Source organism: Rhodovulum marinum (assembly GCF_004343075.1).
In the GTDB taxonomy this organism is placed as follows: domain Bacteria; phylum Pseudomonadota; class Alphaproteobacteria; order Rhodobacterales; family Rhodobacteraceae; genus Rhodovulum; species Rhodovulum marinum.
In genome coordinates this window covers 212,158-258,404 of sequence record NZ_SLXP01000004.1, presented here as the reverse complement: position 1 = coordinate 258,404, position 46,247 = coordinate 212,158, and the positions used below count along the sequence as shown (strand labels likewise).

The window sequence follows — 46,247 nt, the reverse complement described above, 5'->3', positions numbered from 1 at the left end:
ACCGTCGCGTTGAAATCATGCCGCAACTGCTCGTAATCCTCCGGGAATGGCTTCTCCAGGGACTCCGACAAATCCCCCGCAGACAGGCGCTGCAGTGAAGCACTCAGGGTCGCAACCACGCTGTCCTGATCCAGTCGAGCTGCCTCGCGGGCACGGGCGAGTTCGTCGGTTTCGGCAAGACGGTCGCGAAAAGCCGCTAGCGAGCGACCAAGAAGTCCAAGCTCGTCGCCGCGGTCAGCGACTGGGATCTGGGTATCGTATCGACCGCGAGCGACCTCGTCCATCGCGCGTACGAGGCACGCGAGGGGACCGGTTATCGTCCGTGAGCCCAGGATACTGATCACCAGTGCGACGAAAAGGCCGACCACAACGAAAAGCGCGACCTTCTTCTGAAAATTCGTCAGGTTGGATTGATATTCGGCCTTGTCCAGTTCCGCGACGAGCGTCCAGTCTGCCCAATCAAGACCAAGTGGCACCGCAAAGGCGAGACTCTCGCGGCGCGCAATCCCCTCGACACCGTAAAACGGACCAGTTTGGCCCCCAAGTATGGCTGCTATGAAGGGTCGAGGGGGCAGTTGCTCTAGAACTCCGAACCGGCCGTCGAACCGGGACACCGTGCGCGCCGCACCATCCGGACCGAGAACATACATGTCACCAAATTGACCAAGCGCTGAGGCTCTTGTCACCAGAGAGGAAAGCTCGTCGACCGCAATCTGGATGGCCAGAACACCAATCCGCAAACCAAGATGATCGAAGACCGGCGTTGCCATGAAGGCCGCCGGAGCGCCGGCCGCAGGAGCATAGGCGGTGAAATCTACGGTCGCCACCTGACCTTCAGATGCTTCGGCAGCGGCACGAAACGCAATGCCGAGACCGGTATCGGCCAGGGGTGACGCATCAAAATCTTGGCCGAAATCCGACCGTTTCATCGCGGAATACAGAAGGCGCCCGTCTGGATCGAAAAGGAAGATGTCCTCATACCCCAGATCGGAAAGAGATCTTGCAAAACGTGGGTGAACCGACTTGTGCACTGCGGAATAGGCGGTGCCGTCGCCGGCATCGTAAAGCATCTGCCGCTGGTTTGCCGGCTTCGGATTGGCCGCAACATAGGACACCCGCGCCCGTTCGAGCGAGCCACCATCCACCTGCACAGCCAAACGGAAATTCCGGATCGTCGCGGCGACGAATGGGCTCGAAGCTTCCGAGGCGACCTGGCCCCGCATGTTGGCGAACCAGTCTTCGATGCGCTCGGCCTGGTCACCGGCGAGTGTTTCAAGACTGTGGATAGTGGTGTCGCGCTGCAACAAATAGGCGTTCTGGTAAAGCACGAACCCCATGAAGCCGGTGACTGAAAGAACGATCGCGGCGATCGAGAGTGGCAGTCGCCGGCTGATCGGCATTTCGAAAATTTTTTTCAGCATGGCGTTGCCCCAAGCCTCCACGGCGGTGATCTTGGCCCCCATTCGGCCCCACCACGATTGAAATTCGGTTACCGTCGCATCGGTTCGGGAGGCCGTCCGAAGTAAACGTCCTAAAAGACGTCGATATGCCCGCCGACATGGGGAGTGTCGCGGCGAGCAGGACCCCCGAGAACCGACCGAAGCTGGTCGAGCCGGAGCGCACAAACAACGGCGCGCGGCACTTCCGTTCCGGTCGGCACCTCGGCAGCAAGATGGCGCGAGAGCGGGCCGAGGTCCTCGAGAATCTGGATCACGAGGTCGACCAATTGAAGTTCGCGAGCGCCGCCCGCCCCGGGGCCAGGCAGGACTTTGTGGGCGAGAACGGCACGCTCATAGCGACGAAGGAGTTCGGCGGCGTGGTCGAGTTCATTGCCCAGACCACATAGCAACGTATCCAGTGCCATTGCCTCCGACGCTTCGGAGCCCGGCGTTGGGTCCGCGCCGCTCACAGCCGGCCCACCACGGCCTCGATCGCCTTCTTCATGGTGGCGGTCGTGAAGGGTTTCTTGACAAGGTTGTTCAGACCAAGCTGCTGGCCCTTCTGGATAAGTTCGGGCGTCGGCGTTCCGGTGACAAGGATATATCCGATCCGCTGGGTCGAGCGATTGCGCCGAAGCCCTTCGAGCAGCTGCAGACCATCCATCCCGGGCATGTTGTGATCGGCCAGGACCAGGTGCACAGGATCGGCGACCAGCCGGTTCAGCGCGGATTTGCCATTGTTCTCGGCGCTGATCTGATAAATGCCGATCTCTTCGAGTGACTGCGTGACAAGACCACGGCTCACGGCCATATCGTCCACGACCATGACGCGAATGGAATCCTTGAGCGACATCTTCAATCCTTTCCTTCTTGGGGTATGGTGCGAGGCACCGACCCGGAGCGCTTGCGATAGGAGGTGACACCGGCGGTTTCGAGCAATTCGACAGCCGGGCCGGTGACACGCTCGGAATGACCGATGAACAGCATGCCGCCGGCCGGCAGTTTTTCGGCGAACCGGTGCCAGAGTGATTGCTGGGTCGGCTTGTCGAAATAGATCGCGACGTTGCGGCACATGATAACGTCGAACCGACCGGACATAGGCCATGAGCCGTTGATGTTGAGCCGGCGAAAGGCCACGAGTGCACGCACATCGGCACGGATCTGGCGTGTCGGTCGCTTGCGATCGGCGGCGTCGAAAATTCGTCCCTCCCAGTCACCCGGCGGGGTCTTGCATTCCTCGGCTGGGTAGGTGGCGCCCTGGGCGCGGTCGAGTACGAAGGGATCGAGATCCGTCGCGAGGATCTTTAGATCAAGCCGGGCGGCCTCGGGACAAAGCGCAAGCACGCTGCCGGCCAGCGAATAGGGTTCCTGACCAGTCGAGCAGCCTGCGGACCACAGCCGTACACGCCCCCGGTTCCGCGCCCGTTCGATCAGCGGCGGCAGGACCTCGCGTTCAAGTTGGGTGAAGTGATGCTGCTCGCGGAAGAAATGGGTGACATTCGTAGTCAGAACCGAAATGAAATGGTCGGCCTCTTCCTCGAGATTCGCGCGCAGATAATTGTGGTAGGCCGTGAAGTCGTCCAGACCAAGCGTAACGATCCGCTTGCCAAGCCGCGAGTGGATCATCGCCTTCTTCGACGGCTCGAGGTGTAACCCGTATTCCGACTTCGCGAATCCGGCGATACGGACGAAATCGCTTTCGTCAAACGGGATGTCCGCGGACCTTCGGAAGGCAGAAGAGGCAGGCAGCGCGGTCATGCGACTTCCTTGAACCCATGCGGCAAAAGTACAGACGGCGACAGGATGCGCGACATCCCGTCCTCGACCGAGATCAGGCCGAGAATACTGTTCGGCACGTCACCGCGACCCATTGCGGGGGCTTCGCAGATCTGCTCGCCACTCACCGTCAAAATCTCGGACACCGAGTCGACGAGAAGACCGACGGTCTTGTCGCCCACCGCCACCACCATGATGACATGGCGCGGAGAGGCATCACACTCACCAAGGCCCAGCCGCGCCGCGAGATCCACGATCGGGATCACCGCACCGCGCAGGTTCATCACGCCCAGCACGGCCTCCTCGGCCTGGGGCAACGCGGTGACAGGGGACCAGCGCCGGATTTCACGGATCTGCGTGATCTCGATGCAGAAGCTCTGACCGCCCGCCTTGAGCGTCACGAACTCCAACACCTCATCCTCAGCCCATTGCTGCGGTTTCGGCATGCTGCGTCTCCTCTTTGAACGACACGTCCCGGCCGAGATCCCCGGCCAAGGTCAGGATGGCATCGGTATCGATGATCAGGGCGATGCGACCATCGCCCAGGATGGTGGCGGCCGAGATTCCCTCGATCGCGCCATAGTTCCCCTCGAGACTCTTCACGACCACCTGGCGTTGGTCCGAAATGTCATCTACGGCCAGCGCGACCTGACCAGAATGTTCCGACCGGATCAGGATCAGGATGTTGTCGGCGCTGATCGAAGGGTCGGCGGTGAAGCCGAGAAGATGACCGAGATGCACGATCGGCACGTAAGTGCCACGGATCGAAAGCAGGCGGCCCTGACGGCCGAAAGGCACGACGTCCTGGGCGCGCGGGCGGATCGTTTCCAACACGCTGGAAAGTGGCGCAACCAGGGTCTGGCCGGCCGCGTGGATGACCATGCCGTCCATCACCGCAAGCGTCAGCGGCAAGGAGATCGAGAACTGCGTGCCCTCGCCCGGCCGGCTGGAGATCGATACCTTTCCGCCAAGCGACGTGATCGCAGTCTTGACCACATCCATACCCACGCCGCGGCCCGACAGGTTGGTTACCTTCTCGGCCGTCGAAAAACCGGCCATGAAGAGGAGGTTGTCGATCTCGCCCTCGGAAAGCTTGGCGTCGGGCGGGACGAGGCCCTTGGATACGGCGATTTCCAGAATACGCTTTCGGTTCAGCCCAGCGCCGTCATCGGCAATCTCGATAAGGACGTCGCCCGAACGATGCGCGGCCGACAGCCGGATCGTGCCCAGCGCGGGTTTTCCTGCAGCCGTTCGTTTCTCGGGGCTTTCTATCCCATGATCCACGGCGTTGCGGATCATGTGCGTCAGCGGCTCGGCCAAACGCTCGACCAAGGTCTTGTCGATTTCGGTCGCCTCGCCCTCGGTGGCAAGCACGACTTCCTTGCCAAGCCCGTCGGCGGCCTCGCGGACGATCCGCTGCATTCGCTGGAACAAGGGTTTGACCGGCTGGGCGCGGATCGCCATGACGCCTTCCTGCAACTCTCGCGCGAGATACTGGTAGTCGTCGAGATCCCCCATGATGTCGGAATTCGAGGCAAGCCCAGTTTCGATCAACTTTTGCGCGATGACAGCCTGGTTGATGATCAGTTCGCCCACCGTGTTGATCAGACGGTCGACCCGTTCAGGGTCGACGCGAAGCGTGGTCTGCGGCACCGATGCGGCGGCCTTGGCCGTGCTTTTGGCTCGATCAGCGGACGGCGGTTCCATGGGTGCCGGCGATGGGGCATTTGTTGCGGCCAACGCCTGCTCGAACGGGGCCCGAGGCTCTGCGACGGCCGGGGCAACGGGCTCGGCCACGGGCATCGTTGCGGAGGCAACTGGCGCGTCCAGATCGGTCGGCGCAGCGACGGTTTCGATTTCGGCGACAGAGTCGGCAGTATCGGGGCCGTCGATTTCCTCGATCTCGCAAAGATCCTCAAGAAACATGAAAACGTCGCGAATGGCCGCCTCGGTAACCTGGCCGGTCACAGTGAGGTCCCAATTCAAATAGCAGTGTTCCGGGTCGAACGAAGCCGCGGCAGGCAATGCGGAAAGGTCACAGCGCGTTTCGACCTGGCCGAGCGCGGCGAGTTCCGAAAATAGCAGCACGGGGTCATGGCCGTTCCGGAACAGGTCGGAAGACGCGGAAAGGCGAATACGGAAACGGCTTTCGGCCGGGTCGCCGGTCCCATCTTCGTCACCGATCGGGTCGAGCACCAATGGCTGAAAGCCAAAGAACTCCTCTTCGGCTTGTGCCTCCTGGGGCGCCGCATCGTCGGCATCGCCCGCAGCTGTGGTACCCGCCAGTTCATTCAACTTGTCGAGGATCGCGGGCATTGCCTCGGGGATTTCTTCGCTTTCGGTCTGCGCGAGTTCCACGAGATCGGCCAGCATGTCGCCCGAGCGCAGTATGGTGTGCAACGCGTCGGTATCGGGCACCAGATCACCCGATCGAACCCGGTCGAGCACCGTTTCGAAGCAATGGGCGAACGTCACCAGGTTCTCCAGACCGAAGGCCCCCGCCGCCCCCTTGATCGAATGCACGGCCCGAAATATCGCGTGCACCGTCTCTTCGCCGGCCGTGCCGGCGATCATGTCCTGAGACCCCTCGGACAGCTGTTCCAGCAAATCCTCGCACTCGGCGAAGAACGTGGCTTTGAGATCGTCGCGCGACATGGTCAGCGGGCCCCCGTCACACGGCGGATCACGTTGATCAGGCCCTCGTCCTCGAACGGCTTGACGATCCAGCCGGTCGCCCCGGCCTTTCGCGCGCGTTCCTTCAGTGCCGGGCCGCTTTCGGTCGTGAGAACCAGGATCGGCACCCGGGTGTTCACCGCACCGCCGCGTATATGTTCTATCACGCCGAAACCGTCCATCCGGGGCATGTTGATATCGGTGATCACCGCATCGTACTGATCCTGTTCGAACACGCTGACACCATCGGCGCCATCATTGGCGGTGGTGACGGTAAAACCCGCCGAACTGAGGACCTCGCGCACCATCTCGCGGATGGTGAGGGAATCGTCGATGGCAAGTACGTTGATCATTACTGCACTCCTTCGGGGCCGAGGATCGCGTCGCGGAGGCCGAGAAGCGTCAGCCCCTCGACGAAATCGGCGGACGGTTCGGGAACGGAAAACGATCCGCCGCCAGCCTCGACATGGCGCCGGAGCACGGTCAGAACCTGGGCCGACAGCGCCGTGGGCGCGCCGGACGCCCGGACCGTGACGCTGTGCGGTCCCTCGCCGAGCACGGACTTTACGATGTCTCCGGGCGCGTCGGCCCAAGCCGGATCGTTTATGTCGAGGTCGATCTGACGATCAGAGTCCATGACGATTCCCCGTTACGCTGCATGTCATGCGATGCCTCAATCTGATTACCCCCACGAAGCCTAAGAACTGGTGAACGTCTCTCGTCCGGGCTGAGGTGATCCGGCGAGGCGCCACGCGGGGCGTTTGGTCTATGACCGGGGGATTGGCCGAATCTTTGGCCGCCCAGCGGCATACCGATGGCGGGTGCATGTCATCAACCGCCGGATCAGACGGCAAACCCCTGAAGATGCAGGGAATCAATCCGCCTGGGAAACGAGCTTATTTTTAAACAAAATCGCGTAATTGCGCAGGTTGCGCGAAGTCGGCAAAGCCGGGCGCGTGCCGCGCTCGCGACGGATCGGGAGGGCCTGCACCGTCGGGCAGTTGAAAGGCCTTACCGTGGCTGGCGCGGACGACCTCGCCTTAGCGTGACCTGCGGCCCGAATTCGGGAAGTAAACCGGAGCGCAGGCGCGGTTCGAGTGATGGGCAATTGCCGCTTGGGGGCCTCTTTTCAAGGCGTCGAGCAGCGATCCCGATCTCGGATATCTCCTTCTCTCCTGCACAATCCGCAAAGCTCACACCGGTGTGATGAGCGCACTTGGGGCTCTGTCTCAAGGCATCGGGTCCTCTCGCCGCAGCCTGACTGAGCTACTCCCCGATCACTGGACAGGATCTGGCGTAGTTTAAGCTACTCGTTGCACCTGCTGACCAGGTTGGTTGATATCATTTCTCTGCCAACAGGCCAGCGCCGGTGGCTTGCCACCCAGGGCTGAATGAGGGTGCCGGTGGTTGTAGAAGGTCATCCGCTTCCGGATGGCCGCCCTTGTCTCCGACCCTGTCTTCCAGGGGTGCCGGCAGACGCGCTCGTATTTCAGGGTGCGCCATAGCCTCTCGAAGAAGATGTTCTCGAGGAAGCGGCCTTTCCCATCCATCGAGATGCGCACGCCGGATCGGCGGAGCCGGTCCGTCCATGCGAAGGACGTGAAATGCGAACCTTGATCGGTGTTCATGATCGTAAGCGTCGTCTGACGGTCACCCGGTTTTCAGGTTGACGGCTGGAAGTTCCACGGGAGCAGGTCGTCGAGCCGGCTTTGGGGATGGCCGTTCGCGATGGCCTCGAGGGTGGCCTTGAGATAGGCGAAGGGCTCCACGCCGTTGATCTTGCAGGTCTCGATCAGCGAGGCGATGCGGCCCCAAGTTCTGCCGCCCTCGTCATGACCGGCGAAGAGTGCATTCTTGCGATTCAGGGCAATCGGACGAACCAGATTTTCGACGGCGTTGGAGTCGATCTCGACGCGGCCGTCGGTCAGGAAGGTCTGCAGCCCGTCCCAATGGTCATGGATATAGGCGAGCTTTTCGCCGAGGCGGGACTTGGCGGAGACGCGCAGGCGTTGCGCTTGCAGCCACTCGCCGAAGGCGGCGACCAGAGGTGCGGACCCGGGCCTGACGGGCCGACAGGCGCTGGCCGGGGGCGCAGCCGCGGATGTCTTTCTCGATCGCGTAGAGTTCGGCGATCCGGCGCAGGGCGAGCCATTGGTGCGCCATTGGTTCAAGCACAATGGCGAACGGCGGCGATCTCGGAGCCGTCGCGGTCGAAGACCTCTTTCAGCTTGCGCCTCGCATGGGCCCAGCAATGCGCCACGGTGATCGGATCGCCGCCTTTCCGGGACGGCCTGGTCAGCCGGTTATAGCCCGGATATCCGTCGATCCGTGAGGCATGCCATCAAAGCCGGTCAGGACGGTTTCCGCGTTCTGGCCGTGGCGGCCGGGGGCGTAGAAGTAGACCACCCCGGGCGGATCGTCCCCGCCCCATGATCGATCGTCGCGGGCCAGCGCCCAGAGATAGCCGGTTTTCGTCTTGCCCTTCCCCGGGTCCAGCACCGGCGCTGTGACGTTCTCCGGGGCTTACGCGGCGCCACGGTCCCCTGCGAACTCCATGAAGAGCTTGGTGGACCGTTTCAGATGTTCGGCCAGCCCGTCATGCCCCTTGCGGAAATCGACCGGCCGCGTCGCCACCAGGATGCGCACCTTGTGCGAGGGCATCATCATGCCGGTGCCCCGAGCGCGCGCACGATCTCGGCGACCCGGCCGGCCGATGTGGCCGCGTCAAGCCGAAGCAGCACCGCGCCGGAAACGATCTCGATCCGCTCCGGCACCGTGGCGCTGGCCGGACCTTCCGGCGACATCCCGGCATCGCACAGGACCAGCGGCGCAAACGACGGTTCGTCATCAAGGGCTGGCAACACAAGCTTCCCGTCGCGGGCCAGGCGCCGCCATTCCGACACGTGGTTCGGCCGCAGCTCATACTGCGCGGCCACGGCATTCACCGTCGCCCCCGGCAGCAGCGTCTCCGCCACAACCCGCGCCTTCACCTCATCCGGCCAGCGCCGCCGCCCGTCCTCGTAGATCACCACGCCCAGTGACCTGAGAAACTCAGTCATAGTCTCCATGGAGAAAATCCACCCCTGTCATCCAACAGGAAAGGACTCGCAGAACCGGAAAATCACAGGAAAGTGGGGATAAAGCCCCGATTACTCATGATCTCGGGTGTGCCGAAATTGTGAATGGCCTCGGTCATTGCCTCGACGCAGAAGTCCGCCTTTAGCGTGTTCGAGACGCGCGAGGCCAAGACCTTGCAAGTGTGCCAGTCCATGATCGCCACGAGGTAAAGGAACCCACGGCGCATAGGCAGATAGGTGATATCCACGCACCAAACCTGGTTCGGACTATCGATCGGCAGTCCTATGAGCAGAGAGGAATAGGTCTTGTGGCCCTTCGCCGGCCTGCTCGTGTCGGGCTTCTGGTAGATCGGTATCAGCCCCATGAGGCACATCAGTCGGCGTAGCGCCGACAACATCCTCGCCCGCGATTTCGAGGCCGACCGTCCAAACCAGAAATGGCTGGCCGACTTCACCGATATCTGAACCGCCAAGGGCTGGCTGTATGTCGCGGTCGTGCTGGATCCGATCTCGCGGCGCATTGTTGGCTGGTCCATGAAGGCGGATCGCGATGCCGCGCTGGTCATGGATGCGCCGATGATGGCGGTCTGGCGGCGCGGCAAAGGATGCCAGGCGACTGACATCTCATTGTCGGGACGGCCTGCGACTTCGGGCCGCTGCGCGGGATGATCGCGGACGACCGTTATGCCGAACACCACAAGGCCCTAAATTTCTTACAATTTATAAAATTTTAATGCGGGACCTTCCTTCGCCGTCCGAAGATTCTTGCCAGCTTCTCCGGCTTTGCCTTCCTGGTTTCAACCCTGGACCGGCCAAGGTGAAAGCAGACCCGGCCCAGAACCGAGTCCGCCCAGATTCTGCGGTCGTTTTCCGGAGGGTGCGAGGATGTTACAGAACCTTCTCAGGCCGCCGGGGCACGAAGGGCAGAACTCGGCGCTGCCCCCGAAGCCTGGAACCGCGCGACCAGGGCACGCAGCCGCTCTCCTTCACTCTGCAGCGTGTCGCTTGCCGCGGTCGTCTCTTCGAACATCGCCGCATTGTGTTGCGTCACCTGGTCGAGCTGACCAACCGCGATATTCACCTCGCCGAGTCCAACCGCCTGCTCGCCGGCGAGTTTCGCGATTTCACTGACCCGTTCGGTCACACCACCCACCGCCTCGACGATGGCCCCCAATGCCTCGCCCGTCCGGCCGACAAGGCCGACGCCCTGCTTGACCTTCTCGCCCGAGGACGAGATCAGTGCACCGATCTCGTGGGCGGCTTCCGTGGTTCGCAGCGCCAGCGCGCGCACTTCGGAGGCGACCACGGCAAAGCCGCTGCCTGCGCCGCCAGCGCGCGCCGCCTCGACGCCTGCGTTCAGCGCCAGCAGGTTGGTCTGGAATGCGATATCGTCGATCACGTGGATGATCCGCGCGATTTCCTCGGCCGAGGCGTCGATCTCGCCCATTGCCCGCACCGTTTCGCCGACGATATCGGCGCCCGATTTCGCCTTGGCGATGGCGTCGCGGCCGATTTCGTCGGCATCGCGTGCGCCCTCGGCCGTCGATCCGATCGAAGTCGTCAGGTCCTGCAGCGCGGCGGCCGTCTCTTCCAGCGTTGCAGCCGCGTTTTCGGTGCGGCGCGACAGGTCATGCGCCGCCGAATTTATCGACTCGACGCTGCCGGTAATCGTCATCGCCGAGTCCGAGATATCGGCGATCAGCATCGCCAGACTTGAGACAGTAGCGTTGTAGTCGCGGCGCAGCCCCTCATACCCGTTACCCAACTCGGAATCGATCGTCGCGCCCATGTCGCCCGCGGCAAGCCGGCGCAACCCTTCGGCCAACCGGTCGACCACCGCCTTCTGATGCGCCTGGGCCGTCTCGCGCTCTTGCTGAAGGCGCTGTTCGTCGATCAACCCGTCCCGGAAATGGACCAGAGCTTCACACATCTCACCCAGCTCGCCGCCCTGCGCGCAGCCCGCGGCGAATTCGACGCCGAGATCGCCATCGGCCATGCGTTTCATCCTGGCAATCAACTCGCGCAGGGCATGCGAAATACGGCCCGCCAGAAGGATCGCCAACCCAAGCCCGGCCAAAAGCGCGACAAGCGCCGCCCCAATGGCAAGGCTTCGCATTTGCCCGGCGATGGCCAGATAGGCCGCGCGCGGGACCAGCACATGTACGATCCCCGCCGGATCGCCCGAGAAATCGGTTACCGGGAAGGCACGTGCGGCATAGCTTTGACCGTCCATCTCGACGATCGCCGGCGGTGTCGGTGCCGTGCTGGCCGCCAACGCCGCATCTCGGTCCAATAGCGCAGGGCCGGGAAAATTGGCGCTGGTGCGGCGCAATTCCGCATCGGCCTCGGAAAACCCGGCGATGGCGCGGTCCGGCAGAACGTAGAATTCCAACCGGGTGTCGGTGTCCTGTACCAGTGCGGCAAAGAAAGCCTCGTCTAGGTCTAGCCCGATCTCGATCGTGCCGACATGGGCGCCGTCATGGGTGACCGGCGCTATGCCGCGGATGCCGAGGCCCGCCCGCCCCCGTTCCAGCCCCGCCACCGGCATGCGCCGGGCATTCGCCTCGACAACGGTCTGGCGAAACCCGGAAAGATCGTCTCCGAACTTGCCCGGCTTGTGCACCCTCAGCAATGAATGGGCATCAGGCTGATGGAATTGAAATTGTGCGATTCCACGCTCGCGCTTCATGCGTTCGAAACCGGGAACGAACATGGCCGCCAGCTTGTCGCGATCGTTTGCGGCGGCCGCGGCCTGCACATCCGGGATCCCGGCGACAAGTGCGGCACTGGTCACCGCGCTTTCGATTCGGTCGCCAAGTGCTGCGTGGAACCGAAGCTCGACCTGCTCCAGTTCACGTGCGGTACCGTTTCCGATCAATCCCTGCGTACCAATCAACATCGGAACAAGGACAAGCACAGCGGTCATCAACACAGCCGCGGCAATCGACAGGACGATCTTGGTACGAAATGTCATGGCATGTTCCCCTGCAGGGCTGCCGTGCCCGATTGCCGGACCGACTCGGGGAAGCAGGCTGTAGGAAACATGTTAAGGTGCCCTTACCGACCGCCGGGCGCCCGACCGTACCCTGAGCGGTAGGTGCGCTGTTCGATTCGTATGGCCTCGATCATCGCCGTCAGGGTCGCCAGCATCGCCTCTTCGGCGCAGGTCATCCGCCCGCGGGCATTTCAGACGACATGAACGTCGATGCCCGGCTGGCGGTCGAAGGGTTGCGGCCAGAGCAAGCCACCCTTTACATCCCGCCGCACAGCATGAACCGGCAGCGGTCCAACGGCCAAGGGCGTTTTGGAGCGAATGCGCGCCAAGGAACAGCGCGAAACCGCCCCCGATCCCGCCGACAGGCGCCGGGTGCGGGTTCGGGCCACAGACAGAGTGCAAAGGCTGTTCAAGGCGATGGCTCCGGCGGCGCACGGGATCACTGCCGAAAATTTGCCTCCACTCTCGCCCGAGAACCGGGCGGTATTTCTACCGCTGCTGGAAAAGCTGGGCTGAACGTCAGACCCCAAGGTAGCGTTTCAACATCTCGGGGCGGGCGCGCAGGTCGGCGGCATCGGCGTTATCGCGGACCTGGCCGTTCTCGATGAACACCACCCGGTCGGCCGAAGACATCACTGCGTCGAGCCGCTGTTCGACCAGCAGGATCGCCACGCCCTCGGATTTCATGCGCACCACCACCTGCCGGATCGCCTCGATCATCGAGGGTTGGAGACCCTCGGTCGGCTCGTCCAGCAACAGCACGCGTGGCTCGAGACACAGCGCCCGGGCCGTGGCCAGCATCTGCTGTTCGCCCCCCGACAACGTCTCGGCGCGCTGCCCCATGCGGTCGGCCAGCCGCGGGAACAGCTCCAGCACGCGGGTCAGCACTTGCGGCGGGCTGGGGCGCACCCGCATCCCGATTTCAAGGTTCTGCGCCACGGTCAGTTCGGAAAACAGCCGCCGCCCTTGTGGGATATAGCCGATGCCGCGTTTCGGCACCTCGTGGGCGGGCAGTCGGGAAATGTCTTCGCCCTCCAGCGTGATGCGGCCGGCGGTGAGCGGCAGAAGCCCCATGATCGCCTTCATCGTGGTGGTCTTGCCCGCGCCGTTCCGTCCCAGAAGGCAGGTGATTTCGCCGGGACGCGCGGTCAGCGACAGCCCGCGCAGCACCTGCACCGGGCCATAGCCCGCGTCGATGCCGTCAAGCTCAAGCATCGGCCCCGGTCCCCAGATAGGCCGTCTGGACGGCCGCGCTGGCATGGATCTCGGCGGGCGTGCCCTCGGCCAGCACCTCGCCGAAATTCAGCACGGTGATCCGGTCGGCCAGTTCCATCACCACGTCCATGTTATGCTCGATCAGCAGGATGGTGGTCTCGGCGGCAAGGTCCCGGATCAGCGCGTTGAACCCGGCGATTTCACTGTCGGCAAGCCCTTGGGTCGGTTCGTCGAGGATCAGCAGGCGCGGGCGCTGGGCGAGGCCCATCGCGACCTCCAGAAGGCGCTGGTGGCCATAGCTGAGATCGCCCGCCAGGGCCGCGCCATACTGGCCAAGCCCGACCCGTTCCAGCGCCGCCTCGGTTTCGCGCGCGACCGCCGCCCGGTCGCGCCCCAGCCTGCGGCGCGCGGCCAGCGCGACGTTTTCCGCAACGTCGAGGCGGGCGAACACGCTGGTGATCTGGAAGGTATAGGCCATGCCGAGGGCCACGCGGGCATGGGCGGGCAGCCGGGTGATGTCGCGGCCATCGAATTCGATAGTGCCCGATGTGGGCGCGATCCGCCCGATCAGCATCGACACGAAGGTGGTCTTGCCCGCGCCGTTGGGGCCGATCAACGCGCGGATCTCGCCCGGGGCCAGGTCGAAATCGACCTCGTGGACGGCACGCAGCCCCGCGAAGGATTTGGACAAGGCGCGGGTGGAGAGAAGCGCGCTCATGGCAGCCACCGGACCCAGCGGCGGCGCAATTCACCGGCCAGCCCTTGCGGCGCGAACAGCGTCAGCAGGACCAGCGCCACGCCCGCGATCAGCATGTAGGCCGAGGTCAGCCCGGACGACAGGTCGATCAGATAAAACATGAAAAGGACGCCGAAGAAGGGGCCGATGATCGTCCCCGCGCCCCCAAGAAGTACCCACAGAAGCGGGAAGATCGAATACTGCACCTCGGCAAAACTGGCGCCGACATAGCCGAACATCAGCCCGTAGGCCGCCCCCGCCGCCCCCGAAATAGTGCCCGAGATCACCACCGCGGCCAGCTTGTGGCGGAAGATGTCATAGCCCAGAAGCTGCGCGCGTTCCTCATTCTCGCGGATCGCGATCAGGACGCGACCGCTGGGTTGGCGCACCAGCCAGAGCGTGCCGACAAGGCACAGCGCGAAAAGCCCGAGCGCCACGAGATAGCGGATATCGGGGTTCGACAGGTCGAGGCCGAGGAACACCCGCTCGGGGCGGGCCAGCACCAGCCCCTCGTCGCCACGGGTCCAGCGGCCCGCCAGCAGGATCGTCAGGTAGACCGCCTCGGAGAACATCAGGGTGACGATCATGAAGGCCACACCCACGGTGCGCAGCGCCAAGAGGCCCACGACAAGGGCCAGCAAAGCGGCCGAGGCGAGCCCCGCGAGAAAGGCCAGTTCCGCCCCGATCCCGAGGTAATGCAAGGGCAGCCCCATGCCATACATGCCGGCGGCAAAGAACATCGCGTGGCCGAGGCTGAGCAGCCCCGTATAGCCGAAGAGCACGTTGTAGCCGATGGCGTAACAGGCCAGCACCATCACGCGGGCAAAGTTGCCGTGGTGATAGACCGGCAACAGGAAATGCAGCGCCAAAAGCACCGCGATCAGACCGCCATGGAGCGCAAATACCCGCGCGCTCATCGGGGCGGTTTCCCCATCAGGCCCTGCGGGCGGAACACCAGAACGAAGGCCACCAGAAGCGTCGCGATGATCTTGGCCAACGTCGGCGAGAAGAAGACCGAGATGATGCCGTCCGACATGCCGATCAGGATCGCGGCGATCACGGTGCCCGCAAGGCTGCCGAGGCCCCCGATGATGACCACGATGAACGACAGAAGCAGCGCATCGCCCCCCATCAGGTAATGGGCCTGCTGGATCGGCACGATCAGCACGCCCGCAAGGGCCGCAAGCGCCGCGCCAAGGCCGAAGACCCCCGCATAGACGCGCTCCACCGGGATGCCGAAGGCCAGCGCCATCTCGCCGTCAAGCTGGGTCGCGCGCATCACCAGGCCGATCCGCGTGCGCGTCATCAGCGCCCATAGCCCGGCCAGAACGGCCCCCGCCGCGCCGATCACGAACAGCTTGTAGGTGGTGACGGACAGCCCCCAGGGCCAGTAAAGCTGCACCCCCCCGTCACCCCATTCCACCCAGGGCAGCGCAAGGCGCTGGTTGAAGGGCGGCGCGACGGGCCGGGCCTCGGGGCCATAGCCCATCAGCGTCAGTTGCTGGAGGATATACAACAGCCCGATGGTGGCGACGATGGTGCGCTCGGGGTCGTAGTCGAGCCGTTTCAGCACCGTCATATCCGCCGCCGCCGCGACCGCGCCGACGATCAGCGGCGCAATCGCCAGCGCCGCCACGAAGCCCAGCGCGGGATGGGCCCCCAGCGTCGAGGCCACCACCCAGGCCAGCACCGCGCCCAGCATGTAGAACTCGCCATGGGCGACGTTCACCACGCGCATGACGCCGAACACAAGGCTCAGCCCGGCCGCCATCAGCGCAAGGACAGCGGCCGTCACCGCGCCCTCGATCGCGGCAAGCAGAAGGTGGGGGCCGAAGTCCACGCGGGATCAGAAGGACTGCGTCGTGTAATCCACCTCGTCGGGATAGAAGCCCGTCTCCATCGCGGCGGTTTGCACGACCTTCAGCCGGCTGTTTTCCACCACCGAGATATATTGCGGCCCGAACACCTGGTGGGTCTTGCCGTTGAAAAGCTTGGGCCCCTGCGGATGTTCGTTCGATTCCGGCCATTCGGTCATCGCCTCGACCGCCTCGATCAGCTTTTGCCGATCTTGCGGGCCGGCGTAACCGGCGGCCTCCATCCCGGCCTTGATGACATACAGCGTCTCCCAGCAGCCGAACATGTGGGCATAGGTCGAGACGTCCTTCGGATCGTTCACCGAGGCGCCGTTCTCGTCGATGCCGATGGCCTCGCGGTAATGCTTGTCGAACTCGGTCTGGTCGGGCTGGGCGTAGCGCGGCATGCCCTCCCAGAAATAGGTACCTTCGAGGAATTCAAGGCCGGGGCTGGCAAGGTCCACCGCTTCCAGACTGTCGATGAAGCCGAAGATCTGCGGCCGCGAGGGGCCGAAGAACTCGCCCATCTCCTTGACGAAGGTCAGCACGGCGGGGCCGACCATGACGTGATAGATCACCTCGGTTTCGCGGGGGATCTTGGCGAAATACTTGGTAAACGAGGTTTCCGAGGGCGGGATCGCCAGCTTGGCGATGACCTCGCCGCCCTGCTCGGCAATGGCTTCCGAGAAGAAATCCCGGTGATCGTGCCCGAAGGCGTAGTCGGGAAAGATCATCGTAACCTTTTTTCCGAGGTTTTCGGCCACGAAGGGCGCCATCGACTTCACCTGGCTTTTCACGTCGGTGATGCCGGGCTGGACGGTCCAGCGGTTCAGCATGCCGCTGGCGACGTGGTGCCCCTCGGAGACCACGAAATAAGGCAGTTTCAGTTCGCCCGCCCGGGGCGCCGAGCCGATGACGACATGGCTGAAAAGCGTGCCATAGGCGATGTCGCACTTGTGCTGGTTGGCGAATTTCTCGACCACCTCGGCGCCGCGCTTGGGGTCGGTGCCGTCATCCTCGGTGATGATCTCGACCGGACGGCCATTGATTCCGCCCGCCTCGTTGATCAGCCGGGCCGCGGCCTGGGTGGTGCGGTCATACCAGCGGCCATAGGCCGAGCCGATACCGGTCGCATGCATCTGGAAGCCGATCCTGATCGGTTCGGCGGTCTGCGCATGGGTGTAGCGCGCCCAGAGCGGCAGGCTGGCCGCGGCAGCGCCTGCACCGGCAAGGGTCTTGATCGCCGTGCGGCGCGACGGGTTGGCGGGGCCGGTCTTGATATCGGTCATGGCACTCATCCCTAAAGGTAGACGGCTTTTTCTTGTCAGTCGGCAGTCTGTCGGCGGTTTCATACTTTGTCCACGGTCCAGGACGTTTCAGACCCCCCGGGGCGAGGCCAGCAGCCACAGCCCGAACAGCGTGTAAGCCACCATGAACAACGCCAACGGCGCCTGCGAAAGCGCGGCCTTGCGCGCATCGCCCAGCATCCGCGCGGCCAGCGCGTGGCTGAGCACGATGGCGATCGCATGGCCGATCACGATGGCCCCGGCCTGCGCGATGAAGATCATCCGCACCGTGTCATGGGTGTTGAAAAAGCTGGTGGTCACATGGACATGGTCGAGCCCCAGCAGATGCGCGCCCGTGTCGAGCGGATCGTTGGCGACAGCAAGCATGTATTGCCCCTCGACCAGAAGCACCGGCAGGTAATGGGCAAAATGATAGCCCAGCGCGATCGGCAAGAGCGCGGGCGCGAAGGCGCAGAAGGCATATCCGAAGCGCGAGAGATCGCCGACAAGGGCCAAACCGGCGGCGATGGCGGTCGCGTAGATCAGCGGCAGAAGGAGCAGCGCGGCCACGAGCCCGGCAAGGTTTTCCCGAACCACCATGCTGCGGCCGGGAAATTCCAACGGGTTCCAGCCCAGTTGCGCGAACCACCAGAAAGTCTCATGCAGCCCGTCATAGCTGCCCACGGCCAACAGCGCGACCATGAAGAGCGCCAGCGTGAGGGGCGGCGCGGGTCGTGCCAACACTTTCCAGCCATGCAGCCCCAGACGGGTGCGCCCGCGCACCTTGCCGAAGGGTGCGACCAGCGCATAGGCGTGCATCAGCACACTCAGCCCCTCGCCCCGGCGCAGCCATTTCGGCCCGAAGACAACGGTCATGGCAAAGTGAAAACCCCAGTAGCAGGCGACCATCGCGGCCAGCCGCTCGGGATCGGCGGGCGCCGGGTGGGCAAGCAGAACGGCCGCGAAGGCGGCGAAACTGAACAAAGCGGGCCAATGGCCGACCCAGCCCGGCAGACACATCAGGCGCGGGCGGCGCAAGAGTGCATGGGGGCCGCGCCACGGCCCGATCCAACGCCAGAAATCGAAAACCAACCCCTGGACAAGCACCAGAACCACCCAGAACAGGCTCCAGACAGCGAGCGAGAGCGGGTTTTTCATCGGGTTATGGGCCCCGATCAGCCCAAGGATCACCAGCCCGACCAGCGCAAGGAAGGACAAGAAACTGGTCAATGCGGGCGCCCGCCCCCGGCTTTTCAAGAGCGGCAGCGGGCGGAACAGAGCGAGGGCCGCCCGGTCGGGCAGCAACACCACGAGGATGAGCGTGAGCGCCACCGCGGCGGTGCCGCCCGCGATGTAAAGGTCGGTGGGCAAAAGCAAGACCAGACCGCCCTCGGTCGCGTGGGCGAGCGCGGCGCCGGGGATGAGGGAAGCGAGCAGCAAGAGAAGAACGGCCATACCGCAGCATGAGCGATTTTCGCGTAACGGAAAACGCGGAAGCTGTCGCAGGGCCATGACCCGATCGCGCGCCTGCGGCGCATGCCTCTGTCTCGCCGGCGCGCAGGCCGCCGGCTCGGGCTTGCCTTTGGCGGGAGTAGGCCGGCCAAGGAAAAAGACAGCCATGTTGACTACGCTGGCGTGGGCCGGAACTCGTTTGCGCGCAAACGGTTTCCGAGCGGCGACCGATGGGTCCGGCACAGCCCGGTCAGGTGGCGGGGAACGACTTGGGGGGCACCTTCACCGATCTTGTCCTGCTGGTTCCTTGCAGCGGCGCGGTGCGGCTGGCGGCATGGTCTCGGCGCGCAAGGCAGCCAAGACGGTGATCTCGGGTCCGGCCTCGGGGGTGAAGGCTGCGGCCCATATAGGGCGGCGCGCCGGGATCAGCGGGTTGATCACCTATGACATGGGCGGCACCTCGACCGATGTCGCGCTGATCCGGGGGCAGCGCCGCCCGTGCCGAACGAGACCGCGGTGAAATACGCGCTGCCGATCCACGTAACGATGGTCGATGTGCGCACAGTGGGTGCGAGTGGCGGCTGGATCGCGCGGGTGACCGCGGCCGGCCTTCTGGAGGTGGGCCCCGAACGCGCCGGCGCGCATCCGGGGCCGATCTGTTGCAGGCGCGGCGGGGTCGACCCCACGATCTCCGATGCCAACCTGCTTTTGGGACGTCTCGACCCGGGCAGACTACGCTCGGTCGCCGCGGGGACGGCGCGGGACAGGATGGCAGCGGTGTTCGAGGGCCGCCTTGGGCAACCGCTGGGACTGGACGCGGTGGGCGCGGTCGAGGCGGTGATTCATCTGGCCAACGTCAAGTTGGCGGGTGCGATCCGGATGGTGTCGGCGTCCCTGGGCTCGGACCCGCACGAATTCGTATTGCGGGGCTTTGGCTGGGCCGGGCCACTCCATGCCTCGGCACTGGCGCGCGAACTGGGCTTCCAGCGGATCCGCGTGCCTTGCCCGCCGGGGATCGCCAACGCGGTGGGCTGCGTGGCGACCGACCTGCGACACGACTTCGTCACCACGCTGAACACGCCCATCGACACGCAGTTCCTCGGTCAGACCCACCTGTTGCGGGTCGCGCGGGACGGGCCGGTCACCGACCGCGAAACCTTGCGGGCGCGCTTTGCCGACGCCTATTTCGCACGCTTCCGGGTCGAGTTGGGCGAGGGACAAACCGCCGTCGTGAACGCCAATTGCTCGGTCACCGGAGAGCGACACGGGCTTGACCTGTCGACGCTGATCGACCCCGCCGGGCGCAAGGCGACACTAGCCCCTGATCATCAGCATCGGGGGCGGCGATGCTTGACCCGATCACCCTTTCGGTCATCCAGGCGGGATTGGCCCAGGTCCGCGACGCGATGGACCTTTCGTTTTCGCGCATGGCCCTCTCGCCGGTGATCGCCGAGGCCAATGACCGCTCGGAAGGGATCTATTCGGCCAGGGACGGCGCGCTGATCGCCCAGGGCGCGGGCGGGCTGCCGGTGTTTGTGGGCACGATGCAATACTCCACCCGCGTGCTGATCGAACGCATCGCGGCCGGGCAGACCGCTCCGCCCGAACCGGGTGATACCTGTATCGTCAACGACCCCTATCCGGGCGGCACGCACCTGATGGACGTGCGCTTGGCACGCCCCTTCTATCGCGGCGGCGAGGTCTTTTGCTCGTTGTCGAACACAGGGCACTGGCCCAACACCGGCGGCGCGGTGCCGGGGGCTTTTCCGCTTCGGCCACCAGCGTCGAACAAGAGGGGCTGCGCCTGCCCCCCGTCAAGCTGTTCAAGCGCGGCCAGATGGATCGCGAGATCTACCAGATCATCTGTTCCAATATCCGCGTGGCCGACCAGCGGATCGCGGACATCAAGGCGCAGGCCGCCGCGCTGAGCGTGGGCAAGGCAAGACGAACCGAAGTGCGGGATAGCTACGGCGACGACACGGTGCGCGCGGCCATCGCGGAACTACGCACCCGCGCGGCAAGCCAGATGCGAACCTTTATCGCGACGATCCCCGAAGGCGCGCATCGGGCGGTCGCCTATATCGACAGCGACGGGGTGGTGAACGAAACGCTGGAAATCCGGCTGTGCGGTCAGCGCGCGGGCGGCAATCTGGTGTTCGATTTCGCCGGGTCCTCGCCGCCCTGCGCGGGCCCCATGAACTCGGTCGAGGCGACCACGCTGTCCTAGGTCTACCTGGCGATGCGCCATATCGCGCCTGAAATCCCGATCAGCGCCAGCGCCTTCGAACCGCTGAAGGTGACCGGCCACCAAGGCACCTTTCTGAATGCCAGGTATCCGCGCCCCGTGTCGGGCTGTTCCGCCGAGGTCAGCCAGCGCATCGCCGAGGCGGTGTTCGCCGCATTGGTGAACGCCCTGCCCAACCGCGTGACCGCCACGCCTGCGGGCACCTCGGGCAATTTCGCGCCGGGCGGCCACGCCCCCGAACGTGGCGCCGATTACGTGATGTATCGGCTGTCGGGCGGCGGCTATGGCGGCAATGCCGACCATTAAGGGCTGGCCAATGGCTGTTCGACCATCGGAATTTCCAAGGCCCCGCCGATCGAGATCATGGAACAGAAATTCCCGGTGCTCTATCGCCATTACCGGCTGCACGAGGGCTCGGGCGGGGCCGGGCGGCAGCGCGGCGGTCTGGGCCTCGATTACGAACTGGAACTCAGGCGCGGCACGGCGCGGGCAAGCTTCGTGATGGATCACGGCCGGTTCGGGCCGCAGGGCGCGCTGGGTCGCGCGGACTGGGCGCCGAACCGTTTCATGCGCACGCGGAACGGGCGCTAGGAAGTCCCGGAACACCTGTCCAAGGCACAGGACATTCCGCTGGCGCCGGGTGACCGGGTGTGGGTCCGCACCCCCGGGGCGGCGGCTATGGCGATCCGCTGCAGCGTGATCCGCAGGCGGTGGCCGAAGATGTGCATCTGGACCGTTATACCGCCGACCAAGCCAGAGACCTGTTTCGGTGTGGTGCTGGATGGCAACCCGCCCCGGATCAAAGCCTTGGCCACCGCAAGGCTGCGTGCCGCATGCCGCGCGGACAGCTGACGCAGACCGCCGCCGTCAGTTCGGCCGACAATCGCAACCGGTGGGCTGGCCCTGGTTATCCAGGCTGGGCGAACAGCACTGCTCGCCTTTGACCGTGGTGCAGCAATAGATTTCCTGTCCCGCCACGTTTCGGATCACCGGCGTGCAGGCCGGCGGCTTGGACAGGGCCGCCGGAGACGACAGCGCCACGATCAGCATCAGAACGGTTGTCATATCGCCACCTCCTTCACGTCAGACGTCGCCACGGTCAGTCCGCGGCCTTCCGCGGGAACACCCCCTCGATCACCGCGCGCAGGATATCCTCGCCGCTGCCGGCCCCGATCCCGCCGCGCGCCTCGCCCAGGTCGGGCGCCGCCTTCCGCGAGTCGAGATAGGCCTTGACCGCCTCGATCGTGCGCGGGCCGTAGATGCCGTCGACCCGACCCGCATTGAAACCCGAGGCATTCAGTAGGTCCTGTATCAGTCGGATCGACTCGAAAGACGCGGGCAGCGGCGCGCCGACGGGCACCGCACCCGGGTCGCGCAGGATGGTCAGCACGCGATCGGCCCCGAACCGGTTCTCGCCGGTCACCACCGCGGCATAACGGCCCTCGGCGCCGATCTCCATGCCCTGGACCGGGGCCTCCAGTTCGAACGCGCCGCGCGACACCAGCCCCTCGGCCTCGGTCACCGAAAAGCGCAGGACACGGCGCATCGAACTGCCCGAGACATAGATCTCGGAGCCGTCGCCGCTTGCCGCGATCAGACCGTAGGTTCCGGTTCCCGCCGCCCGCGCTGCCGGTTCCAGCGCCGCCAGGTCGATCTCGGCCGAGCGCTTGCGGGAAATGAGGATTTGCCCGTCCACGATCTCGATCTCGAACAGGTACAGCCGCCCGTTGTTCGGGTCGAGCGCAAGCACCGCCTGCCAGGGTTCGCCCCCCTCCTCGGGCGCGGGCCGCGTGATCACCGCGTGGCGGATCGAGTAGAACGTGGCAGGCGCGGCATTCTGGGCATAGATATTCGCCACCCGGAAACACTCGGCCCCGCCCTTCCTGGCATCGGAGCCGTCGAGTACACCGAATTCCAGCGCCGCCCCCTCGATCGTCGACGAGAAATAGAACACCTGCCCGCCCGCCTCCAGCACCGAAAGCTGTGCCGAGGCCCCGCAACGCAGATCGACCGTGCCCCGCCTGGTGCCCGGCGCGGCCGACGTCAGGTCATCGGGCACCACCAGGATCGAAAACGCCACCGGACTGCCGAAATAGGCGTGCCCCGCGCCATCGAAAGCGACCGACGAGAACTGGCTGTAGCCCGTCGCGTTATCGGCGACCTGGTAGAGGCGGAACCAGTCCTCGATGCCGGTCTCGGGATCGACCGGAAAGGCCAGGATGCTGCCGCCCAGCAAAAGCAGGCTTTGCTGGTTCCACCGCTGGCCAGCGACGAACAGGTTGCCCGCCGGGCTGATCGCAAGATCCGAGGCCAATGTATCCAGGGCAAGGCTCGCCTTCAGTTCCAGGGGGAACAACGACCAGTGCATCAGCCGCCCGTCGGCGATCGCGAACAACCCGTCATGGGCCTCGTCGAACGCGATGCTTTCCACGTTGCGCAACGAAAAGACCGCGTCGGCCTCGGCGCGGACGGGCCGTTGCGCCTGCTCGGCCGTGGCCGGCGACACGCAAACAGTCGCGGCCAGGGCACCGGCGGCTATGACGGATCGGAATAGCATGTCTCGTTCTGCTCCAGCCTCGGCGTCTCGGAACTCAGAAGGTCGCTCATTTGCCGCGCCGGGTCGAGGGCCAGCATGTCGCCGCCCTGGCGCCCGATGCCGGCGCTGTAGACCTTGCAGGGCAGGATCACCGGGCTTTCATAGCCTTCGCTCTCGTCGATGGTGGCATCGATGATCGCCCGCAGCACGATCTCGGGCGTGGTCTCGCCGCCATTGCCGGGGGTGACGGTCTCCTTGACAACCTGCAGGTAATACCAGCCGTTCCAGGGTTCCAGTTGGCCGGCCTCGCGCCGCGCCTCTGCAAAGAAGAAATGCTGCTGCACGAAATTGTCGGCATAGGGATACTGGTACTGGCCGCTCAGGGCCATCACCGGCGCGCCTTCCGCGCCACCCGGCCGCCCGACCGGCCCATCGACACCCCGACCCGCGACCGCGGAATGGTCGATCGCCTGGCAGGTCCGCACGATCGCCGGCGTGGTCCGGAACCGTTCGTCGAGGAACGTGTAAAAGCCCTTGACCGTCGGCGTTTCGGATACGGTCACGTCGCCCCCCTCGGCCGGCAGGAACAGCGGCGTCAGGCAGAAGCGCAGCGACTGGCTGAAAACGGGGGCCGAGATCTGGCGCTCGTAGGCCAGCGTCATCGTCACCCAGCCCCCCTCGACCCGACCAGAGAACCGCCAGATCGGCTCGGCGAGGTCCTCGTAGATCTCGTCCAGTGTCTTGCGGATCGGCCGGCCTTCCAGCGCTTCGGCCACGACCTGTTCGAAATTCTCCTGGGCCTGGCGCTGGGCAATGTTCTCGATCTTGCCGGCAAGGCTTTCAAAGGTCTTGTCGGCCATCGTCTTGGTGCTGGCGAACGCGCTGCGCAGCTTGAGCAGGTCCGCCGACAAAAACCCAGTGTTCTTCTCGACCTCCTTGGTGCGCGCCTCCAGCGCGTCAAGCCGCCCGCCGATCTCGTCCCGCGCCGTCGCGATCTGCCCGGCCAACGCGTCGATCTCGGTCTTCAACTCGATCGTGGTCGGCCGGTCGGGATAGCAACCGTCAGGGTTCTCGCTCAGCCGGAACGTGTCCGAGGTGATCCGCGCGATCGGCGTGATCCCGTAATACGCGGGTTCGCCCAGATCATCGAACTTGGCCCCCGAGACGATGCCGATCAGGGTTTTCTCGTCATCGGCCAGGATCGGGCCACCACTCATGCCCTGGGTCAACAGGCTGTCGGTTTCGATGATCCCGTCGCTGGTCATGCGCGTGGTCGACATGATGCCCGAGCGGAACGAGGGGTTGAAACTCTCGGTGCCGTTGGGAAACCCGGCGGCGAAGATGCGCTTGCGGATCATCCCGTCATCAAGCGGGCAGAACTTCAGGAACGGGCGGGTCGCCGTCCGCGCGAACTGCAGCAGCGCCACGTCGAAACTGCCCGGCACACGTTCGGGCGCGCGGATCAGCGGTTCGGCATTCCGAGAGTCCGCAACCCCCTGGGCGCCGACGCAGTTGCTGCCGGGCGGGGCGACATGCTCGGCGGTCAGAACATGCCCCTTTTCACTGACGAGCACGCCCGAGCCCACGCGAAGCTTGCCGTCCCGGTCGGTGCATTCGATGTAGATCACCGTGTCGGCCACCTCGTCGGCCAGACCGGGGGCCGCCGACATCAATGCCGCAAACAGCGCCAGCGTCGCGATCCGCGGCCGTCCCGCGTGCACGCCGCTTCGTTTCGGATCACGCCATTGCCCCATGCGGCCCTCCACCGTGACATCGCGTTCAGGCCCCCTGCGCGACCGGCCCGTGATACGTTCACTCGTACGCGATACAGCGGGCAGATGCACCATGGGTCTCTCCGGAAAAGTTCTTGCCCTCCATCACGTACTCGCCCTCTTGCAGCGTCACGGCAACGTAGTCTTCTGGATGGTTCCAGGCCCCCCAGATTTCCTGAACGAAGCAAAAGCCTTCATCCTCGAAAACTCCCAGATGGTTGTCGGCGTCCCCGGCCTCCCAGATGGCGGCCCAAGCCCCGGTCTCGGGATCGCGGAGATCGAATTCCCGGTGTTCACGGTAGCACGGCCGTTCCGCCTCGGTCAGCCCGAAGACCCGCGCGATCGAGGCGGCCGGGATGATCCCGTAATAGTTGGGCTCGCCCGAGATATCGAACTCGGCCCCGCTGACGATGCCCACCAGGCCGAAAAGGTTGCGCGAAAAGACCGGGCCGCCGCTCATCCCGGCCACGCTTTGCCCGTCGGTCTCCAGAACCCCGCTCGGGTTCGCCAATACCGTGGACAGGATGCCCTCGCGGTAGGACGGGACGCCGGTCTCGGTCTCGCCGGGGAAACCGGCGACGACGATCCGCTTGCGCACCATCCAGTCTTCCAGGCCACAATACCCCATGAAGTCGTAGTCGTCCTGGCGCGCAAAGCGCAGCAGGGCGGCGTCGACCGGCGCAGTAGCCGGTTGCAGCACCAGCCGCTGGGCATTGCGGGGATCCGCAACCCCGATCGAACCGCTGCAGGTCGAACCGAACGGCGCGACATGCCGGGCGGTCAGCACGTGACCCTGCGCGCTGACGATGACGCCGCTGCCCCGCGAAGCCTTGTTCTCCGGCGTGGTGCATTCAACGTAGACGATGGTTTTTTCTACCGCCGCCTGCACCGGCATCGCGGCCAGCCCAAGCAGCCCCGCAGCGCAAAGCCCCACCGCCGAAAGTCGTCCGGAAATCACCTGTCGCATGGCATCACTCCGCGATCCACTGGGCGATGCGCTGCATCCGCTCGGGCGTGATCCGGGTAAAGGCGTTGTTGCTGGCCCACGGTTCCTCGCCATGCAACCCGTTGGTGTGAACCCCCACGACGGTCGCGCGATCGCCACCCAGAAAAACCGGCGACCCGCTGGTGCCGCCATAGGTATCGTTCTGGTAGAACCCCTTGAGATCCCACAGAATCCGCAACGCGTCCGAACTGACCCACTGGCGCCCCGGCGGCGCCTTGTCCGCGGCATAGCCCTGCACGACCGTGGGTTCGCCCACCTCCGAGATGTCCAGCATGCGCACACCGACCCAACCGGTCGCCTCGCCCACCTGGCAATCGAGCTTGAGCGCGCCCAGATCGTAATAACGCGCGTCCTCTGCGCTGACCGACGCGGTCCAGCCGTTCAGCACATAGGCCCGCCGGACGCCGCATTCGCCAAAGGGCGTCACCGCGCGGTTCCGGCCGGGCAACACCCGGTAGCCGGAATAGGTCCGCCCCGAAAGCGTACCGCTGTGGATGCAATGGGCCGCCGTCAGCACCGTGTCGGCCGAAACCATCGTTCCCGAACACAGGCTCGTGCTGCCGAAGCCGTTGTCGAACAGGATTTGAACGATGGCGCGTTCGGGGAAGGTGGTAGTGTCGTTGACCGCCACCCGGTCGTCCTCGCCGATCACCGAGAACGGCACCCAGGATTCTGGGGTGACCGAGCGCCCGCCCATCTCGTATTCGGAATACATCGCCGAGGCGCCCGACAGCGCATCCATGATCTCGCGCGACATCGCGGCCTCGTCCACCGTGTCGCCCGTTCCTTCCGACGGCATCAGCAACACCGCGCCCGATTCCGTTCCGGTCCCGCTGCCGTTCAGGTCGAAGGAAACCGAGGCCTCCGGGTCCGACAGCAACGGCTGGGGCTCTTCCTCGTCGTCGAGATGGCGCCATTCGCGCGGGTCCAGAAGCGCGTCCTGCGTCGCCTCGTCCAGCACACCGGTCTCTGGCAGGCCCAGCTCGCGCTGATAGGCTTTCAGCGCCTCGGTTCGCGTGGCCTGGCCAGCCTCGGTGGCCGGCAAATCCTTGGGCAGCACGCCTGACCGCTCCAGGATATCCTCGAACAGACCGGTTTCGTCTGCGGCCTCGGTCATCGCCTCGGCCAGGACCACCGCCCCCTCGAATCCCAGCGCCTCCTTGCCCTGGAACACCCGGGTCCAGGCGCGATTGAACCAGACCTTGGACTGTTCGTAGCCATGCGCGCGCGGCCCGTTCACCAGCTTGCGCACGCGCAGCCGGTCATGATCGTCGGCCGCCGCGTTGATGTCGCGCGCGGTCCAATAGGCGATAGCGGCGCTCAGCCCCTCGCGGGCCTGGCGGGCCAGTTCCGGGTCGTCCTCCAGCGGCAGGCCGATCTCGGTACCCCGGGCGCGGAAATTGGCCCGACCCGTCAGCTGGATGAATCCCGAGCCGCGGTAATTCCAGCCATCCTCGGTCTCGCGCCCCCGGTTGCCCAGCCGCGCCCCGTAGACCCAGTTCGCGATCTCGCGCGGCTTGCGGGCGATCTCGCGCGCCTTGGGTTCAGAGATCGTGCGGCGGCTGAACACGCGCAGCAGCGTCTCGTAGGAATAGTTCATGTTCTCGTCGAGCCGTTTCAGCCCGCCGGTCTCGGTCATCACCTGCGCCACGAAATGGGCCATCCTCAGCGCGCTGGTGATCCCGGCGGATTCAAATTCCTCGGCGGCAGCGGCCATCGCCTCTGCATAGGCATCCTGGGCATTGGGCGAGATGCGCTTGATATCCTCGACCGTGACAAGTTGGGCACGGCTAACGGCGGGTGCGACAGCGGCCGAAAGTATTAAAGCTAGGGCAAGGGCCTTCGTTCGAAACGATGAAGAATGCGTCACTGCGGTCTCCCGAAAAGGGTTGTGGAGTCCCGGCAAAAGGGCGCAATCGCTAAAAAAAACCTCGCGTTAACTGTCGCGCTGCATGGGGCGTCTTGTCAACCTCGGTGCAATCTCGCCATTCCTGGACACACTCGCAGCCGTTACTGTGAGGTCTCCAGCATCTCAACGGCGCTCTCGATCGGCAGAAGGCGCATTTCGGGCAAACCGCCCGCCTCTGTGCCGGTCGCAGGCAGCGTCGTGCCCAGCATCGCAAGCACCTGGTCATCCCGAATGCCCCAGATCAGGTTTTCGCCCACCAGCGTGACCGTGCCCCCGTCGCTGCCCGTCACGCGCGACGTCAGCGACGCGGCAAGCGCCTCGCGCAGGTCCAGCGTCACCTCGCCATTTGCCGAGGTTCGGCCGGTCGCGGTATAGGTGACATCAGCCATCAGCGCGGCCTTGATCATCGTCACGGGCTGGTCCGCACCAAGCCGCACCCGCACGGCCTCGGCGCAGGCGGTGTCGCGATTGCGCAGCCTGCGGATCACGTCGTCATCGGAAAGCTCCAGGACACGCACGTTGGTCAGGGTGATCTTGATGTCCTCCAGCCCCTCCAGCTTGCCGCCCGCCTTGAGTTGGCTCATCAGCCCCGCGTCAAGCTCCAGCGTCCGGTTCAACGCCGCCGAAAGCTCGGTCGAGACAGAGGGCGACACCGGTATGTCCTCCAGGCCAAGCCCCAGCGCCTGTTCGGGGCGGCAAACGATGCCCAGCGCCATCGGATCGGTGCCCGTCACCAGCACCAGGGTGCCGGGCAGCGCGTGCTGGGTCGGCGGCTTGAACTCGGTAAAGCCATTCTGGCGGAGGATTTCGCCGATCGTTGCGGATTTGGGTCCGCTGTCGGCACCAAGAAGAAGGTACCCCCCCACGCCCAGCGCGGCGACAGCCCCCAACGCGGCGATGGCTTTCCAGTTCATGCGGTGCTCCTCCTCCGTTCCCCGGCGACACGGACCGGGCCGACCCTAGCATATCGCCCCCACCCGGTCGCCCGCGTTTTGCCGGCCCGCGCGGGCGCCTATACCGGGCTTGGCGCGGTGTCCCTCGCTTCTTGTCCAGCGCTGAACCGCAATCCTGTCACGCCCGCCACCTCGGCGGATTTTGGCCGACAGCACAGGGATTTGCTCGCCATGGGGCAGCCGCTGGCCCAACGCGGACTGGGTCTGCCATGGGTTGAACGGCACGCTACGGCAATCCCCTTGACTCGAATCCGGGCATCCCGGACGCTTGGTACGTAAGACATGAAACGAGACGTGTCTGGAGAGTGTGCCGGCGATATCGCCACCGCGTGCGGGAGGAGTGACGCACAAGGGGGCGGCAAAGCCCCGGTATCCTTGGGGGAGAGTGGTTTCGTCATAGAGTAGCAGTCGTTTAGGTATCGACCCGCACGGGCAGTTTTCGGGGCCTGTGCCTTTTTCGGGATTTCGGACTTTCGACGCGTCGTTGATGCAAGGAGCATCCAATGGCTGTCGCAGTGTCCTATCCCGGCGTTTACATCCAGGAAGTCCCTTCCGGCTCGCGCGCGATCGCAGGTGTGCCCACCTCGGTCGCGGCCTTCATCGGTTACACCGCGCGCGGCGCGGTCAACGATCCCGTCCAGCTGTTCAGCTATGCCGATTTCGAGCGCACGTTCGGCGGGCTGCATCTCGACAGCCCGCTGTCCTACGCGGTCAACCACTTCTTCCTGAACGGCGGGGCAAGCGCCTGGGTGGTGCGGGTGGCCGCAGGCGCCGTGGCAGCCAAAGTCGGCATGCAGACCGCGGCGGGTAACCTGACACTGACGGCCATCGCCGCCAGCGAAGGCACCTGGGCAAATGCACTGGTGCTGACCGTCGATTACGACACCGCCAACCCGAACGAGACCTTCAACCTTACCGTGACCGAGTTCGTCGAACGCGGCGGCCGCATGGTGCCCGCCCGCACCGAGGCGCATCGCAACCTGTCGATGGACCCGAACGCCGCGACCTACGCGCCCACGGTGGTCGATGCCGACTCCAAGCTCATCACCCTGCGCGACGAAAGCGCGATCGGGGCCATCGCCGGGTTTTCCCGGTCTGGCGCGCTGACCGACCCCGACGTGGCCGCGCTGGGCGACGATACAAGACGGCTGGCGATTTCCATCGACGGCGGCCCGTTCTATGAATTCGATCTTTTCGCCGCGGGCGGCGGGCTGGCCACGCTGACCGCGCTCCGCGACGCGCTGAACACCATCGTGCCGACGCTGGAACCCGCGAATACGGGCTTCTCCGGCTTCTCGGCCAGCATCGACGGCGACCGGCTGGTGGCCACCTCGGGCACCAGCACGCGGCAATCGTCGGTCCGGTTCCGCCGCGCCTCGATCCGCTCGGCCACGGCAGCGCTGAAGCTGGGGCAGGCCAATGGCGGGCGCGAAATTCACGGTTCATCGCCCACACGGCCCGCGGTCAGCGGCACGCAAGGGGTGCGCATCCCCGATTTCTCGGCGCTTGCCTTCGCCGATCCCGAGCAGATGACGGTATCGTTGGTCGACTCCACGGACACGACGATTGCCACCCACACCGTGACCCTGAACCGGACCGCCGCACCCGCGGTCGCCGCCCCCACCACGCTGGCCGAGGCGCGCACACTGATCGAACAATCCCTGCGCGGCGCCACCCACGAGGCGCTGTCGGGGGCGCGGGTCTTCGCCGTCGACAATACGCTGGTGCTGCGCGCGGGCGGCGCCGACGCGTCTTTGCGGCTGGTGCTCTCGGGGGCGGGCGCGACGACGCTGACCGTCGATTCCGCCTCGGGCGCGCTGGAAAACGTGGCCGGCTACCGCATGGGCACCGGGCCCACGGTTGCTTTCCAGGAAGGTGCGATTGGCGGTGATGATGGCAGCGTGCCGACCGAAACCGAGATCCAGGGCTCACTTGCGCAGAAATCCGGCCTTTACGCGCTGGAAGACGTTCGCGACCTCAACATCATCAACCTGCCCGAGGTGAACGATGCAGGCGTGCTGGCCAACGCAATCACCTATGCCGAGGACCGACGCGCGATGCTGTTGATCGACATCGATGCATCGGTCACCGATTTCGACGGCGCCCGTGCCTGGATCGAGGATCCGGCCAATGCGGGGCTCAGGCACCGTAATGCCGTCGTCTATTTCCCCCGCGTCTCGATGCCCGACCCGCTGCAGGGCGGCCGGCCGCGCGCCTTCGCCAATTCCGGGCTGATGGCGGGGCTGTGGTCGCGCACCGACGCCCAGCGCGGCGTCTGGAAGGCGCCCGCGGGCATCGAGGCGCGGCTGAGGGGCGTGAGCGCGCTGGATTACGCGCTTTCCGACCAGGAAAACGGCGTGTTGAACCCCTTGGGTCTGAACTGTTTGCGCACTTTCCCGGTCTTCGGCTCGGTCAGCTGGGGTGCCCGCACCATGGTGGGCGCCGACGCGCTGGCCAGTGAATGGAAATACGTTCCCATCCGTCGGCTGGCGCTGTTCATCGAGGAAAGCCTTTACCGAGGCACGCAATTCGTGGTGTTCGAACCGAACGACGAACCGCTCTGGGCGCAGATCCGGCTGTCGGTGGGCACCTTCATGAACCAGCTGTTCCGCCAGGGCGCGTTCCAGGGGGCCACGCCGCAGGACGCCTACCTGGTGCGCTGCGACAGTTCGACCACGACCCAGGCCGATATCGACCTCGGGATCGTCAACATCGTCGTGGGCTTTGCGCCGCTGAAACCGGCCGAGTTCGTCATCATCCAGATCCAGCAGCTGGCCGGCCAGAGCCAGAGCTAAGGGGAGGCCGAGAAAATGGCAGAGTTCGCCGTCAACACCCACCGCTTCGACCCCTACAAGAACTTCAAGTTCCGCGTGAAATGGGATGGCCGCTACGTCGCGGGCGTGTCCAAGGTGGGCGCGCTGAAACGCTCGACCGAGGTGGTGGAACACCGCGTCGGCGGCGATCCGTCGACCAGCCGCAAGTCGCCGGGGCGGTCCAAGTTCGAGGCGATTACCCTGGAACGCGGCGTCACCCACGACACCGATTTCGAGGCCTGGGCCAACCTCGTGTGGAACGTCGAGGCGGGGCTGGGCGCCGAGGTCTCGCTCAAGGATTTCCGTAAGGACATCATCATCGAGATGTACAACGAGGCCGGCCAACTGGCGATCGCCTACAAGGTTTTCCGCTGCTGGGTGTCGGAATTCCAGGCGCTGCCCGAACTGGACGCCAATGCCAACGCCGTGGCGATCCAGTCGATCAAGCTGGAGAACGAGGGCTGGATACGCGACCGCGAGGTGGTGGAACCGACCGAACCTTCCTTCGCGGGCGGATGACGGGCCCGGGAGGGCCTTGAGAGATGGGTGGAGGACTGAGCGCAGAAGCGATGCTTGCGGCATGGGAGGCCGGGGCGCGGCGCGGTTCGCTCGACAGGGCGCTGACATTGCTCTGGGCGGGCGGCCAGGGAGAAGGTGCGGCCGACCTGGCGCTGGTCGAACGGGACCGGCGTCTCTTGCACCTGCGCCGCGCCACTTTCGGCCCCGTTCTGGACTGCGTGGCAACCTGCCCGGGCTGCGGCGCGAGTGTCGAGGTGACACTGGACGCGGCCGCCCTGGCGGATGCGCTCGGCTCCGCCGCGCCCATGACCGTCGCAATAGGGGGGCGCGAGATTGCACTTAGACCGCTGACCAGCCGCGATATCGCCGCGACCGAGGGCGTCGCGCCCGAGGCCCTGCCGGGCTTCTTGCGCGCACGGCTCGCCCCCGGGGCCGAACCGCTTGACGGAACCGACGCCGGGGTGCTGGAGGCCGAAATCGAGGCGCAGGCCGCGGCGGCCGAGGCGCGCTGCCGGATGGCCTGCCCCGATTGTGGGGCCGCGTGGCGGGAGAGTTTCGACATTGCCGCCCATCTCTGGGCCGAGGTCGAGGCCGCGGCACTCCGGCTGCTGTCCGAGGTGGCGGACCTGGCCCGCGCCTATGGCTGGAGTGAGGCCGAGGTGCTGGCGCTTTCGCCCGCCCGCCGCGCGGTCTACCTGGCGCTTGCGCGCGAGGCGACATGAGCGCGCTGGCCCGCCTCGTGGCCCGGGCGACCGGGCAGGCCCCCGGGGGGCTACGGCCCCGCCTGCCCGCGCGGTTCGAAACCGGAACCGGCGACGCAGCGCCCGGCATAGAGACCGTCACCGAAACCGCCTCGGCGCGCCCTGCCGTAACGCCCGACGACCGCATTTCCCCGATGCCGCCACAGGCCGCGGCACCGCCGATACCCTTGGACATGCCCCCCCCGCATCGGCCAGCCAAGGCGCCGCCCCGGCGCGCCCGGCAAGATGTGCCCGACTTCACGCCTGCGCGCCCTGCCGAAGCCGGACACACCCCCACCCCGATGCAACCGCCCCCCTTGCAGCCACCGGCACCACCCGCCACCGGGCGTCCGCCCCGCCCGTCCCAGAGCGCCAAATCCGCGGACGATGGCGTAGCGCCGGCCAAGCCCGCCCCTGCCGCATCCGCCGTTCAGGCCGCCCCGCACCCCAGTGTAGAGACGATCCTCGGCCCGCCACCCGCCCGCCTGCTGCCCCCCGGACCGCCGCGCCCCGCCCCGGCCCCGCACGAGCTGCGCACAGGCCCGGCATCACCCCCCCGTCGCGCCCCCACACCGCCCCCGGCGCCGCCCGAGATCACCGTCCATATCGGCAGGCTGCACGTCACCGCCGAACCGCGCGCGCCCCAGCCCGCCCCGGAACGCCCGCGCCCACCACGCGCCACACCATCCCTATCAAATTACCTCCGCGGCAAGGAGGACAACGCATGAGCAACGTCCTCGCGCTGTCGGCGGTCACGCAGCTGCTGAAAAGCATGCTGCATGACGCCCTTATCGAAGGTGATGCCTCGCAGGCGCTGGGGGACGACTTCTCGGTCACCGCCCTGCCCCCCGACCGCATCCTGTCCGACACCGGCGAGGCGCAGGGCAACCAGTTGAACCTTTACCTGCACCGGGTGACACCGAACGCGGCACTCACCAACGCCGACCTGCCGACCCGCGATTCCTCCGGTCGGTTGTCGCAGCGGCCCCGCCTTGCGCTCGACCTTCATTTCCTGCTGACCGCGGTCTCGCCCGGCCAGCTGAACGCCGAAACCCTGCTGGGCTATGCGATGCAGGCCTTCCACGAAACCGCGATCATCCCCCGCGCGCTTGTCCGCAGCGCGCTTGCCGCGGGGATCGCCGGCGATGTCAGCCCAACACCGGCCTGGCTGGAACAGGCGGCGCGGCTGGCCGACCAGGTGGAACTGATCAAGATTACCCCGCAGCCGCTGTCGCTGGACGACATGTCCAAGGTCTGGACCGCGCTGCAGACCAGCTATCGCACCACGGTCGCCTATGACGTCTCGCTGGTGCTGATCGAGCGCGAGATCCCCACGCGCCCCGCCCTGCCGGTGCTCAGCCGCGGCGGTCTGCGCGATCCCGACACCGGCCGCGACCCCGGTGTGGCGCTGCGCCCCGACCTGATGCCGGGCGTACCGATGCTGACCGGGATCGAACCGCTGGACGGCCAGCCGGTGATGCGGCTGGGCGGCCGGGTCGCGTTGAACGGGATGGCGCTCGACCGCGGCACCGCCACGGTGCACTTTACCGAAACCGACACGGGGCTTTTCCTGCAACTCGCGCCGCTGGCCCCATCGGGACCGAACCGCGTGGTGGTGGACCTGCCCGCCGGCGCACCGCTGGCCACGGGCCATCCCCTGGCCGACACCGGGCGCGACCCCGGCGCCTGGCGGATCGGCGCCTACTCGGTCGCGCTGCGCGTGATCGGCGAGGACGGGCGCGAACTTTTGACCAACGCCCTGCCGATGGCCTTGGCCCCCGCCAGCACAGCGTCCGCGGCGGCCTCGGCCGGGGGCACGACGATCACCATGACATCCGAACCGCCCATCCGGCAGGGCCAGTCGGTCGCGATCATCCTGGGCCGCGAAATGGCCTTGATCGACAGCCCCGCCGCGCCGACCGGTAGTGTCGAGGCCGAATTCGCCGGGCTGCAATCGGGGGCGGCCCTGCCCGTGCGTCTGCGCGTGGACGGCATCGACAGCCCGGTGATCGACCGGCTGGCCGAGCCGCCGGTGCTGGAAACGGTGACCATCCCGTGACCGCCAATCCCCGCATACCACCCCATGCCGAGGCCGCGACCGAGGCACTGCGCGCAGCCCTCGCCCGCCACGCCCAGGCGCTGGCCGCGCACGTGTCCGCCCCCACCGTGGCCCCCGGCCCGCTGCCACGCGAAACCGCCGCGGGATCGGCGTTGGAAACCCTCGCATTGCGCTTCGGGCTGTCGCCGCTCGAGGCCGACCTGCTGGCGCTTGCCGCCGGGCCCGATCTGCACGCCGGACTGGCAAGTGCCATCGCCGCGGCGACAGGCGGGCCGCGGACGGATGTCTCGCTTGCCCTCACGGTCCTCGGCCCCGACGCCTGGACCGCGCTCTGCCCCGGCGCGGCGCTGCGCCATCACCGGTTGCTTGCTTTGGAAGGTCCGGGGCCGATGCTCCGACGCAGCCTGAGCGTCGACGAACGCATTTTGCATTTCCTGATGGGGCTGAACTACCTCGACCCCCATCTTTCGGGCCTTATGCGGGCGATCCCGCTGCCCGACACCCCGCCAGCCGGCAGCGCCGGGCAGAGCGCGGCCGAAATCGCCCGCGCGTGGGACACCGCCGGCCCCCTGCCGGTCTTGCTGCTGGCAGGACCGGACCCGGCCACCGCCCGCGCCGCGTTTACCGCGGCCGCCGCCGCACTTGGGCTGACGCCCTGGCGCATCGCGGCCGCGGACGTTCCCGCCGCCACACCCGAACGTCACGCCCTGGCGCTCTACCTCGACCGGGAACTGGCTCTGACCGACGGCGCGGCGCTGATCGAGGCCGGTCCAGACGGGGCGGAGACCGCCCGCGCACTGGCCGACGTGATGCAGGGCCCCACCGCCATCGCCGCGCCGGACCCGGCCCCGCCCGACCGCGCACCGCGCCTGCGGATCGAGACCGCCGCTCCTGACATTTCGGAACGCCGCGCGCTATGGCGCGAGGCGCTGGGCGCACCTCGCGCGACGGCCCTTGGCCCCGCGCTCGACCGGCTGGCCGGGCAGTTCGGGCTGGATCGCGGCGCGATCGGCGCGGCCGCCGACACGCTTGCCCCCGACAGCCCGCCCGACGCACTGGCCCCCACCCTGTGGCAGGCCGCGCGCATCCAGGGACGACGCCGGCTTGACGGGCTGGCCCAGCGCATCGACTCCCGCGCCACCTGGGACGACCTCGTGCTGCCCGCCGCGACCCTTGCCCATCTCGCCGACCTCGCCGCCCATGTCCGCCAGTCCTGGCGCGTTTCCGAAAGCTGGGGCTGGCGCGCGAAAAGCCCGCGCGGCCTGGGCGCCGCGGCGCTGTTCGCGGGGGCGTCCGGCACGGGCAAGACACTGGCCGCCGAGGTGATCGCGGGGGAACTCGCGCTCGATCTCTACCGGATCGACCTCAGCCAGGTCGTCAGCAAGTATATCGGCGAGACCGAGAAGAACCTCGCCCGCGTCTTCGACGCCGCCGAAGCCAGCGGCGCGATCCTGTTGTTCGACGAGGCCGATGCCCTGTTCGGCAAGCGGTCCGAGGTGCGCGACAGCCACGACCGCTATGCCAATATCGAGGTCAGCTATCTGCTGCAGCGGATGGAGGCGTATCGCGGTCTGGCCATCCTGACCACCAACCAGAAAGGCGCGCTGGATTCGGCATTCCTGCGCCGGCTCCGCTTCGTCGTCACCTTCCCCTTCCCCGATGCCGCCGCGCGCATGGCGATCTGGACGCGCATCTTTCCCGCCGCGACGCCTGTCTCGGGGCTCGATCCGTCCCGTCTGGGCCGGCTGAACCTGTCGGGCGGCTCGATCCGCTCGATCGCGCTGAACGCAAGCTACCTCGCGGCGGAAACCGGCGGGCCCGTCACCATGGGCCACGTGCTGGCCGCCGTCGAACGGGAATACGCTAAGCTGGAAAAACCCTTTACCGCCGCCGAACGGAGGGCCCTGGAATGACCGGGCAAAAGATCACGCTGACAGTCGACGCGCTGACGGTCGAGGGCGGCAGACTCTCGCGCCCGGCACTGGAGCGCGCCATCGCCGCCGCCCTGACCGAGGCGCTGACCGGCCAAGGCGCCCCCCTGACGCCCGACAGCAAGGCCATGGCCCACGCTGCCGGGCAGGCCCGCCCCGGCCCCCGCGATCCCGGTCCCGAAGCGGCCATCGGCCGTGCCGTGGCCCAGGTCGCCAGCGGAGTGCTCAAAACATGACACGCCCCGCCACCCGTACCACCGCCGACCCCGCGCCCGCCGCCACCGCGCGGCTTGCGATCCAGCCCAAGTTGACCCTCGGCCAGCCCGGCGACCGTTACGAGGCGGAGGCCGACCATATCGCCGATCAGGTCGTCTCGGACCGGCCCGTGCCGCTGACCGGCCCGTTGCCGGTCACGCCACTCGTCCAGCGCCAGCCCGAGGAGGAAGAGGAAGACGAGGAAGAACTGCAAATGAAATCCGCCGGACGGCCCGTGCCCGCGGGCGCCGCCATCGAGGCCGCGGCCGCCGCGGTGGCCGACGGCGGGCGGCCGCTCTCGCACGCCGAACGGTCCTATTTCGAGCCGCGCTTCGGCCGCGACCTGTCCGCGGTGCGGCTGCATGACGGGGCGCGGGCGGCCTCGGCCGCGGGCGCGATCGGTGCGCGGGCCTACACGCTGGGCCGCAACGTCGCCTTCGCCGCCGGCCAGTACGACCCCGCCAGCCGCGAAGGCCGCCGGCTGATGGCGCACGAGTTGACCCACACGTTGCAACAGGGCGCGGGCGTGATCCGCCGCCAGGGCCCTGCCGCCCAACCGGCCGCCCCCGTGCGCCCAACCCAGGTCACGTTCAATTTCAACGAGAACCAGGCGATCCCTGCCGCCGCCGGGGGCACCCAGACCCTGACTGCCTCGACCAATGGCACCCAGGTTACCTGGTCGATTACCGCAGGCACCGCCGCCGTCGCCGCGGGCACGACCATCGCGGCCAATGGCGACATCACGCTGGACGCCGCGCAGGTCGGCGGCACGCTGAACGCGCGGGCAACGAATTCCGCGGGCTGGTTCGAACATCCCTTCCGCGTGGCATCGGTGCCGACCGGGATTTCCGCCACCGCGCTGTCCTCGGCGCTGAACTCGTCCGCCACCGATTACGGCTGGGCCTTCCAGCATACCTTCACCAGCGCGAACGGCTCGCAGACCGTGCTCGAGAACCTTCGCATCGGCGAACATTTCCCGACCGCGCCCAGCCCCAATGCGGCGTCCCACGTGTTCAGCGGTCAGAACTGGCCCTTTGGCAGCGGCGCCGACAGTTTCACCCTGTCTACGGGCACGCTGGCCAACGACGCGGCGGGCAGCTGGGCGCTGGACAGCGCGGGCCAGTTCGGCCCCGTTCCCGCGGGTTCGACGCTGGCCAGAGGCGACAATGTGAGTACCGCCAAGGCCGGCATCAACGTGGGTGACCACGTGTTAAGCCATTCCAACACGCAACCCCGCAACCGCCTGCCCGTGTCGCTGACGCTGACCCAGGAGTTCCATTATTTCAACCAGCGCGCCGCCGCGGGCAGCCGCTGGACCCGGTTCACCACGACGGCACACAGCCGCACCCTGCGCCGGCGGGGCACGGACGTGGAATTCGTCACCACCGTGAACGGTGTCGAAAAGGTGCAGGACTATGTCGGCAAACCCGCGGTGACGAACCTCACCGCCTCGCCCGCGAACATACCGAAAAGCGCCACCGCCCCGCCCGCAGCCCCCGGCGCACCCGCCGCTCCCGCCCCCGCCGCCCGCACCGTCTCGCTCAGCGTCGAGGCCCTGCCCGGCACGCTTCCCACCGGCACCTCGCTCAACTGGACGTTCGTCGGCAACAGGCTTGGCTGCTCGATCGCGCAGAACGCAGCCGATCCCACCCGGGCCACGCTGACCATCGGCACCACCGCCGGCACGGTCACCGTGCAGGTGGCCGACAACACCGGCACCAATTCCGACCGCGTCACGGTGACCATCTCATGACAGGCTTTGCCCGATCCCCGAAACTGACCCGTGCGGGCCTGGTGCTGATCGATCCCGGCAGCGGCGCGGTAACCCGCATCGTCTCGTTGCAATACGCCGCCGACACGCTGACCCGCAAGCTGACCGCCCAGGCGGTCGAGGCCGAAGGCGACCGCTCGCACCCCTTGCGCTTGACGGGTCCGGCGGTGGAAACCATCACCTTCGACGCCGAACTCGACGCGACCGACCAGCTGGAATTTCCCGACAACAACCCGTCGGCGGTGGAAACCGGGCTGTTTCCCGCGCTCGCCGCCCTGGAATCCTTGCTGCACCCGACGGTCGCGCAGCTGGAACGCCAAAGCGCCCAGCGCAAGAGCGGCAGTTTCGAGATCACACCCGCCGAGACGCCGCTGGCGCTCTTCGTCTGGAGCCGCAGCCGCGTGGTGCCGGTGCGGCTGACCGATCTCTCGATCACCGAGGATTTCTTCGACCCGGCGCTGAACCCGATCCGCGCCAAGGTCAGCCTGTCTCTGAGGGTGCTCAGCGTGGCCGATCTGGGATTCGAGCACCGCGGCGGGGGTCTGTTCATGGCCTATCTGCAGGGCAAGGAGGCGCTGGCCGCGCGCGCCGCGGCCGGGCAGTTGGGTGAACTGGGACTTGGGGGGCTGCCGACATGAAGAACCCGATCCAGGCCATGTTCGAGGCGGGCGTGGTCGAACGCACCGATTTCCCGCCCGAAAGCCGCTATCACAGCGTGCCGACCGCGCAGGTCAAGAGCGCCGACGGCCAGCCCGTGACCCACCTCAAACGCCGCCTCTCACCGCCGCCCGAGGAATTCGCGCTGCGCCACCTGCGGACCACGCGCCAGGGCGAGCGTCTGGACCAGATCGCCGCGGCCGAAACCGGCGACCCGGAGATGTTCTGGATGCTGATGGACGCCAACGGCGCGCTCTGGCCCGAGGAACTGGAAGAAACCGGCGCCGAGGTTCGCATCACCCTGCCCCGCGGCGTGCCCGCGCCCGAAGAGGAATAGCCCCATGATCAAGGGCATCGACATGACCGTGCTGTTCGGCCCCGGGGTCCCGGTCCCGGCGCCGGCCTCGGTCGTCGATGCCTTGCGATCCGTCACCATCGAGGAGAATTCGGGCGAGACGCAGTCGGGCTTCGATCTGGAATTCGCGGTCGAGAAGGATTCGCCGCTCAACACGATCTTCCTGCTGGCGGGGGGCGCGGCGCTACCGATCCTGCGCGTGGCACTGGTCGCCACCGTCAACGGGCGGGCCACGTCGCTCATCAACGGTGTCGTCACGCGCACCTCGCTCAGCCCCGGCACCGGCGGCCAGCCCGCCACGCTGCGGGTGCAGGGCAAGGACCTGACCGCGGCGATGGAACTCTTGGATTTCTCGGGCCTGCCCTACCCGGCAATGCCGCCCTTCGCCCGGGTCGCGATGATCCTGGCGAAATACGCCTGGCTTGGCGTGATCCCGCAGGTGATCCCGTCCGTCGAGGGTCCGCCCCTGCCGACCGACCGGATGCCGCGCCACCAGGACACGGACCTTGCCTATATCCGCCAACTGGCGCGCGAGGCGGGTTATACCTTCTTCATGAAACGGGGGCCCGCGCCCGCCACCAGCTATGCCTATTGGGGCCCCGAGGTGCGCATCGGGCAGGTGCAGCCCGCGCTGACCGTCGATTCCGGCAGCCCCACCAATGCCGAGGAACTCAGCTTCACCTTCGACAAGGCCGGCACCGAGATGCCGATCGTGTTCATCCAGAACCGCGAGACCCGCGCGCCGATCCCCATCCCGATCCCGTCCGCGGTCCCGTTCCTGCCGCCGCTCGGCGCGATCCCGCCCATGCCGCCCAAGATCGCGCGGTTAAGGGACACCGCCCGGCTCAACCCGCTCGAGGCACTGGCCCGCGGGTTTTCCCACGCCGCCCGCCATTCCGACGCGGTCTCCGGCCAGGGCCGGATCGACGTGCTGCGCTACGGGCGCATCCTGCAGGCGCGGGGGCTGGTCGGCGTGCGCGGCGCGGGCGCGGCCTTCGACGGGGTACATTACGTCGACAGCGTCCGGCACGAGATCAAGCGCGGCAAGTATACCCAAAGCTTCACGCTGAAACGTAACGGGCTTTTGCCCACCCAAGCCTCGGTGCCGGCATGACGCAGCAATATTTCGGGAAATACCGCGGAACGGTGGTCAGCAATGTCGACCCGATGATGATGGGCCGGATCACGGCGATCGTGCCCGATGTCTCGTCGGTGGCGCTGACCAGCTGGGCAATGCCGTGTTTCCCGATGGCGGGCATCCAGACCGGCAGCGTCGCGATCCCGCCCCCCGGCGCCGGCGTCTGGATCGAGTTCGAGCGGGGCGACCCCGATTACCCGATCTGGACCGGGGGCTTCTTCGGCTCGGCCGCCGAGGTGCCCGCGCTGCACCTGATGACGCCGCCGGGACTGTCGGCGCTGACGATGCAGACGATGGCCCAGAACGGGGTGACGGTCACCGACCTGCCAGGGCCGACGGGCGGCATCGTCATCAAGACGCCTGGCGGCGCCTCGCTGATCGTGAACGACACCGGCATCTACATCCAGAACGGCCGGGGCGCCTCGATCACGCTGGTCGGCCCCACCGTCACCGTCAACAACGGCGCATTGACCGTGATCTGAGGAGGTACACATGCCCGGCCCCGTCCTGCATCTCGGCGCAACCGTCACCTGCTCCCATGGCGGCCAGGCCATGCCGACCGCGCCCTTTGCGCGCGTCCTGGTCTCCGGCCAGCCGGTCGCCACGCAAGCTGGACCCTGGGCGGTCGCGGGCTGCGGCTTCGTGCCGCCGGGCGGCAACGGCCCCTGCGTCACCGGCACCTATGTCACCGCCGCCACCCGCGTTTTCGCGGGCGGCCAGCCCGTCGTTCTGATGGACAGCGTGTCGGTCTGCACACCCACGGGCACGCCGCTGTTGCCCGTGCAGGCGCAGACCCGCGTGGTGGGGACCTGAGGCGATGCAGATCGACTTCCCCTACCATTTCGACGGCTCGGAACGCACCGCGCGGGCGGCCGAAGCCAAGCATGTCCGCGACATGATCGAACAGATCCTGTTCACCAACCCGGGCGAACGCGTGAACCGCCCAGAGTTCGGCGCGGGCATCCTGCAGCTGGTCTTCGCCGCCGCCAGCCCCGAGGCCGCCGCCACCGCCGAATTCATGATCCGTGGCGCGCTGCAACAGCATCTCGGCCAACGGATCGAGATCGACGCCGTCGAAACGCAGGCCGAAGAGTCCACGCTGCGCATCCGCATCGCCTATCGCCTGCGCGGCCGCGAGGGCGTGGAACTGGCCGAGTTCGAGCTGGAGACGGGGACATGATCTATCATTGTTGCGATCCCCGCCGGCGCGAACTGGTACTGGCCAACCCGCCCCTGAACGGCATCGACTTTCTCGAGGTGCTGGACGGCGAGGCCCCCGCAGACACCCCGCGCCAGCGCACCCTGTTGGTCCGCTTCCTGCGTGCCGCACCCACGTTGACGCTCGACAACCTCGAGTTGACAGGGGGCGAGCGGATCACCGATGTCGGCATCGAATGGATCACCCGCGCCGACGCACCCGACGCCACGCTGGCCGAGGCGGGGCTGATCGCCTACCTGGGCGCGCTCGACCCCGGGGTGCAGGGCGAAACGCTGGTGATCCGCACCGAAAGCCACGGCGATCACGCAACCTACACGCTCAGGTTGATCGACGCCGGCAACCCACTCTCGTCGCCTGCGGGCATCGACCGGCTGCTGGCGCAGATCGACTTTTCCTTCAAGGTGGAATGCCCCACTGATTTTGACTGCGCCCCCCGCACGGACTGCCCCGAGGACACGCCCGAGCCACCGGCGATCAGTTATCTGGCCAAGGATTACAAGAGCTTCCGCCGCCTGATGCTGAGCCGCATGGCGCAGATCATGCCCGACTGGCGCGAACGCAACCCCGCCGATCTTGGCATCGCGCTGATCGAGATGCTGGCCTATACCGGCGACCGGCTGAGTTACGCCCAAGACGCGGTCGCGACCGAAGGCTACCTTGCCACCGCTCGGCGGCGGTCCTCGGTCCGCCGCCACGCCCGCCTCGTCGATTACCGGATGCACGACGGCGGCAACGCGCGGGTCTGGGTGCAGGTGCGCCCGTTGGAACCGGCCGTCGAAGGCGGCCCCGACACCGTGGTGACCGCCGAGGCCGCCGACCTCCAATTCCTGACCCGCATCCCCGGTTTCGACCCTGTGCTGGCCCCTGCCCTGCGCGGCCGCGCCTTCGACCGCGCGCCGCAGGTGTTCGAGCCGCTCCACGGCGGCACCTTCCGGTCCAGCCATAACCGGATCGACTTCTACACCTGGGGCAGCGGCGAATGCTGCCTGCGGACCGGCGCGACACGGGCGACGCTGGCGGGCGATTACCCCCACCTCGCCCCCGGCGACATCCTGGTTTTCGCCGAACGCGTCGGCCCCCGCACGGGCCGCGCAGCCGATGCCGACCCGACCCGGCGCCACGCGGTGCGGCTGACCGCGGTGCAGGCGGGGCTGACCGACGAATTGCCGCTGGAACCCGGCGCCGACCCCGCCCCCATCACAGAAATCCGCTGGGCCGAGGAAGACGCCCTGCCCTTCCCGTTCTGCCTGTCGGCCAAGCTGGACGACGCGGCGGGCGGCGGCACCGCGACCGAGGTCTCCTGCGCGTTGGGAAACATCGTGCTGGCCGACCACGGCCGCAGCGTCGCGGCAGAGCCACTGGGCGCGGTGCCCCAGCCGCATCTCAGCATCGTGCCCGACGCCACGGGCGACCCCTGCGACCGCCCCGACCCGGTGCCCGTGCCGCCCCGGTTCCAGCCGGTCCTGAAACTCGGCCCCGTCACCCAGGCCACCGTGACCCGCGACCCGCAAACCGGCGACGCGGTGCCCTACGACCCGCTCGCCACGCGCTCGGCGCATGCCGCCATGGCACAGCCCCTGTCGACCCGCGCGCCTGCCGTAACGCTGACCGATGACGGCCCGGGCGACGACGACTGGCAGGCACGGGCGGACCTTCTGAACTCCTTTGCCGGGGACCGGCATTTCGTGGTGGAGACCGAACGCGACGGCCGCGCCCGGCTGCGTTTCGGCGATGACGCGAACGGGCGGCGGCCCAATGCCGGCACCGGATTTACCGCCGCCTACCGGGTGGGCAACGGCACCACGGGGAATGTTGGCGCGGGCGCAATCGCCCATGTCATCACCGACAAGGGCGGGATCGAGGCGGTCACCAACCCGATGCCCGCCGCGGGCGGCCTCAATCCCGAAACCATGGAAGAGGTGCGCGCCGCCGCGCCCTTCGCCTATCGCCGACAGGAACGCGCGGTGACCGAGGCCGATTACGGCGAAATGGCGCGCCGCCATCCCGACGTGCAACGCGCCGTCGCGACCTTCCGCTGGAACGGCCACGGGTACACCGTCTTCGTCACCGTCGACCGGTTCGGCGGGCGCCCCGTGACGCCCGATTTCCGCGCCGAACTGGCCGCTTTCCTCGACCGGTTCCGCATGGCGGGCTATGACCTGCAGATCGACGCCCCCCGCTTCGTCGCGCTGGAAATCGCTCTGTTCGTCTGCGCCGGCCCCGACCATTTCCGCAGCGAGATCAAGCGCGAGGTGCTGGAGGCGCTGTCCACCGCCCGCCTGTCCGGCGGACGCCGGGGTCTGTTCCATCCCGACAATTTCAGCTTCGGCGACCCGGTCTGGCTCAGCCGCCTCTACGCCGCGGTGATGGGGGTGGAGGGCGTGACCTCGGTCAAGGCCACCACCTTCCGCCGCCGGGGCACGACCGCGACCAAACCCCTGGAAGATGGCGTGATCGAGATGGGGCGGCTGGAAATCGCGCAATGCGAGAATGACCGGAACTTCCCCGAACGGGGCTCGGTCACCATAACGATGGGAGGCGGCAAATGAGCGAACCCCCGATCCGCATCGGCCACCCCGACCTGCGCGCCGCCGCCTCTGATGCCTGCGGCTGTTGCGAGGGCGTCACCCTGTCGACCGGACGGGTCCTGACGAACCGCCCGAACCTGGGCACGATCGCCTACCGCGCGGGCGAGCATGCCAGTTTCAAGGCGTCCATGCTGGCCCGCCTCGCCTCTTCGACTCTTCCGGCGCTGGCCCGCCTCGGCACGCGCGAGGACGATGATTTCACCATCGCGCTGATCGACGCCTGGGCGACGGTGCTGGACGTGCTGACCTTCTACAACGAACGCCACGCGACCGAGGCGTTCATCGGCACCGCGACCGAACGCTTCTCGATCGCCGAGATCGCCCGGCTGATCGGCTATCGCCTGCATCCAGGTTCCGCCGCCGAAACCGACCTCGTCTTCCTGATGGAGGACCCGCCGGGTGCGGCGCCGGATGTCGAGGACCTGGCCATCCCCGAAGGCACGCGGGTGCAAAGCCAGCCCGGCCCCGACGAACAGGCACAAGTGTTCGAGACGCTGGCCGATCTCGACGCCCGCGTCGCCTGGAACAAGATGCGTCCTCGCCAGAACCGCCGCGTCGCGCTCGCGCAGGGCGACACCGGCACATGGCTGGCCGGACAGGCCACGGCCCTTGCCCCGGGGGACGTCGTGCTGATCGTCCACCCGCAGCGCTTCGACACCGGCTGGCCGGGGTTTTCCACCGGCTCGACCCTTTGGCAGGTCCGGCGCCTGACCCGCGTGACCCCCGACGCCACCCTCGACCGCACCCGCATCGAATGGGCAGAGCCGTTGGGCCCGGTCAGCCCCGCGGGCGAGACCGCCCCGGTGCACAAACTCTTCGCACTGCGCCGGCAGGTCTCGCTTTTCGGCTACAACGCCCCCCACCCCGCGGTCCTGACCTCCAGCGTGCGCCGCGCTTTCGGCTATTCCGGCGGCACGGTGCCCGCGAATTCGCCCTCGCCGATCACCGGCGATCAAAGCAATGTCGGCGACTGGGATTTCCCGGTGCCGCAAACCGACGACCGGATCGTGCTGGACGCCGTGCACAAGGACTTCGTACGCGACGGCTGGGCGGTGCTGGCCAGCCCGGGCGGCACGCAGGCGCTCTATCGGATCGCGGGGGTCACGGCGGATGCCGAGGCGCGCTATTCGATCAGCGGCCGGGCCAGCGTGCTTGACCCCGACCGCAGCGGCTGGGTCGCCGCATTTGCAAGCAATTACCGCAGGATCGCCGTCCATGGCGCCAGCGAAGAACTGGCCCTGGCCGAAACGCCGCTGCGCGATTTCCTGTCCGGCACCCA

At 66.8% G+C, this 46,247-nt stretch carries 42 protein-coding genes and 4 pseudogenes (1 of these 46 running past the window's edge); 21 read left to right on the top strand and 25 right to left on the bottom strand.

Translation table 11 applies throughout. The features are described from left to right. Positions 1 to 1,463: cache domain-containing protein (locus EV662_RS08980; RefSeq protein ID WP_132461823.1), on the bottom strand; the 1,463-nt coding region annotated here is incomplete at its 3' end. Between the two features lie 83 nt (positions 1,464 to 1,546). On the opposite strand from EV662_RS08980, the gene EV662_RS08975 reads away from it, so the two are divergent. Then, a complete protein-coding gene (locus EV662_RS08975; RefSeq protein WP_132461822.1) occupies positions 1,547 to 1,846 on the top strand; it encodes a hypothetical protein in 300 nt (99 codons plus the stop codon). A gap of 59 nt (positions 1,847 to 1,905) precedes the next feature. Here the strand turns inward: EV662_RS08975 and EV662_RS08970 are convergent, their stop codons facing one another. The 11 genes and pseudogenes from EV662_RS08970 to EV662_RS19890 all read right to left on the bottom strand — a co-directional run. After that, complete coding sequence (locus tag EV662_RS08970) at positions 1,906 to 2,292, bottom strand: response regulator (RefSeq protein WP_132461821.1); 387 nt, start codon at positions 2,290 to 2,292, stop codon at positions 1,906 to 1,908. Positions 2,293 to 2,294: 2 nt separating this feature from the next. Next, positions 2,295 to 3,197 carry a CheR family methyltransferase gene (locus EV662_RS08965; protein WP_132461820.1) on the bottom strand — a complete coding sequence of 301 codons (903 nt, stop codon included), beginning with the start codon at positions 3,195 to 3,197 and terminating at the stop codon, positions 2,295 to 2,297. Continuing rightward, on the bottom strand, positions 3,194 to 3,661 hold the full coding sequence (locus EV662_RS08960) for a chemotaxis protein CheW (RefSeq protein ID WP_132461819.1): 468 nt from the start codon (positions 3,659 to 3,661) through the stop codon (positions 3,194 to 3,196). The genes EV662_RS08965 and EV662_RS08960 overlap by 4 nt, the downstream gene beginning before the upstream one ends. Next, positions 3,636 to 5,870, bottom strand: coding sequence for a chemotaxis protein CheA (locus tag EV662_RS08955; RefSeq protein ID WP_132461818.1), 2,235 nt, complete (start codon positions 5,868 to 5,870; stop codon positions 3,636 to 3,638). The genes EV662_RS08960 and EV662_RS08955 overlap by 26 nt, the downstream gene beginning before the upstream one ends. 2 nt (positions 5,871 to 5,872) lie before the next feature. Next, positions 5,873 to 6,241 (bottom strand): response regulator, encoded by a 369-nt coding sequence (locus EV662_RS08950; protein ID WP_132461817.1) that lies wholly within the window; start codon positions 6,239 to 6,241, stop codon positions 5,873 to 5,875. Next, a complete protein-coding gene (locus tag EV662_RS08945) occupies positions 6,241 to 6,525 on the bottom strand; it encodes a hypothetical protein (protein ID WP_132461816.1) in 285 nt (94 codons plus the stop codon). The genes EV662_RS08950 and EV662_RS08945 overlap by 1 nt, the downstream gene beginning before the upstream one ends. Positions 6,526 to 7,189: 664 nt before the next feature. Beyond that, complete coding sequence (locus EV662_RS08940; protein WP_132461815.1) at positions 7,190 to 7,516, bottom strand: integrase core domain-containing protein; 327 nt, start codon at positions 7,514 to 7,516, stop codon at positions 7,190 to 7,192. Between the two features lie 33 nt (positions 7,517 to 7,549). Further along, a pseudogene (tnpC, locus tag EV662_RS08935) lies at positions 7,550 to 8,405 on the bottom strand (IS66 family transposase); the annotation flags it as partial. 6 nt (positions 8,406 to 8,411) lie between these two features. After that, positions 8,412 to 8,555 carry a hypothetical protein gene (locus tag EV662_RS19895; RefSeq protein ID WP_243695811.1) on the bottom strand — a complete coding sequence of 48 codons (144 nt, stop codon included), beginning with the start codon at positions 8,553 to 8,555 and terminating at the stop codon, positions 8,412 to 8,414. Next, positions 8,552 to 8,956, bottom strand: coding sequence for an IS66-like element accessory protein TnpA (gene tnpA, locus EV662_RS08930; RefSeq protein ID WP_132461814.1), 405 nt, complete (start codon positions 8,954 to 8,956; stop codon positions 8,552 to 8,554). The genes EV662_RS19895 and tnpA overlap by 4 nt, the downstream gene beginning before the upstream one ends. A gap of 83 nt (positions 8,957 to 9,039) precedes the next feature. Continuing rightward, a pseudogene (locus EV662_RS19890) lies at positions 9,040 to 9,351 on the bottom strand (DDE-type integrase/transposase/recombinase); the annotation flags it as partial. Positions 9,352 to 9,358: 7 nt separating this feature from the next. Here EV662_RS19890 and EV662_RS19885 point away from each other — a divergent pair. After that, positions 9,359 to 9,568: pseudogene (locus EV662_RS19885) on the top strand (DDE-type integrase/transposase/recombinase); the annotation flags it as partial. A gap of 298 nt (positions 9,569 to 9,866) precedes the next feature. Here the strand turns inward: EV662_RS19885 and EV662_RS08920 are convergent. Further along, positions 9,867 to 11,939 carry a methyl-accepting chemotaxis protein gene (locus EV662_RS08920; protein WP_132461812.1) on the bottom strand — a complete coding sequence of 691 codons (2,073 nt, stop codon included), beginning with the start codon at positions 11,937 to 11,939 and terminating at the stop codon, positions 9,867 to 9,869. 339 nt (positions 11,940 to 12,278) lie between these two features. Between EV662_RS08920 and EV662_RS08915 the strand changes: the two genes are divergently transcribed. Then, entirely contained in the window at positions 12,279 to 12,476 is a 198-nt protein-coding gene (locus EV662_RS08915) for a hypothetical protein (RefSeq protein WP_132461811.1), read from the top strand. A gap of 3 nt (positions 12,477 to 12,479) precedes the next feature. Here the strand turns inward: EV662_RS08915 and EV662_RS08910 are convergent, their stop codons facing one another. The 6 genes from EV662_RS08910 to EV662_RS08885 form a co-directional block, all read right to left on the bottom strand. Then, a complete protein-coding gene (locus tag EV662_RS08910) occupies positions 12,480 to 13,175 on the bottom strand; it encodes an ABC transporter ATP-binding protein (RefSeq protein WP_132461810.1) in 696 nt (231 codons plus the stop codon). Further along, positions 13,168 to 13,893, bottom strand: coding sequence for an ABC transporter ATP-binding protein (locus EV662_RS08905; protein WP_132461809.1), 726 nt, complete (start codon positions 13,891 to 13,893; stop codon positions 13,168 to 13,170). Before EV662_RS08905 ends, EV662_RS08910 begins: the two co-directional genes overlap by 8 nt. Further along, complete coding sequence (locus EV662_RS08900) at positions 13,890 to 14,828, bottom strand: branched-chain amino acid ABC transporter permease (RefSeq protein ID WP_132461808.1); 939 nt, start codon at positions 14,826 to 14,828, stop codon at positions 13,890 to 13,892. The genes EV662_RS08905 and EV662_RS08900 overlap by 4 nt, the downstream gene beginning before the upstream one ends. Then, on the bottom strand, positions 14,825 to 15,751 hold the full coding sequence (locus EV662_RS08895; RefSeq protein WP_132461807.1) for a branched-chain amino acid ABC transporter permease: 927 nt from the start codon (positions 15,749 to 15,751) through the stop codon (positions 14,825 to 14,827). Before EV662_RS08895 ends, EV662_RS08900 begins: the two co-directional genes overlap by 4 nt. 6 nt (positions 15,752 to 15,757) lie before the next feature. Next, entirely contained in the window at positions 15,758 to 17,053 is a 1,296-nt protein-coding gene (locus tag EV662_RS08890) for an ABC transporter substrate-binding protein (protein ID WP_132461806.1), read from the bottom strand. 87 nt (positions 17,054 to 17,140) lie between these two features. Next, positions 17,141 to 18,505 (bottom strand): hypothetical protein, encoded by a 1,365-nt coding sequence (locus tag EV662_RS08885; protein WP_132461805.1) that lies wholly within the window; start codon positions 18,503 to 18,505, stop codon positions 17,141 to 17,143. Positions 18,506 to 18,836: 331 nt separating this feature from the next. Between EV662_RS08885 and EV662_RS20045 the strand changes: the two genes are divergently transcribed. The 3 genes and pseudogenes from EV662_RS20045 (at position 18,837) to EV662_RS19875 (ending at position 21,338) form a co-directional block, all read left to right on the top strand. Next, on the top strand, positions 18,837 to 19,022 hold the full coding sequence (locus EV662_RS20045) for a hydantoinase/oxoprolinase family protein (RefSeq protein WP_279533248.1): 186 nt from the start codon (positions 18,837 to 18,839) through the stop codon (positions 19,020 to 19,022). Next, entirely contained in the window at positions 19,001 to 19,948 is a 948-nt protein-coding gene (locus EV662_RS08880) for a hydantoinase/oxoprolinase family protein (protein WP_279533247.1), read from the top strand. The genes EV662_RS20045 and EV662_RS08880 overlap by 22 nt, the downstream gene beginning before the upstream one ends. After that, positions 19,849 to 21,338 (top strand): annotated as a pseudogene (locus EV662_RS19875) (hydantoinase B/oxoprolinase family protein). Before EV662_RS08880 ends, EV662_RS19875 begins: the two are co-directional and overlap by 100 nt. 276 nt (positions 21,339 to 21,614) lie before the next feature. On the opposite strand, the gene EV662_RS08870 reads toward EV662_RS19875, so the two are convergent. The 6 genes from EV662_RS08870 to EV662_RS08845 all read right to left on the bottom strand — a co-directional run bounded on the left by EV662_RS08870 (position 21,615) and on the right by EV662_RS08845 (position 28,884). Next, positions 21,615 to 21,812, bottom strand: a complete 198-nt coding sequence (locus tag EV662_RS08870; protein WP_132461804.1) for a hypothetical protein — start codon at positions 21,810 to 21,812, stop codon at positions 21,615 to 21,617. Positions 21,813 to 21,846: 34 nt separating this feature from the next. Further along, positions 21,847 to 23,304, bottom strand: a complete 1,458-nt coding sequence (locus EV662_RS08865) for a peptidoglycan-binding domain-containing protein (RefSeq protein WP_132461803.1) — start codon at positions 23,302 to 23,304, stop codon at positions 21,847 to 21,849. After that, positions 23,283 to 25,037, bottom strand: coding sequence for a S1 family peptidase (locus EV662_RS08860; protein ID WP_165915562.1), 1,755 nt, complete (start codon positions 25,035 to 25,037; stop codon positions 23,283 to 23,285). The genes EV662_RS08865 and EV662_RS08860 overlap by 22 nt, the downstream gene beginning before the upstream one ends. 58 nt (positions 25,038 to 25,095) lie before the next feature. After that, positions 25,096 to 26,022, bottom strand: a complete 927-nt coding sequence (locus EV662_RS08855) for a S1 family peptidase (protein ID WP_207903603.1) — start codon at positions 26,020 to 26,022, stop codon at positions 25,096 to 25,098. 4 nt (positions 26,023 to 26,026) lie between these two features. Next, positions 26,027 to 27,931 (bottom strand): trypsin-like serine protease, encoded by a 1,905-nt coding sequence (locus EV662_RS08850; protein WP_132461801.1) that lies wholly within the window; start codon positions 27,929 to 27,931, stop codon positions 26,027 to 26,029. A 140-nt stretch (positions 27,932 to 28,071) separates the two neighbouring features. Next, positions 28,072 to 28,884 (bottom strand): hypothetical protein, encoded by an 813-nt coding sequence (locus EV662_RS08845; protein ID WP_132461800.1) that lies wholly within the window; start codon positions 28,882 to 28,884, stop codon positions 28,072 to 28,074. A 542-nt stretch (positions 28,885 to 29,426) separates the two neighbouring features. On the opposite strand from EV662_RS08845, the gene EV662_RS19725 reads away from it, so the two are divergent. The 15 genes from EV662_RS19725 to EV662_RS08770 all read left to right on the top strand — a co-directional run. Continuing rightward, the gene (locus EV662_RS19725) at positions 29,427 to 31,718 is read left to right on the top strand and encodes a phage tail sheath family protein (RefSeq protein WP_132461799.1); all 2,292 of its coding nucleotides are present in this window, start codon (positions 29,427 to 29,429) and stop codon (positions 31,716 to 31,718) included. A gap of 15 nt (positions 31,719 to 31,733) precedes the next feature. Next, entirely contained in the window at positions 31,734 to 32,255 is a 522-nt protein-coding gene (locus EV662_RS08835) for a phage tail protein (protein WP_132461798.1), read from the top strand. A gap of 50 nt (positions 32,256 to 32,305) precedes the next feature. Beyond that, positions 32,306 to 32,977 carry a hypothetical protein gene (locus EV662_RS08830; protein WP_132461797.1) on the top strand — a complete coding sequence of 224 codons (672 nt, stop codon included), beginning with the start codon at positions 32,306 to 32,308 and terminating at the stop codon, positions 32,975 to 32,977. A gap of 742 nt (positions 32,978 to 33,719) precedes the next feature. Beyond that, entirely contained in the window at positions 33,720 to 35,054 is a 1,335-nt protein-coding gene (locus tag EV662_RS08825; protein ID WP_132461796.1) for a Pvc16 family protein, read from the top strand. Next, on the top strand, positions 35,051 to 36,967 hold the full coding sequence (locus EV662_RS08820) for an ATP-binding protein (RefSeq protein WP_207903602.1): 1,917 nt from the start codon (positions 35,051 to 35,053) through the stop codon (positions 36,965 to 36,967). The genes EV662_RS08825 and EV662_RS08820 overlap by 4 nt, the downstream gene beginning before the upstream one ends. Then, positions 36,964 to 37,221: a hypothetical protein gene (locus EV662_RS08815; RefSeq protein ID WP_132461795.1), complete on the top strand. Its 258-nt coding sequence runs from the start codon at positions 36,964 to 36,966 to the stop codon at positions 37,219 to 37,221. Before EV662_RS08820 ends, EV662_RS08815 begins: the two co-directional genes overlap by 4 nt. Continuing rightward, the gene (locus EV662_RS08810) at positions 37,218 to 38,993 is read left to right on the top strand and encodes an eCIS core domain-containing protein (RefSeq protein WP_132461794.1); all 1,776 of its coding nucleotides are present in this window, start codon (positions 37,218 to 37,220) and stop codon (positions 38,991 to 38,993) included. The genes EV662_RS08815 and EV662_RS08810 overlap by 4 nt, the downstream gene beginning before the upstream one ends. Further along, positions 38,990 to 39,649: a hypothetical protein gene (locus EV662_RS08805; RefSeq protein WP_132461793.1), complete on the top strand. Its 660-nt coding sequence runs from the start codon at positions 38,990 to 38,992 to the stop codon at positions 39,647 to 39,649. The genes EV662_RS08810 and EV662_RS08805 overlap by 4 nt, the downstream gene beginning before the upstream one ends. Beyond that, positions 39,646 to 40,005 (top strand): hypothetical protein, encoded by a 360-nt coding sequence (locus EV662_RS08800; RefSeq protein ID WP_207903601.1) that lies wholly within the window; start codon positions 39,646 to 39,648, stop codon positions 40,003 to 40,005. Before EV662_RS08805 ends, EV662_RS08800 begins: the two co-directional genes overlap by 4 nt. 4 nt (positions 40,006 to 40,009) lie before the next feature. Beyond that, positions 40,010 to 41,137 (top strand): hypothetical protein, encoded by a 1,128-nt coding sequence (locus EV662_RS08795; protein WP_132461792.1) that lies wholly within the window; start codon positions 40,010 to 40,012, stop codon positions 41,135 to 41,137. Then, positions 41,134 to 41,643, top strand: coding sequence for a phage baseplate assembly protein V (locus EV662_RS08790; protein WP_132461791.1), 510 nt, complete (start codon positions 41,134 to 41,136; stop codon positions 41,641 to 41,643). The genes EV662_RS08795 and EV662_RS08790 overlap by 4 nt, the downstream gene beginning before the upstream one ends. 10 nt (positions 41,644 to 41,653) lie before the next feature. Then, positions 41,654 to 41,974 carry a hypothetical protein gene (locus EV662_RS08785; protein WP_132461790.1) on the top strand — a complete coding sequence of 107 codons (321 nt, stop codon included), beginning with the start codon at positions 41,654 to 41,656 and terminating at the stop codon, positions 41,972 to 41,974. 4 nt (positions 41,975 to 41,978) lie between these two features. Beyond that, complete coding sequence (locus tag EV662_RS08780) at positions 41,979 to 42,341, top strand: GPW/gp25 family protein (RefSeq protein ID WP_132461789.1); 363 nt, start codon at positions 41,979 to 41,981, stop codon at positions 42,339 to 42,341. After that, complete coding sequence (locus tag EV662_RS08775) at positions 42,338 to 44,929, top strand: putative baseplate assembly protein (RefSeq protein WP_132461788.1); 2,592 nt, start codon at positions 42,338 to 42,340, stop codon at positions 44,927 to 44,929. Before EV662_RS08780 ends, EV662_RS08775 begins: the two co-directional genes overlap by 4 nt. After that, a protein-coding gene (locus EV662_RS08770) for a putative baseplate assembly protein (protein WP_132461787.1) crosses the window boundary here: on the top strand, positions 44,926 to 46,247 show its 5' portion. The gene runs 1,486 nt beyond the window's last position; only the first 1,322 of its 2,808 coding nucleotides appear in the window; it begins with the start codon at positions 44,926 to 44,928; its stop codon lies beyond the right edge, outside the window. The genes EV662_RS08775 and EV662_RS08770 overlap by 4 nt, the downstream gene beginning before the upstream one ends.

Bases quoted from the DNA above. Each gene is read 5' to 3' on its own strand.
- EV662_RS08920 (WP_132461812.1), bottom strand. From the start codon at position 11,939: ATGACATTTCGTACCAAGATCGTCCTGTCGATTGCCGCGGCTGTGTTG.
- EV662_RS08795 (WP_132461792.1), top strand. From the start codon at position 40,010: ATGATCAAGGGCATCGACATGACCGTGCTGTTCGGCCCCGGGGTCCCG.
- EV662_RS08780 (WP_132461789.1), top strand. From the start codon at position 41,979: ATGCAGATCGACTTCCCCTACCATTTCGACGGCTCGGAACGCACCGCG.
- EV662_RS19895 (WP_243695811.1), bottom strand. From the start codon at position 8,555: ATGATGATGCCCTCGCACAAGGTGCGCATCCTGGTGGCGACGCGGCCG.
- EV662_RS08960 (WP_132461819.1), bottom strand. From the start codon at position 3,661: ATGCCGAAACCGCAGCAATGGGCTGAGGATGAGGTGTTGGAGTTCGTG.
- EV662_RS08900 (WP_132461808.1), bottom strand. From the start codon at position 14,828: ATGAGCGCGCGGGTATTTGCGCTCCATGGCGGTCTGATCGCGGTGCTT.
- tnpA (WP_132461814.1), bottom strand. From the start codon at position 8,956: ATGGAGACTATGACTGAGTTTCTCAGGTCACTGGGCGTGGTGATCTAC.
- EV662_RS08810 (WP_132461794.1), top strand. From the start codon at position 37,218: ATGACACGCCCCGCCACCCGTACCACCGCCGACCCCGCGCCCGCCGCC.
- EV662_RS20045 (WP_279533248.1), top strand. From the start codon at position 18,837: ATGGTCTCGGCGCGCAAGGCAGCCAAGACGGTGATCTCGGGTCCGGCC.
- EV662_RS08790 (WP_132461791.1), top strand. From the start codon at position 41,134: ATGACGCAGCAATATTTCGGGAAATACCGCGGAACGGTGGTCAGCAAT.
- EV662_RS08830 (WP_132461797.1), top strand. From the start codon at position 32,306: ATGCTTGCGGCATGGGAGGCCGGGGCGCGGCGCGGTTCGCTCGACAGG.
- EV662_RS08910 (WP_132461810.1), bottom strand. From the start codon at position 13,175: ATGCTTGAGCTTGACGGCATCGACGCGGGCTATGGCCCGGTGCAGGTG.
- EV662_RS08855 (WP_207903603.1), bottom strand. From the start codon at position 26,022: ATGCGACAGGTGATTTCCGGACGACTTTCGGCGGTGGGGCTTTGCGCT.
- EV662_RS08890 (WP_132461806.1), bottom strand. From the start codon at position 17,053: ATGACCGATATCAAGACCGGCCCCGCCAACCCGTCGCGCCGCACGGCG.
- EV662_RS08800 (WP_207903601.1), top strand. From the start codon at position 39,646: ATGAAGAACCCGATCCAGGCCATGTTCGAGGCGGGCGTGGTCGAACGC.
- EV662_RS08970 (WP_132461821.1), bottom strand. From the start codon at position 2,292: ATGTCGCTCAAGGATTCCATTCGCGTCATGGTCGTGGACGATATGGCC.
- EV662_RS19725 (WP_132461799.1), top strand. From the start codon at position 29,427: ATGGCTGTCGCAGTGTCCTATCCCGGCGTTTACATCCAGGAAGTCCCT.
- EV662_RS08950 (WP_132461817.1), bottom strand. From the start codon at position 6,241: ATGATCAACGTACTTGCCATCGACGATTCCCTCACCATCCGCGAGATG.
- EV662_RS08835 (WP_132461798.1), top strand. From the start codon at position 31,734: ATGGCAGAGTTCGCCGTCAACACCCACCGCTTCGACCCCTACAAGAAC.
- EV662_RS08805 (WP_132461793.1), top strand. From the start codon at position 38,990: ATGACAGGCTTTGCCCGATCCCCGAAACTGACCCGTGCGGGCCTGGTG.
- EV662_RS08965 (WP_132461820.1), bottom strand. From the start codon at position 3,197: ATGACCGCGCTGCCTGCCTCTTCTGCCTTCCGAAGGTCCGCGGACATC.
- EV662_RS08775 (WP_132461788.1), top strand. From the start codon at position 42,338: ATGATCTATCATTGTTGCGATCCCCGCCGGCGCGAACTGGTACTGGCC.
- EV662_RS08940 (WP_132461815.1), bottom strand. From the start codon at position 7,516: ATGAACACCGATCAAGGTTCGCATTTCACGTCCTTCGCATGGACGGAC.
- EV662_RS08845 (WP_132461800.1), bottom strand. From the start codon at position 28,884: ATGAACTGGAAAGCCATCGCCGCGTTGGGGGCTGTCGCCGCGCTGGGC.
- EV662_RS08825 (WP_132461796.1), top strand. From the start codon at position 33,720: ATGAGCAACGTCCTCGCGCTGTCGGCGGTCACGCAGCTGCTGAAAAGC.
- EV662_RS08865 (WP_132461803.1), bottom strand. From the start codon at position 23,304: ATGCTATTCCGATCCGTCATAGCCGCCGGTGCCCTGGCCGCGACTGTT.
- EV662_RS08915 (WP_132461811.1), top strand. From the start codon at position 12,279: ATGCGCGCCAAGGAACAGCGCGAAACCGCCCCCGATCCCGCCGACAGG.
- EV662_RS08815 (WP_132461795.1), top strand. From the start codon at position 36,964: ATGACCGGGCAAAAGATCACGCTGACAGTCGACGCGCTGACGGTCGAG.
- EV662_RS08955 (WP_132461818.1), bottom strand. From the start codon at position 5,870: ATGTCGCGCGACGATCTCAAAGCCACGTTCTTCGCCGAGTGCGAGGAT.
- EV662_RS08975 (WP_132461822.1), top strand. From the start codon at position 1,547: ATGCCCGCCGACATGGGGAGTGTCGCGGCGAGCAGGACCCCCGAGAAC.
- EV662_RS08860 (WP_165915562.1), bottom strand. From the start codon at position 25,037: ATGGGGCAATGGCGTGATCCGAAACGAAGCGGCGTGCACGCGGGACGG.
- EV662_RS08945 (WP_132461816.1), bottom strand. From the start codon at position 6,525: ATGGACTCTGATCGTCAGATCGACCTCGACATAAACGATCCGGCTTGG.
- EV662_RS08785 (WP_132461790.1), top strand. From the start codon at position 41,654: ATGCCCGGCCCCGTCCTGCATCTCGGCGCAACCGTCACCTGCTCCCAT.
- EV662_RS08885 (WP_132461805.1), bottom strand. From the start codon at position 18,505: ATGGCCGTTCTTCTCTTGCTGCTCGCTTCCCTCATCCCCGGCGCCGCG.
- EV662_RS08870 (WP_132461804.1), bottom strand. From the start codon at position 21,812: ATGACAACCGTTCTGATGCTGATCGTGGCGCTGTCGTCTCCGGCGGCC.
- EV662_RS08905 (WP_132461809.1), bottom strand. From the start codon at position 13,893: ATGAGCGCGCTTCTCTCCACCCGCGCCTTGTCCAAATCCTTCGCGGGG.